The 56,858-nt window shown below is 73.3% G+C and carries 53 protein-coding genes; 33 read left to right on the forward strand and 20 right to left on the reverse strand.

The window, feature by feature from the left end; all coding sequences use genetic code 11:
- Positions 1-7: 7 nt before the first annotated feature.
- A complete protein-coding gene (locus ACH4OA_RS20615; protein WP_397938132.1) occupies positions 8-583 on the reverse strand; it encodes a 2-oxo-4-hydroxy-4-carboxy-5-ureidoimidazoline decarboxylase in 576 nt (191 codons plus the stop codon).
- A 196-nt stretch (positions 584-779) separates the two neighbouring features.
- Here ACH4OA_RS20615 and ACH4OA_RS20620 point away from each other — a divergent pair, with 196 nt between their 5' ends.
- The 7 genes from ACH4OA_RS20620 (at position 780) to ACH4OA_RS20650 (ending at position 7,478) form a co-directional block, all read left to right on the forward strand.
- Positions 780-2,414, forward strand: a complete 1,635-nt coding sequence (locus tag ACH4OA_RS20620) for a glycoside hydrolase family 20 protein (RefSeq protein WP_397946649.1) — start codon at positions 780-782, stop codon at positions 2,412-2,414.
- Between the two features lie 228 nt (positions 2,415-2,642).
- On the forward strand, positions 2,643-3,365 hold the full coding sequence (locus tag ACH4OA_RS20625) for a DUF4328 domain-containing protein (RefSeq protein WP_397938128.1): 723 nt from the start codon (positions 2,643-2,645) through the stop codon (positions 3,363-3,365).
- A 91-nt stretch (positions 3,366-3,456) separates the two neighbouring features.
- Positions 3,457-4,056, forward strand: a complete 600-nt coding sequence (locus ACH4OA_RS20630) for a hypothetical protein (RefSeq protein ID WP_397970079.1) — start codon at positions 3,457-3,459, stop codon at positions 4,054-4,056.
- Between the two features lie 155 nt (positions 4,057-4,211).
- Entirely contained in the window at positions 4,212-4,631 is a 420-nt protein-coding gene (locus ACH4OA_RS20635) for a hypothetical protein (protein WP_397970081.1), read from the forward strand.
- A gap of 149 nt (positions 4,632-4,780) precedes the next feature.
- Positions 4,781-5,383, forward strand: a complete 603-nt coding sequence (locus tag ACH4OA_RS20640) for an RNA polymerase sigma factor (protein ID WP_397946647.1) — start codon at positions 4,781-4,783, stop codon at positions 5,381-5,383.
- 374 nt (positions 5,384-5,757) lie between these two features.
- Entirely contained in the window at positions 5,758-6,420 is a 663-nt protein-coding gene (locus ACH4OA_RS20645; RefSeq protein WP_365879902.1) for an RNA polymerase sigma factor, read from the forward strand.
- Positions 6,420-7,478 (forward strand): hypothetical protein, encoded by a 1,059-nt coding sequence (locus ACH4OA_RS20650; protein WP_397970083.1) that lies wholly within the window; start codon positions 6,420-6,422, stop codon positions 7,476-7,478. Before ACH4OA_RS20645 ends, ACH4OA_RS20650 begins: the two co-directional genes overlap by 1 nt.
- Positions 7,479-7,701: 223 nt before the next feature.
- Here the strand turns inward: ACH4OA_RS20650 and ACH4OA_RS20655 are convergent, their stop codons facing one another.
- On the reverse strand, positions 7,702-8,619 hold the full coding sequence (locus ACH4OA_RS20655; protein ID WP_397946645.1) for a L,D-transpeptidase family protein: 918 nt from the start codon (positions 8,617-8,619) through the stop codon (positions 7,702-7,704).
- Positions 8,620-8,703: 84 nt separating this feature from the next.
- Here ACH4OA_RS20655 and ACH4OA_RS20660 point away from each other — a divergent pair, with 84 nt between their 5' ends.
- From ACH4OA_RS20660 to ACH4OA_RS20675, 4 genes are all read left to right on the forward strand, one after another.
- Positions 8,704-10,305, forward strand: a complete 1,602-nt coding sequence (locus ACH4OA_RS20660) for a methylmalonyl-CoA mutase (RefSeq protein ID WP_397970085.1) — start codon at positions 8,704-8,706, stop codon at positions 10,303-10,305.
- 63 nt (positions 10,306-10,368) lie between these two features.
- Complete coding sequence (gene leuE / locus ACH4OA_RS20665) at positions 10,369-11,019, forward strand: leucine efflux protein LeuE (RefSeq protein ID WP_365878745.1); 651 nt, start codon at positions 10,369-10,371, stop codon at positions 11,017-11,019.
- Between the two features lie 110 nt (positions 11,020-11,129).
- Positions 11,130-12,116, forward strand: a complete 987-nt coding sequence (locus ACH4OA_RS20670) for a glycosyltransferase family 2 protein (protein ID WP_365878743.1) — start codon at positions 11,130-11,132, stop codon at positions 12,114-12,116.
- Complete coding sequence (locus ACH4OA_RS20675; RefSeq protein ID WP_397941533.1) at positions 12,113-13,465, forward strand: polysialyltransferase family glycosyltransferase; 1,353 nt, start codon at positions 12,113-12,115, stop codon at positions 13,463-13,465. The genes ACH4OA_RS20670 and ACH4OA_RS20675 overlap by 4 nt, the downstream gene beginning before the upstream one ends.
- A 303-nt stretch (positions 13,466-13,768) precedes the next feature.
- Here ACH4OA_RS20675 and ACH4OA_RS20680 read toward each other — a convergent pair whose 3' ends face one another.
- Together ACH4OA_RS20680 and ACH4OA_RS20685 are read right to left on the reverse strand one after the other, a co-directional pair.
- A complete protein-coding gene (locus tag ACH4OA_RS20680; protein ID WP_397946642.1) occupies positions 13,769-15,121 on the reverse strand; it encodes a polysialyltransferase family glycosyltransferase in 1,353 nt (450 codons plus the stop codon).
- Positions 15,121-16,101 carry a glycosyltransferase family 2 protein gene (locus ACH4OA_RS20685; protein WP_397941536.1) on the reverse strand — a complete coding sequence of 327 codons (981 nt, stop codon included), beginning with the start codon at positions 16,099-16,101 and terminating at the stop codon, positions 15,121-15,123. Before ACH4OA_RS20685 ends, ACH4OA_RS20680 begins: the two co-directional genes overlap by 1 nt.
- A 198-nt stretch (positions 16,102-16,299) precedes the next feature.
- On the opposite strand from ACH4OA_RS20685, the gene ACH4OA_RS20690 reads away from it, so the two are divergent.
- From ACH4OA_RS20690 to ACH4OA_RS20750, 13 genes are all read left to right on the forward strand, one after another.
- A complete protein-coding gene (locus tag ACH4OA_RS20690; RefSeq protein ID WP_397970087.1) occupies positions 16,300-17,649 on the forward strand; it encodes a DUF6716 putative glycosyltransferase in 1,350 nt (449 codons plus the stop codon).
- A 23-nt stretch (positions 17,650-17,672) separates the two neighbouring features.
- Positions 17,673-18,902, forward strand: a complete 1,230-nt coding sequence (locus ACH4OA_RS20695; RefSeq protein WP_397946641.1) for a cytidylyltransferase domain-containing protein — start codon at positions 17,673-17,675, stop codon at positions 18,900-18,902.
- Positions 18,903-18,914: 12 nt separating this feature from the next.
- Positions 18,915-19,853, forward strand: coding sequence for an N-acetylneuraminate synthase family protein (locus ACH4OA_RS20700; protein ID WP_365883210.1), 939 nt, complete (start codon positions 18,915-18,917; stop codon positions 19,851-19,853).
- 449 nt (positions 19,854-20,302) lie between these two features.
- Positions 20,303-21,364, forward strand: a complete 1,062-nt coding sequence (locus ACH4OA_RS20705; protein ID WP_397941541.1) for a hypothetical protein — start codon at positions 20,303-20,305, stop codon at positions 21,362-21,364.
- A 243-nt stretch (positions 21,365-21,607) separates the two neighbouring features.
- A complete protein-coding gene (locus tag ACH4OA_RS20710; RefSeq protein ID WP_397941702.1) occupies positions 21,608-22,843 on the forward strand; it encodes an amidohydrolase in 1,236 nt (411 codons plus the stop codon).
- Between the two features lie 278 nt (positions 22,844-23,121).
- Positions 23,122-24,180 carry a BMP family ABC transporter substrate-binding protein gene (locus tag ACH4OA_RS20715; RefSeq protein WP_365883657.1) on the forward strand — a complete coding sequence of 353 codons (1,059 nt, stop codon included), beginning with the start codon at positions 23,122-23,124 and terminating at the stop codon, positions 24,178-24,180.
- Positions 24,181-24,345: 165 nt separating this feature from the next.
- The gene (locus ACH4OA_RS20720; protein ID WP_397970116.1) at positions 24,346-25,905 is read left to right on the forward strand and encodes an ABC transporter ATP-binding protein; all 1,560 of its coding nucleotides are present in this window, start codon (positions 24,346-24,348) and stop codon (positions 25,903-25,905) included.
- The gene (locus ACH4OA_RS20725; protein WP_365880224.1) at positions 25,902-27,029 is read left to right on the forward strand and encodes an ABC transporter permease; all 1,128 of its coding nucleotides are present in this window, start codon (positions 25,902-25,904) and stop codon (positions 27,027-27,029) included. The genes ACH4OA_RS20720 and ACH4OA_RS20725 overlap by 4 nt, the downstream gene beginning before the upstream one ends.
- A complete protein-coding gene (locus ACH4OA_RS20730; protein WP_365880226.1) occupies positions 27,029-28,315 on the forward strand; it encodes an ABC transporter permease in 1,287 nt (428 codons plus the stop codon). Before ACH4OA_RS20725 ends, ACH4OA_RS20730 begins: the two co-directional genes overlap by 1 nt.
- On the forward strand, positions 28,312-28,716 hold the full coding sequence (locus tag ACH4OA_RS20735) for a cytidine deaminase (RefSeq protein ID WP_397970088.1): 405 nt from the start codon (positions 28,312-28,314) through the stop codon (positions 28,714-28,716). Before ACH4OA_RS20730 ends, ACH4OA_RS20735 begins: the two co-directional genes overlap by 4 nt.
- A gap of 78 nt (positions 28,717-28,794) precedes the next feature.
- Positions 28,795-30,072: a thymidine phosphorylase gene (locus ACH4OA_RS20740; RefSeq protein WP_397941706.1), complete on the forward strand. Its 1,278-nt coding sequence runs from the start codon at positions 28,795-28,797 to the stop codon at positions 30,070-30,072.
- Between the two features lie 95 nt (positions 30,073-30,167).
- Positions 30,168-30,752 carry a Uma2 family endonuclease gene (locus ACH4OA_RS20745; RefSeq protein ID WP_397941544.1) on the forward strand — a complete coding sequence of 195 codons (585 nt, stop codon included), beginning with the start codon at positions 30,168-30,170 and terminating at the stop codon, positions 30,750-30,752.
- Positions 30,753-30,852: 100 nt separating this feature from the next.
- The gene (locus ACH4OA_RS20750; protein WP_397941546.1) at positions 30,853-31,206 is read left to right on the forward strand and encodes an STAS domain-containing protein; all 354 of its coding nucleotides are present in this window, start codon (positions 30,853-30,855) and stop codon (positions 31,204-31,206) included.
- Here ACH4OA_RS20750 and ACH4OA_RS20755 read toward each other — a convergent pair.
- Both ACH4OA_RS20755 and ACH4OA_RS20760 read right to left on the reverse strand, forming a co-directional pair.
- Positions 31,090-32,103: a sigma-70 family RNA polymerase sigma factor gene (locus ACH4OA_RS20755; RefSeq protein ID WP_397970090.1), complete on the reverse strand. Its 1,014-nt coding sequence runs from the start codon at positions 32,101-32,103 to the stop codon at positions 31,090-31,092. The genes ACH4OA_RS20750 and ACH4OA_RS20755 overlap by 117 nt on opposite strands.
- A gap of 175 nt (positions 32,104-32,278) precedes the next feature.
- Positions 32,279-33,565: an MFS transporter gene (locus ACH4OA_RS20760; protein WP_397946640.1), complete on the reverse strand. Its 1,287-nt coding sequence runs from the start codon at positions 33,563-33,565 to the stop codon at positions 32,279-32,281.
- A gap of 63 nt (positions 33,566-33,628) precedes the next feature.
- On the opposite strand from ACH4OA_RS20760, the gene ACH4OA_RS20765 reads away from it, so the two are divergent.
- Positions 33,629-34,582, forward strand: a complete 954-nt coding sequence (locus ACH4OA_RS20765; protein ID WP_397941549.1) for a LysR family transcriptional regulator — start codon at positions 33,629-33,631, stop codon at positions 34,580-34,582.
- A gap of 457 nt (positions 34,583-35,039) precedes the next feature.
- Here the strand turns inward: ACH4OA_RS20765 and ACH4OA_RS20770 are convergent, their stop codons facing one another.
- Positions 35,040-35,801 (reverse strand): alpha/beta hydrolase, encoded by a 762-nt coding sequence (locus ACH4OA_RS20770; RefSeq protein ID WP_397941551.1) that lies wholly within the window; start codon positions 35,799-35,801, stop codon positions 35,040-35,042.
- Positions 35,802-35,931: 130 nt separating this feature from the next.
- On the opposite strand from ACH4OA_RS20770, the gene ACH4OA_RS20775 reads away from it, so the two are divergent.
- Both ACH4OA_RS20775 and ACH4OA_RS20780 read left to right on the forward strand, forming a co-directional pair.
- Complete coding sequence (locus tag ACH4OA_RS20775; protein WP_397970092.1) at positions 35,932-37,119, forward strand: adenosine deaminase; 1,188 nt, start codon at positions 35,932-35,934, stop codon at positions 37,117-37,119.
- A 151-nt stretch (positions 37,120-37,270) separates the two neighbouring features.
- A complete protein-coding gene (locus tag ACH4OA_RS20780; protein ID WP_397941555.1) occupies positions 37,271-37,654 on the forward strand; it encodes an ATP-binding protein in 384 nt (127 codons plus the stop codon).
- 76 nt (positions 37,655-37,730) lie between these two features.
- On the opposite strand, the gene ACH4OA_RS20785 is transcribed toward ACH4OA_RS20780, so the two are convergent.
- The 5 genes from ACH4OA_RS20785 to afsQ1 form a co-directional block, all read right to left on the reverse strand.
- On the reverse strand, positions 37,731-37,931 hold the full coding sequence (locus ACH4OA_RS20785; RefSeq protein WP_365884114.1) for a PspC domain-containing protein: 201 nt from the start codon (positions 37,929-37,931) through the stop codon (positions 37,731-37,733).
- A 70-nt stretch (positions 37,932-38,001) separates the two neighbouring features.
- Entirely contained in the window at positions 38,002-38,598 is a 597-nt protein-coding gene (locus ACH4OA_RS20790; protein ID WP_397941557.1) for a VanZ family protein, read from the reverse strand.
- 277 nt (positions 38,599-38,875) lie between these two features.
- Complete coding sequence (locus ACH4OA_RS20795) at positions 38,876-39,478, reverse strand: hypothetical protein (RefSeq protein WP_397970094.1); 603 nt, start codon at positions 39,476-39,478, stop codon at positions 38,876-38,878.
- Positions 39,475-41,073 carry an ATP-binding protein gene (locus ACH4OA_RS20800; protein ID WP_397946637.1) on the reverse strand — a complete coding sequence of 533 codons (1,599 nt, stop codon included), beginning with the start codon at positions 41,071-41,073 and terminating at the stop codon, positions 39,475-39,477. Before ACH4OA_RS20800 ends, ACH4OA_RS20795 begins: the two co-directional genes overlap by 4 nt.
- Entirely contained in the window at positions 41,070-41,747 is a 678-nt protein-coding gene (gene afsQ1 / locus ACH4OA_RS20805; protein WP_026248263.1) for a two-component system response regulator AfsQ1, read from the reverse strand. The genes ACH4OA_RS20800 and afsQ1 overlap by 4 nt, the downstream gene beginning before the upstream one ends.
- A 241-nt stretch (positions 41,748-41,988) precedes the next feature.
- Here afsQ1 and ACH4OA_RS20810 point away from each other — a divergent pair, with 241 nt between their 5' ends.
- Positions 41,989-42,729, forward strand: coding sequence for a SigE family RNA polymerase sigma factor (locus ACH4OA_RS20810; RefSeq protein WP_397941563.1), 741 nt, complete (start codon positions 41,989-41,991; stop codon positions 42,727-42,729).
- A gap of 191 nt (positions 42,730-42,920) precedes the next feature.
- On the opposite strand, the gene ACH4OA_RS20815 is transcribed toward ACH4OA_RS20810, so the two are convergent.
- Positions 42,921-43,523, reverse strand: coding sequence for a uridine kinase (locus ACH4OA_RS20815; RefSeq protein WP_397941708.1), 603 nt, complete (start codon positions 43,521-43,523; stop codon positions 42,921-42,923).
- Positions 43,524-43,683: 160 nt separating this feature from the next.
- Between ACH4OA_RS20815 and ACH4OA_RS20820 the strand changes: the two genes are divergently transcribed.
- Positions 43,684-44,088, forward strand: a complete 405-nt coding sequence (locus ACH4OA_RS20820; protein WP_365879174.1) for a hypothetical protein — start codon at positions 43,684-43,686, stop codon at positions 44,086-44,088.
- Positions 44,089-44,205: 117 nt separating this feature from the next.
- Here the strand turns inward: ACH4OA_RS20820 and ACH4OA_RS20825 are convergent, their stop codons facing one another.
- The 3 genes from ACH4OA_RS20825 to deoC are packed head-to-tail and all read right to left on the reverse strand — an operon-like array spanning position 44,206 to position 47,476.
- A complete protein-coding gene (locus tag ACH4OA_RS20825) occupies positions 44,206-45,090 on the reverse strand; it encodes an aldehyde dehydrogenase family protein (protein WP_397970096.1) in 885 nt (294 codons plus the stop codon).
- Positions 45,083-46,513, reverse strand: a complete 1,431-nt coding sequence (locus ACH4OA_RS20830; RefSeq protein WP_365879178.1) for an aldehyde dehydrogenase family protein — start codon at positions 46,511-46,513, stop codon at positions 45,083-45,085. Before ACH4OA_RS20830 ends, ACH4OA_RS20825 begins: the two co-directional genes overlap by 8 nt.
- Positions 46,514-46,516: 3 nt before the next feature.
- Positions 46,517-47,476: a deoxyribose-phosphate aldolase gene (gene deoC / locus ACH4OA_RS20835; RefSeq protein ID WP_397941710.1), complete on the reverse strand. Its 960-nt coding sequence runs from the start codon at positions 47,474-47,476 to the stop codon at positions 46,517-46,519.
- A gap of 225 nt (positions 47,477-47,701) precedes the next feature.
- On the opposite strand from deoC, the gene ACH4OA_RS20840 reads away from it, so the two are divergent.
- Positions 47,702-48,403 (forward strand): PH domain-containing protein, encoded by a 702-nt coding sequence (locus ACH4OA_RS20840; RefSeq protein ID WP_397941566.1) that lies wholly within the window; start codon positions 47,702-47,704, stop codon positions 48,401-48,403.
- 264 nt (positions 48,404-48,667) lie between these two features.
- Here ACH4OA_RS20840 and ACH4OA_RS20845 read toward each other — a convergent pair whose 3' ends face one another.
- The 3 genes from ACH4OA_RS20845 to ACH4OA_RS20855 all read right to left on the reverse strand — a co-directional run bounded on the left by ACH4OA_RS20845 (position 48,668) and on the right by ACH4OA_RS20855 (position 52,050).
- Complete coding sequence (locus tag ACH4OA_RS20845; protein WP_397970098.1) at positions 48,668-50,299, reverse strand: phospho-sugar mutase; 1,632 nt, start codon at positions 50,297-50,299, stop codon at positions 48,668-48,670.
- A gap of 354 nt (positions 50,300-50,653) precedes the next feature.
- Positions 50,654-51,478, reverse strand: a complete 825-nt coding sequence (locus tag ACH4OA_RS20850) for a purine-nucleoside phosphorylase (RefSeq protein ID WP_397970100.1) — start codon at positions 51,476-51,478, stop codon at positions 50,654-50,656.
- A 134-nt stretch (positions 51,479-51,612) separates the two neighbouring features.
- Positions 51,613-52,050 carry a gamma-glutamylcyclotransferase gene (locus ACH4OA_RS20855; protein WP_365879186.1) on the reverse strand — a complete coding sequence of 146 codons (438 nt, stop codon included), beginning with the start codon at positions 52,048-52,050 and terminating at the stop codon, positions 51,613-51,615.
- Between the two features lie 96 nt (positions 52,051-52,146).
- On the opposite strand from ACH4OA_RS20855, the gene ACH4OA_RS20860 reads away from it, so the two are divergent.
- From ACH4OA_RS20860 to ACH4OA_RS20870, 3 genes are all read left to right on the forward strand, one after another.
- Positions 52,147-53,595 carry an NAD(P)H-quinone dehydrogenase gene (locus ACH4OA_RS20860; protein WP_365879188.1) on the forward strand — a complete coding sequence of 483 codons (1,449 nt, stop codon included), beginning with the start codon at positions 52,147-52,149 and terminating at the stop codon, positions 53,593-53,595.
- A gap of 166 nt (positions 53,596-53,761) precedes the next feature.
- Positions 53,762-54,706: a DeoR/GlpR family DNA-binding transcription regulator gene (locus ACH4OA_RS20865; RefSeq protein ID WP_397970102.1), complete on the forward strand. Its 945-nt coding sequence runs from the start codon at positions 53,762-53,764 to the stop codon at positions 54,704-54,706.
- 72 nt (positions 54,707-54,778) lie between these two features.
- The gene (locus tag ACH4OA_RS20870; RefSeq protein ID WP_397970104.1) at positions 54,779-56,017 is read left to right on the forward strand and encodes an HNH endonuclease; all 1,239 of its coding nucleotides are present in this window, start codon (positions 54,779-54,781) and stop codon (positions 56,015-56,017) included.
- Positions 56,018-56,167: 150 nt separating this feature from the next.
- On the opposite strand, the gene ACH4OA_RS20875 is transcribed toward ACH4OA_RS20870, so the two are convergent.
- A partial coding sequence (locus tag ACH4OA_RS20875) for a biotin/lipoyl-containing protein (protein WP_397970106.1) occupies positions 56,168-56,858 on the reverse strand: 691 nt, incomplete at its 5' end.

Here is a 56,858-nt window from a genome sequence, read left to right on the forward strand (position 1 = left end):
CGGGACCTCATGTGCCGGGTACGGGCGTGTTGTGGCTGGTCACGTCGGTATGCCGGGTACCGCACCGGCGGCCCGGCCCCGCGCCGCTCAGCGCCGCCGCGAGCCGCCCGCGCGCCAGGCGCCGCAGCTCCTCGGCCGCCGTCACCCGTTCCTCTTCCGGATCGTTCGCCAATCGTGACCGGATCGCTTCGAGGATGCGGTCGATGATCTCGTCCGGCGCCGCATCACCCAGATAGATGACGAACGCGTGTCCGAATCTGGCCTCGTAGGCCGCGTGGGCCGCGCCCAGGGCCAGGTGGGCCGCCGAGTAGGTGTCCGCGGGCAGCTCGGGCAGCGCCTCACCGGCCAGCGCCTGGGCGAGATCGGCCGGCGCGAGGTCGTACGCCGCCTCGTCCGCCGCGGCCAGCAGGGCGTCCAGGTCCGGATACGGGCGGTGCGCGGTGATCCGGCGCGCCCAGCGCAGGCTGTGCAGACAGCGCAGCAGCAGCGCGCGGGCCTCGGGGGCCGGCGCGGCGTTGAAGGCGTCGAGAGGCCTGGGCAGACAGGGCAGGCGGTGGGCGGGCAGCGTGGGTCCTCGCGTCACAAGAGATGTGGCAGGGGAGGCGGTGAAAGATGTGTCGTCAGGTTATCGAGAGTGGTCATCCGGTGTCCGTGGGATACCGGAAATTCACCCGGACGGGAGAGTTTCGGACCGCCTGGGCGGCAGCCTTCCGGAGGATCGGCCGTACGTTGGCAGGGTGACCCAGCACACGCACAGGCGCCGGGGACCGGCGCGACAGGTGATACGGAAGCGGGCCGTCGTGGCCGCCGCGGTCGTCGGGACGGTCGCGCTCGGCACGAGCGTCGCGGTGTGGGCCGCCACGGACGGCGGCGGCGGGCGGCCCGCGCACGATGCCCGGCAGTCCTCCTCCGGCCGGGTGGCGGGCACCGGCGCCGACCCCGCGGCACCGGCCGCCCCGTCGGCCAGCCCCACCCCCAGTCCCAGCCGGTCCTACCCGCTGTCGCAGGCGCCGCGCACCATACCCGCGGTGCGCTCCCACACCCCGGCGCGCGGACCCGGCTGGCAGCCGCGCCCCGGTGCGCGGGTGGTGGTGGCCGATCCCCGGCTCGCCGACGAGGGACGGCTGATCGCCGGCGAGCTGGGGCTGACGTACGCCGGGCAGCCGGCCGACGCGCGGGCGGGCGACGTACGGCTCGCGCTCGGCGGCAGCGGGAACCAGGAGTCGTACAGCCTGACCGTCCGGGACGGCCGGGTCGACATCAGCGGGCCCGGCGAGGCGGGCGTCTTCTACGGCACCCGCACCCTGAAGCAGGAGGTCCGCGGCGGCGGTGCGGCACCAGAGGGCGTGGTGCGGGACCAGCCGGCCAAACCGGTGCGCGGCTTCATGCTGGACATCGCGCGCAAGCCGTTCTCCGAGACCTGGATCGAGGACCGGATACGGGAGCTGGGCGACCTGAAGTTCAACGAGCTGGGCCTGCACTTCTCCGACGACCAGGCCTTCCGGATCGAGTCCGCCAGCCACCCCGAGATCGTCTCCGCCGACCATCTGACCAAGGCGCAGGTCGGGAAGATCGTGCGGCTGGCCGAGAGCCGGCACATCACCGTCGTACCCGAGATCGACTCCCCGGGACACCTGGGCGCGGTCCTCGCCGCCCACCCGGACCTGCGGCTGCGCAACGCGAGCGGGGCGGTGACCCGGGGCGCGATCGACATCTCCCAGAAGGCGTCCGCGAAGCTGGTGGACGACCTGCTGAACGAGTACGCGGGCCTGTTCACCGGCGACCGGTGGCACCTGGGCGGCGACGAGTACCAGGCGCTGACCGTCCGCGACCCGGCGGCGTCGTACCCGCAACTGGCCGCCGCCGCCCGGCAGCGCTACGGCGCCGGCGGCACGGTCGCCGACCTCACCACGGGCTGGCTCAACGACCGCGCCGCCACGGTCCGCGCGCACGGCAGGACCGTCCGCGCGTGGAACGACGGCTTCTTCCGGGGCACGTCCGTGCGGCCCGACCCGAGCCTGCGGGTCGCCTACTGGACCGGCAAGGAGATCGGCGCGCGGCAGCCCGCCGAGTACCTGGCCGAGGGCCGGCAGGTCCTGAACTACAACGACGAGTTCCTCTACTACGTCCTCGGGCAGCCGCAGACCTTCGTCTACCCGACCGGACAGCGCATCTACGAGCAGTGGACCCCGCGGGTGCTGCGCGGCACGACCGCCGTGCCGGCCCGCTACGACGGGCAGATCCCCGGCGGGTCGTTCGCCGTGTGGTGCGACTTCCCGCACGCGCAGACCGAGGCGCAGGTCGCGGCCGGCATCCGGATGCCGCTGCGGGCCACCGTGCAGAAACTCTGGGACCCGCGCAAACCCACACTGACCTGGACCGCCTTCCGGTCCTTGGCGGACCGGCTGGGCTGAGCGGCCGTCTCCAGCCGGACGGGAGAGCGGCGGATCGGCCGGGCCGAGCCGTCGCGGACCGGCCGGACGGGAAAGCGAGTGGACGGGTGGTGATCTCCGGCCGTATGTTCCGGTGTCCGCGCGTCGCCGGGGCCGCACCCGGGGGACGCGCGGTGGTACGCGCGCGCCGGTCCGGGGGAGGACCGCGCGCCGGCCCGTCTCGTCTTTCGTCCCGGGGGGAACCACGCCATGACCTCGCCCATGCCCGCGCCGCCGTACCCGTACCCGCACCCGGCTCCGCCCGGCGCCTGGCTGCGCCCGCCGGCCGCGCTCGGCCGGGCCACCGCCCTGCTGCTCGGGCTCGTCATCGCCACCGACCTGTTCGCCTGTTACGCGGACCTGCTGACGGTCGACGTCGCCGGCGACCTCGCCGACGGCGCCGCCGGGACCGGGGTGACCGGCCGGGCCGAGCACGCGGACACGCTGTACCACGCCGCCGGGGTCGCACAGGGCGTGGCGCTGGTGGCCACGATGGTCGTCTACCTGTGCTGGCTGTGGCGGGTCCGGGTGAACGCCGAGGTGTTCGACGCCTCCCGGCACCGGATGCGGCGCGGCTGGACGATCGGCGGCTGGTTCTGCCCGGTCGTGAACCTGTGGTTCCCGCGCCGGATCGTCGCCGACACCTGGGACGCCAGCGCCCCCTGGGGCACGCGGTCCGGGCACACACCGGTCAACGCCTGGTGGACGCTGTGGCTCATCGGTCTGGTGGCGGGCCGGTCCGCCGACGGTGCCTCCCGGCGCGCCGAGACGCCGGACGAAGTGCGCGAGGCGGCGCGGGCGATGCTCTTCTCCGACGCGCTCGACATCGCCGCCGCCGTCCTCGCCATCGTGGTGGTCGTCCGGCTGACCCGGATGCAGGACCGCAAGGTCCGCTCGGGCGGGCTGCCGGCTCCGGCACCCGTATTTGGCTGAAAACATCCGCCTGTGACACTCCCGCGCCGTCCCACGCAGTAAGGGGCAGTTAGGGCTCCGTACCGGTCGGTGCCCTGGTGAGGGAGGCTTCATGAGCCTGGTGGAACGGATCGCACAGGCCGACGAACGCGGACTGGCCGCCAGCGCACTGGCTTGTTTGGATCGGTGCCTTCCCCTGCTCGGCGGCGACGAGGAACTGCTGCGCCCGCTGTGGGTGAGCCTCGCCGACGGCTCCGGCTGGGCCGCGGACCTCGCCCGGGCCCGCGACACGCTCGGCGCCGCGCCGTCCGCCGCCGCCGAGGCCGCGCGGCTGGTCCGCGGCATGCTGGACTCCGCCCCGGCCGCGCGCACCGCCGACGCGGTACGGCCCTGGGCCGGCGCCTGCTCGGCCGCCTCGCTGCGGGTGCACCGGCTGCTCGACCCGGCGGCCGGGCGCACGGGGGACGCGGGAGAGACGTGGGATGCGGGGGAGACGTGGGATGCGGAAGCCACGGAGGAGGGTGACGCCGGGGACGCCGTGGGGCTGCCGCCGCTCGTCGCCGCCGAGCTGCGCCGCCAGGCCGCGGTCCTGGACCTCCTCGCGGACCACGGCGCGCAGGGGCTGCGCCGGGCGCGGGAGGTGTCGGCGGAGGGCCGCCGGGTGCTGGGCGCGGTGGTCTCGCGCCGGGCGCGCGGCGCCGCGGAGGTGTGACCGCGGAGCTGTGCCCGTGGTGCGGCGGATGTGCGGCGGTCGTGGGGCGGTCCTGCGACGGTGGGCGGAACGTCCGGAGAAACGTTTCGAATCCGGGTGACGGAACCTCGCCCCGGCTCGCTCTTCCCTATGTGACAGCCGAAGTGACAGCTCAGGTGACAGCCCAGGCGACCGCGCGGCCCGGCACGGCGCGGCAGGAGACCAGGCCGTCCGCCGCGGCCAAGCCCGTGCGGTGGGCGGCGGACGCGGTGGCGACGATGCGCGAGGGCGCGCGGATCCGGCTCGACTACTCGGCGCAGAGCCTGTGGCGGGTGGACCGGATGATCGAGGAGATACGCCGGGAGGGACCGCCGTACGCGGCCGTCGAGAGCGTCCTGCGCGGTTTCGGCGCCTACGCCGGCGAGGTGATCGTCCGCCAGACCGGCGCGGAGTGGTGGGCGACCGGCGGCGAGCACTGGGTGCGCACTCCGGACGGCCGGCTCTGGGACCCCCTCGAAGAGGCCCGCCGCTGTTACGGCGGCCACGGCTCGCTCCGGCTGCTGTGCCGGGACGCGACCGCGGGCATCCGCGGCTGACCTGCCGTCCGGGGCCGCCGGCCGGCTGTGACACTTCCGTCCGGGCCGACGCTGATGATCGTGGAGGGCGACCGACACGGCCGGAGCGTGTCGCACCGTGAGGCAGGCGCCACGCAGTGGCCAGGAACTCGGCACGAACGAGGACGGTCTTGGGCCAGGGAGGGCAGTCCCGCCGCCCGCAGCCGCGGGACGCGGAGCTGGGCGCGGCCGTCGCGCGGGCCCAGGCCGGTGACGAGACCGCGTTCGCGGTGGCCTACCGGATCGTGCAGCCCGGCCTGCTCGGCTATGTGCGCGGCCTGGTCGGCGAGGACGCGGAGGACGTCGCCTCCGAGGCCTGGCTGGAGATCGCCCGGGACCTCGGCCGGTTCCGGGGCGACGGCGCGGGCTTCCGCGGCTGGACCGCGACCATCGCCCGGCACCGGGCGCTGGACCACCTGCGCCGGCAGCGGACCCGGCCCCGGGCCGCGCGGCTGGAGCAGGACGCCCTGGAGCTGCCCGGCCGGCACAGCACCCAGGACCAGGCGCTGGAGTCGCTGTCCACCGAGCACGCCCTGGAACTGGTGCGCGCGCTGCCCCGGGACCAGGCGGAGGCGGTGCTGCTGCGGGTGGTCGTCGGCCTCGACGGCCCGGCCGCCGCCCGCGTCCTCGGCAAACGCCCCGGCGCCGTCCGCACCGCCGCGTACCGGGGCCTGCGCCGCCTGGCCCGCCGCCTCCTCTCCGACGGCTTGCCGGACCCCGACCTCCCAAGCTGAACCCCACCGGCCACGGACCGTCGGGAAACGGAATGCCCGAACGGCACGGCCACGGACTCGGACACCCGCAGCCACCGGGCGCGGCGCACGGCCTGGTACGGCCGAGAAGGACCGCGGGCGAGGGGAATTCCGAAGGCAACGGCCGGGGCCGCCACCCCCCACAGGAGAGGCCCCGGCCGTCGCGCGGACGGGCCGCGGACGGCCCGTACTTCCCTCAGCGCCGGGCGTGCGGTTTGTGTCACACCCCGCCACGGCGCGGTCACATCCGCGCCCGGTCACGAGTCGGTTGCATCTTCCACGAACGTGGACGAGCAGCGGTTTAACGCCGTAACGTGCCTTTCGCGCCGACCGAAGACAGGCGTAAAGGGAGTGCGGTGCTGGGGGACGACGCGGAGCTGACCGCCGCGGTGCGTGCGGCACAGGACGGGGACGAGACCGCGTTCCGCACGGTGTACCGCGCGGTGCATCCCCGACTGCTGGGATACGTCCGCACGCTGGTCGGCGATCCGGACGCCGAGGACGTCGCGTCCGAGGCCTGGCTCCAGATCGCCCGCGACCTGGACAGGTTCAGCGGGGATGCCGACCGGTTCCGCGGCTGGGCCGCCCGGATCGCCCGCAACCGCGCCCTGGACCACATACGCATGCGCGGCCGGCGCCCCGCCATCGGCGGCGACGAGACCGAGCTGACCGGCCGGGCCGCCGAATCCGACACCGCCGGCGAGGCCATCGAGGCCCTGGCCACCGACAGCACCCTCTCGCTGATCGCCCGGCTCCCGCAGGACCAGGCCGAGGCGGTCGTCCTGCGCGTGGTCGTGGGCCTGGACGCCAAGACCGCCGCCGCGACGCTCGGCAAGCGCGCGGGCGCCGTCCGCACCGCCGCGCACCGCGGTCTGAAGCGGCTCGCCGAGCTGATCGGCGCGGATCCGGAATCGGCGGGCGGACTCGACGCCCTCCCGCCACAGCGAGAACCGCGCCACGGCGCGGTGACGTCCGCAACTGTGACGCATACGCGTGCGCGGACGCAGAAGGACATGTGATGGCCGACGAGCAGGACAAGTGGCTGAACCGTGAGACGGCGGAACGCCTGCTGCGCGGTGAGCCGCTGGAAGCCGTCGATGCCCGCGCCCGTGACCAGGCCGAACGGCTCTCCCGGGTGCTCGGCGCGCTGTCCGCGCAGACCGCCGGGGCCGACACCGAACTCCCCGGCGAGCAGGCCGCCCTGGCCGCGTTCCGCAAGGCCCGTGAGGCCGCCGGGGCGGAGCGGGCCGGCACCGTCCACGCCCCCGCCGCAAGCCGTCCCGCCGCACCCGGCGCCGACGCCGGTCTGGTCCGCATCGGTGCGCCGACGCGTACCGGAATCCCGGTCCGGCGCCCCCGCCGGGGCCGCCCGGTACGCCTGGCGCTCGCCGCCGCGGTGACCGTGAGCACGCTCGGCGGGGTCGCCGTGGCCGCGGGGAGCGGGGTGCTGCCCACGCCGTTCGGTGACGAGCCCGCCCGCCCGGGCGCCTCCGCCTCCGCCGGTACGGCCACCGGCCGGCCGCACCTCACCTCGCCGCCGTCGGCCACGCCGGGCGCGGGCACGGACACCGGCACGGACGCGCTGGAGGGCCGGACGGAAGGCGACCGCGGCACCGGCCCCGGCGAGGCCGCGGGCCCCGGCGACCGCACCGCCGGTCCCGGCGCGCCCTCCACGGCCCCCGGTACCTCGAACGCCGGCCTGAGCGGGAGCACCGGAAACGGCCGGGGCAAGAGCACCGGCAAGAACAGCCAGGGCAAGAACACCGGCAAGAGCACCGGTAAGAACACCGGCAAGAACGGCCAGGGCAAGGGCGACTCGGGCAAGAACGGCAAGGACAAGAACGGCAAGGGCAAAGACGGTAAGGACGGCAAGGACAAGGGCGGCAAGGACGGAAAAGACAAGGGCGGCAAGGGCCAGGGCAAGGGGGACGACGACGGCCCGGCCCGGCCCGGCCAGGGCAAGGGGCGCCGGCACCGCGGTGCCGCGCCCGCTCCCTCCGCCTTCGCCCCGCACCCCGGCGGCCCCGGCCACGGACAGTCGGCCGCCACGCCCGGCCCGACGTACTCCGCGCTCTGACGCACCCGCCCCCGCTCGCCCGACACCCGCTCTGACCTGCGGTGTTCGCACGGCCGAAATTTTTTCGACGCGAGGTGTGACGTTTCTGGAGCCCGTGACGCAGTACTGAGTGAGCCGACTGGTCATCGGCCGTCGCACGGAGCCGGGGTTCCCCCCGTACCCACGGCTCGTGCACCCGGCGCGGGCGGGACACGTTCCCCCGGTCCCGCCCGCGCCCCGCATCTCACCAGGAGACGACGACCTTGTCGCCGACCCTCACCTGGGCGAACATCCGCGCGATCGCCGTCCGGTCCCGCACGTTGACGCAGCCGTGCGAACCGCCCGCGTAACCGCGTGCCGCGAAGTCGGCGGAGTAGTGCACGGCCTGGCCGCCGCTGAAGAACATCGCGTACGGCATCGGCGAGTGGTAGAGCGTCGACACATGGTGCCGTGACTTCCAGTAGACGTGGAACACACCTTCGCGGGTCGGTGTGTACTGCGTGCCGAACCGGACGGACACCGTCTGGAGCGTGCGCCCGTCGATCATCCAGCGCAGGGTCCGGCTGGTCTTGTCGATGCAGAGCACCCGGCCGGTCAGACAGCGCGCGTCGGGCGCGGCGGCCGGCCGGACGGCCGGGCGGTACAGCTCCCAGCGGGCCGGCCGGTGTGTCATGGCCAGCAGCCGCTGCCAGGTGACGGTGTCCAGCGTCCCGGTCGGCGGCAGCCCCCGCTTGCGCTGGAAGCCCCGCACGGCCCGCTCGGTCGGCTGGTCGTAGGCCCCCGTCGGCCAGGTGGACAGCCAGGCCACCTGGCGCAGCCGCGCCTGGAGCTCCCGGACGCCCGGCCCGCTGTCCCCGCGCGCCCACACGACCCGGGGCGGGGGCGCGGCGGGCACGGTGGGCGTGGCCCGGACGGGGGGCGGGGCGGGTGCGGACGGCGAGGCGGGCACGGACGGGGTGGCGGCCGCGGGAGTGGACGCCGGGGCGGAGGCGGCCGTACGGGCCGGGGCGGGAGCGTGGCGGGCGGGCGGACGGACGTGGACCGGCAGGCCGTGTTTGGCGTCGGGGTCCGGTGGCTGCGCGGTGCAGCCGCAGAGCGCGGCGAGCGTGGTGAGCGCGGCGGCCGACGCGAGCAGGGCGGCGGGTCTCCCCGGGATCCTCATGCCGGGGATGTTCCCCGGCGTGACCGCCGCCGAACTACGGGGCATGGTGGGGAGGGGGTACGGGCCGGACCGCGGAGGCACCCCATGGCGCGTGAGTCGGAGTCGGGACTGCCGATCGAGCCGGTCTACGGGCCGGCCGACCTGACCGGCTGGGACCCGGAGCGGAAGCTGGGCGCTCCGGGCGCGTACCCGTTCACCCGGGGGGTCCACCCGACGATGTACACGGGCCGGCCGTGGACCATGCGCCAGTACGCCGGGTTCGGTACGGCGGCCGAGTCCAACGCCCGCTACCGGCAGCTCATCGCCCACGGCACGACCGGCCTGTCGGTCGCGTTCGACCTGCCCACGCAGATGGGCCACGACTCCGACGCGCCGATCGCCCACGGCGAGGTCGGCAAGGTGGGCGTGGCGGTCGACTCGGCCGAGGACATGCGGACGCTCTTCGACGGCATCCCGCTGGACGGGGTGTCCACGTCGATGACGATCAACGCGCCGGCCGCGCCGCTGCTCCTGCTGTACCAGCTCGTGGCGGAGGAACAGGGCGTCCCCGCGGACCGCCTGACCGGCACGGTGCAGAACGACGTGCTGAAGGAGTACATCGCGCGGGGCACGTACATCTTCCCGCCCGGGCCCTCGCTGCGGCTGACCGCGGACATCTTCCGGTACTGCAAGACCGAGATCCCGAGATGGAACACGATTTCGATCTCGGGCTACCACATGGCCGAGGCGGGCGCGTCACCCGTACAGGAGATCGCCTTCACCCTCACGGACGGTATGGAGTACGTCCGTACGGCGGTGGCGGCCGGCATGGACGTGGACGACTTCGCGCCCCGGCTGTCGTTCTTCTTCGTGGCCCGTACGACGCTGCTGGAGGAGGTCGCCAAGTTCCGGGCGGCGCGCAGGATCTGGGCGCGGGTGATGCGGGAGCAGTTCGGCGCGCGGAACCCGAGGTCGCTGATGCTGCGCTTCCACACGCAGACGGCCGGGGTGCAGCTGACGGCCCAGCAGCCGGAGGTGAACCTGGCCCGGGTCTGCGTGCAGGCCCTGGCGGCCGTGCTCGGCGGCACCCAGTCGCTGCACACCAACTCCTTCGACGAGGCGATGGCGCTGCCGACGGAGAAGAGCGCGCGGCTGGCCCTGCGGACGCAGCAGGTGCTGGCGCACGAGACGGACGTGGCGGCCATGGTGGACCCCTTCGCGGGGTCGTACGCCGTGGAGCGGATGACGGACGACGTGGAGGCGGCGGCGCTGGAGCTGATGCGGAAGGTCGAGGAGCTGGGCGGGGCGGCCGCGGCGATCGGACGGGGCTTCCAGAAGTCCGCGATCGAGCGGAACGCCTACCGCATCGCGCGGGAGACCGACTCCGGCGAGCGGGTCGTCGTCGGCGTGAACCGCTTCCGGCTGGACGAGGAGGAGCCGTACGCGCCGCTGCGGGTGGACCCGGCGATCGAGTCCCGGCAGGCCGAACGCCTCGCGCGACTGCGGGCCGGCCGCGACCGGCGGGCGGTGGCCGGGGCGCTGGACGCCCTGCGCAGGAGCGCGGAGGGCGACGGGGGCGGCGGGGACGGCGCGGACAACGTGCTGTACCCCATGAAGGAGGCGCTGCGGGCGCGGGCGACGGTGGGGGAGGTGTGCGGGGCGCTGCGGGAGGTCTGGGGCAGCCACGTGCCGTCGGACACGTTCTGACCCGCGCGCCGCGTTCCGCCCCGCCCGTACCCGGGTGTCGTACCCGCGTGCGACACTCCACCCATGTTCGGCGTCATCGACCTCCCCACCTATCTCGCGGGCCAGATCCTGATCGTCCTGCTGCCCGGCCCCAACTCCCTGTACGTCCTGTCCGTGGCCGCCCGCCGCGGCGTCCGGGCGGGGTACACGGCGGCGGCCGGCGTGTGGTGCGGCGACACCGTGCTGATGACCCTGTCCGCCGCCGGGGTGGCCTCCCTGCTCCAGGCCAACGCCCTGCTGTTCGACGTCGTGAAGTACGCCGGTGCCGGCTATCTGACCTGGCTGGCGATCGGGATGCTGCGGGCCGCGTGGCAGCTGTGGCGGACCCGGCGGGAGCAGACCGCCGAGGCCGCGGCACCCGCGCGGACCGCCGACGAACGGCCCTTCCGCCGCGCCTTCGTCGTCAGCCTCGTCAACCCCAAGGCGATCCTCTTCTTCGTCGCCTTCTTCGTGCAGTTCGTGGACCCCGACTACGCCTACCCGGCCCTGTCGTTCACGGTCCTCGGCACCATCGCGCAGACGGCCAGCGTCCTCTACCTCAGCGCCCTGATATTCGGCGGCACCCGGCTCGCCGCCGCCTTCCGCCGCCGCAAGCGCCTCGCGGCCACGGCCACCTCCGCGGCGGGCGCCCTGTTCCTCGGCTTCGCGGTGAAGCTGTCCCTGGCAGCCGCTTAGACCATCTCGTCACCCCGAGTTCACCTGTCGGCCAGACCTGCGTTGGGATGCGGCGTCGAGATTTTCTTACCGTCACAGGAATCTGTCCCGGAGAAAGTCCAGGTGTACGCGTGCCCAGCCTCCCACCGAAACTGTCAGTGATCGTCCCCTGCTACAACATCGAGGGGTACGTCCCCGACACCGTGACCAGCCTGGTGAACAACGCGCGGGACGACTTCGAGTTCCTGTTCGTCGAGGACCAGTCCACCAAGGACCGGACCTACGAGGCGCTGCTGCGGCTGACGAAAGGGCTGAAGAACAGCAGGGTGATACGGCACGAGCAGAACGGCGGACTGGCCACCGCCCGGAACACGGGCATCGACGCGGCCGAGGGCCGGTACCTCACCTTCCTCGACGGCGACGACTGGCTGGCCCCGGGCTACCTGACCCGGCTGGTGGACACCATCGAACGCCTCGACGTCGACTTCGTGCGCACCGACCACGTCCAGGTCACCGGCATCCAGCGCGCCGTCCACCGGGCACCGGAAGGCCGCCGCCACGTCCCGCTCGACCCGCGCACCTCGATCCTGCCGGTCGACGTCACGACGATGGTCGACTACCCCTACGCCTGGGCCGGCATCTACCACCGGCGCCTCCTCGACCGCGGCCTGCTGCGCTTCCACGACGGGCTCCGCACCGCCGAGGACCGGCCCTGGATCTGGGACCTGCACCGCAGGGCCGACTCCTACGCCGTCGCCAGCCTGCGCGGCGTCTTCTACCGCAGGGGCGTGGCGAGTTCCCTGACGCAGATCGGCGACGTCCGCCAGCTCGACTTCTTCCGCTCCTTCGACCTCGTCCTCGGCGAACTCGCCGACGACCCCGAGGCCGGCCGGCTGCGCAAGAAGGCGCTGCGCAACTACTGCGTCGTCATCGCCCACCAGCTCCTGCAGCGCGACCGGTTCGAGCGCAGCGTCGCCGCCCAGCTCCGGCAGCTGGCCGCCGAGGCGCTGGGCCGGATGACGGAGCCGGAACTGACCGAGGCCCTCGTCGGCATGGGTGAACAACGCGTGGACGTCCTGCGGCGCATCCGCGGCGGCATGAAGGGAGTCGCGGCATGAGCGGCACCACCCAGATCTTCTTCTCGGCCACCCAGTACGCGGCCGCCACCGTCACCGCCGCCCTGCGCGCCGGACTCTTCGGCCCCCGCGCCGAGCACCGCCGCATCCTCGTCGTCAGCAACACCGCCGCCGTGCCCGAGGTCGGCACACCGCTGGACCGGATGGCCGGGTTCGAGCGGCTGCGCCCCGAGTTCGACGAGGTCCGCTCCTGGAACGACTTCATCTCCCCGCACCACCCGGCCGGCTGGTCGCCGCGCGGCCAGGACCTGGTGCTGTGGGAGAAGGCCGTACGCCGTGCCTGGGACCTGGACGACGACGAACCGGTCGAGATCGCCTGCGAGTCCATCCAGGCCAACCCCTCCCGCGCGGTCGCCGACATCTTCGCCGACAGCCCGATCCACGTGTACGCGGACGGCCTGATGAGCTACGGCCCCACCCGCAACCGCATCCCGCACGGCATGAGCAGCCGCATCGCGCGCGTGCTCCACCTCGACCTGATACCCGGGCTGCGTCCGCTGCTCCTGTCCGAGTACGGCGTCCGTGCCGAGGCCGTGCCGGACAAGGCCATGGTCGACGTCCTCGCCCAGCTCGGCGAGGAGGGCGCCGGAATCCTCGCCGACCGCGTCCCCGCCGGGCACCGCCCCACCGCCGTACTGCTCGGCCAGTACCTCTCGGCCATCAACCTGATCACCCAGGACGAGGAGGAGGAACTCCACGTCCGCATGGTGCGCGCCGCCGCCCGCGCCGGCCACCGCGACGTGCTCTTCAAGCCCCACCCGAGCGCGCCGTCCGCCTACAACACGTCCCTGGAGGCGACGGCACAGGAGCTGGGGCTGCGGCTGACCGTCCTGAGCGAACCCGTGCTCGCCGAGACCGTCTTCGCCCGGCTGAAGCCGGAACTGGTCATCGGCTGCTTCTCCACCGCCCTGATGACGGCCGCCGCCTTCTACGGCATCCCGGTCGCCCGGGTCGGCACGGACCTGCTCCTGGAGCGCATCACACCGTACGAGAACAGCAACCGGGTCCCGCTCACCCTCATCGACGCGGCCCTGCCCGACGCCGAACGCGACGTGACCGGCACCCCGCTCCCGCTGGACACGCTCGGCGGGCGCCTGGGCCCGCTGGTCCGCACCGTGGGCTACTGCATGCAGTCCCGCAAGCACCCGGAGCTGCGCGAGGAGGCGGCCGCCTGGCTCACCGTCCATCTCGCCGAGTACCCGCAGTACTTCAAGAAGCGGCGCCTGACCAGTCTGCGCCTGCCCGGCGCCGCCCCCGTACGCGCCGAGGCCCTGCGCCGCCATCCCGTCGTGCGCAAGGCCGTCAAGCAGATCCGCGCCCGCCGGCGGTAGACCCCGCCCGGCGCCAGTAGACCCCACCCGCCGGCGGCAGGCTCCCCTGCCGGCGGCAGGCCCCCTGCCGGCGGCAGAGGCCCCCCGCCGGCGGTAGGCCTCGCCCGGCAAACCCCCGGTGGCCCGCCGGGCGAGCCGCCCGGGCTCGCCCGAGCGGCCTGCCTGAGCCCCGGGCGGCCTGCCCGAGCCCCGGCCGGTCCCTGCCCAGGCCGGTCCCTGCCCAGGCCGGTCCCTGCCCAGGCCGGTCCCTGCCCAGGCCGGGCCTGCCCAGGCCGGGCGGCGCCGCTCAGGGTCTGGCGCGTCTCAGCGTCTGGCGCGTGGCGCGAGCGCCCGGGCCCGGCGGGCGAGCCGGCGCACGGTCGGGCTGCGCGGGATGAACGACAACTGCGCGGGCACCGCGCCCGGCAGGGCCAGCGCGGTCAGCCGGCGGCGCTTGAAGTACCGCCAGGTGCGGGCGTCGAGATGCCGGGACAGATAGCTCTCGGCGTCCGCCCGCAGCTCCGGATAGATCTTCGGCTGCATGGCGAAGCCCACCGCCCGCAGCAGCGCGGCCAGTTCCGCCACGCGCTCCGGTCCGGGCGGCGACCAGCCGGACACGCCCGCGGCGTCACCGAGGTCGGGCAGCAGCGCGTCGGCGATGGTGACCGGCACCCGGTTGCTGTTCTGGTACGGCGCGAGCCGGGCCAGCACGGTGTCGGTGCCGGTCCGGGCGACCGGCAGGCCGTACAGCGTGGCCGCCGTGAACAGCGCGGTGGAGAAGCAGCCGACGACCAGCGCGGGCCGCAGCCGCCGGAAGGCCACCTCCGCGAGCACGGGCACGTCCAGCACGACGAGTTCGGCGCCGAGCCGGTCCGCCTCCTCCCGCAGCAGCCGCGACCAGTGGGCGGGCGCCACCGGGTGCGGCTTGAAGACCACCCGGCGGTGGCCGAGCGCCACCGCGCCGCGCACCATCCGCAGGTGCAGCTCCTCCTCCTCGGCGGCGCTGAGGATGTCCAGCGCGGAGAGGTACTGGCCGAGGAGCAGGGCGGGCCGCGGCTCACCGGTGCCGGGCAGCTCCGTCCCGTCCGCCGCGAGTTCCTCCAGCACCTTCGTGAACGCCCCGGTGGGCACCAGCTCCGGGCGCACGCCGAACTCGGTGAGCAGCAGCGGGGTCAGCCCGGGGACCAGATCCAGATGGAGCAGGCGCTCGACGCGCGTGCCGACCAGCGGATCGATCTTGTCCCGGGTGGGGCCATAGCTTATGAGGCCGTCCGCGTAGACGTCGACGGGAGCGCCGGTGAACAACTGGCACAGCGCGAGCGCCGGGTTGACCTGCACGGACTCCACGGTGAGCCGGACCCGGTCGTCACCGAGCCCCCAGAGCAGCCGCACGTACCGCTCCCACATGGGGATGTCGTTGGCGCGCGGGCCCCAGCCGCTGGGGTGCAGGGGAGCGATGGTCTCGTTCCAGGACAGCACCCCGTCGAAGCGGTCCCCGATGGTCCCGAAGCCCGGCATCCGGTCGACGGACGGGGTGGTCTCGGGATTGGCCGCGTTGTTGGTGACGAGGAGCAGCCGGCGGTCGGCCGGACCGAACAGCCCCGCGTCGAGGGCGGCGGCCAGCGTGGCGGCCCCGTACAGCGTCGACACGCAGAAGATGTGGGTGGTGCCGGGCATCAGACGGCCGCCGTCCGGTGGGCCGTCGGGCGGCGCCTGAGCCGCCGCAGCCGGCTCGCGCGCTGGGCGTCCATCGAGTCCATGACCTGCGCCAGCACGTCCTGCGGAAGTCTTTTCAGCGCGGCTGCGCTCAGGGAACGCAATTGTCGGGCCACGGCGGGTTCGAACCTCTCGATCGTTCCGAGGTGATGAGCCATGATGGCGCAATAGGTGCGCACGGCTTTCGGCAGCAGCTTATCGGCCTCGGGATCCCGGGCCGTTTCCTCGATCACCTGGTCGAATGCGCGCAGGAAATCCAATTGCCGCACGTCACCGATCTGGGTGAGCGAGGAGGCCACACCGCGCCGGTAGTACACACCGAGCAGACCGACCGCGGCGAAGGAATCGGCCTCGCGGTGCAGTTTCCAGATCCACGGCCGGTCCTCGGCCGTGCGCAGCCCGTGGGTGAAGTGCAGCAGGCCCCGGTCGACGAGCCGGCGGTGGTAGATGCCCGCCCACGCGTAGGCGTAGTCCACGGAGGTGGACCGGTCGGCCGGCAGGATCGCCGCCCGCGGGTTCAGCACGACATCGCGGCGGCCCTGCGGGACGCGGTGGACGGCGCGGGCCCGGCCGGTGCACTGCACATGGTCGGTGCGGACGAAGTCGCAGCCCAGCTCGTCCATGGCCGACACGAGCCGCGGGTAGTAGCCGGGCGCGAGCCAGTCGTCGCCGTCCAGGAACGTCAGGTACTCGCCGCGCGCCCGGTCGATGCCGGTGTTGCGCGCGGTGGCCAGCCCTCCGTTCCGCTCGTGTCTGACCAGCACCGCGCCGGGAAGCTCGCGTTCCGCGTGCGCGAGGATTTCCGGCGTCTCGTCGCTCGAACAGTCGTCGACGAGAATGAATTCGAAGTCCTCACGCGTGTTCGCACGCAGGCTCTTCAGCGTGTCTGGCGCGTATTGCTGGACGTTGTAGAACGGCACGATCACCGAGAGCTTCACCACCCGGACGACGGTAGAGGGCGGCCCGGCCCGCACCCTGACCGGCTGCTTGATTCCAGATGAACTGCACGTGGCAAAGCTGTGAACCGGGCTGTTTTTCGCGCCGTTCCGGGGCTGATTCTCCTGACGGAGATGTGCTGTTAACCATTTGTTGCATTCAGGTTGGGCGGGACCTTTCCCTCGCTTCCTAGCGTCTTCGGTGTGCCAGTAAGTGCTACGAAGTCTCTGCGGGTCGCCGTCCTGGCGGACTCCGACACCCGGTGGAAGTGGGGCGCGCTCACCGCGCGGCGGCTCACTCCGGCGGCTGCCGGCGTCCGGCTCGACGGCTACCTCCTGCGGGGACGCGCCACCCCGACCCCCCGTCAGCTCGGCGAGGTCGGCGTCGAGGCCGACTCCCTGCGCGAGGTCACCGGAGTCGAGTTCCTGCGCGCCATGACCGCGGGCCCCGGCCCGGAACCGGCGGGGGAGGCGGGCGGAGCGCCGTACGACGTCCTCGTGCTCGCCCTGGTCGGCGGCGGGGTGCAGGCCATGCTGCACGGGCTGCGCGCCGCCTGGGGCACCGGGCCGCGCCCCGTGGTCGTCACCGGCTATGTCGGGGTCGTCTACGAGAAGCTCACCGACGGACTGCTGCTGCGGCACGGCGCCGACCTGGTCCTCGCCAACTCCCGCCACGACGCGGACCGGTTCCGGGCCGTGTTCGAGGGCGTGGGCGCGGACGCCTCCGCGGTCACCGAGGTCGCCCTGCCCTTCCTCGGCGGCGCGCCCTACGCCGGCCCGCACGAGCCGTACACCGTGGTCTTCGCGGCCCAGCCGTCCGTGCCGGACAACCGCCGGGACCGCACCTACCTGCTGGACCGCCTCATAGCGCACGCCCGCCGGCACCCCGAGCGCGAGGTGCTGCTCAAGCTGCGCTCCAAGCCCGGCGAACACACCACCCACATCGAGGAACTGCCGTACCAGAAGCTGGTCCAGGGCAAGGACCTCCCGGCCAACCTCCGGCTGGTGTACGGGCACATGGGCGAGGTGCTCGACCGCACCGACCTGCTGGTCACGGTCAGCTCCACCGCCGCCCTGGAGGCCCTGCACCGCCGTATCCCCACGGCCGTGCTCACCGACCTCGGGGTGCGCGAGGGGCTCGGCAACCACCACTTCACCGGCTCCGGCTGCCTCGCCTCCTGGGACCGGCTGGACGCCGGGCACCGGCCGGAGCCGGACGAGGAGTGGGTGGCCCGGCAGGGCGTCGCCGCCGGGGAGGAGTCCTACGCCACCGCGTTCGACGCCGCCCGCGAACGGATCGCCGGGCTGCTGGACCGCTCCGGCGGCCTGCCGCCGCTGAACCCCTACTACACCCCCGAGACCGCGCCCGGCTACCTGCCCGGCATCCTCGCCCGCCACCACCTCGGCCCCGACGGCGTACCGCTGCCCGGCGCGCCCGCCGCGGACAAGGCGCCCGGCCCCGTCCGGCAGATCGTGCGCCGGGCCGCGCGCGGCGCCTACCGGCACGGCGTCCAGCGGGTCGCCCCCGTGATCCGGCGGATGGGCGAGCTGTGACCTCACTGCAAGGAGTACACCCCATGTCCCACTCGGAAGCGGACCCGGGCGCCACGCTCCGCCGGGTGCTCGCCGTGATCCCGGCGCGCGGCGGCTCCAAGGGCGTACCCGCGAAGAACCTCGCGCCGGTGGGCGGTGTCCCGCTGGTGGTCCGCGCGGTGCGCGAGTGCCGGGCGACCCGGCTGGTGACCGACGTCGTCGTCTCCACCGACGACCAGGCCATCGCCGCCGCCGCCCGCGAGGCCGGCGCCGAGGTCGTGCTGCGGCCCGCCGCGATCGCCGGGGACACCGCCACCTCGGAGGCCGCGGTCCTGCACGCCATGGACGCCCACGAGGCGCTGCACGGCGCCCCGGTCGACGTGGTCCTGCTCGTGCAGTGCACCAGCCCCTTCCTGGTCCGGGAGGACATCGACGGGGTGGCCGCCGCGGTCGCCGAGAACGGCGCCGACACCGCCGTGACCGTCGCCCCCTTCCACGGCTTCGTGTGGCGCGAGCCGGACACCGGGGACGGGGGCGGGGCGGGCGTCAACCACGACAAGTCCTACCGCCCGCGCCGCCAGGACCGCCCCCAGGACTTCCTGGAGACCGGCGCCGCCTACGCGATGGACGCGGCCGGCTTCCGGGAGCACCGCCACCGCTTCTTCGGCCACACCGAGCTGGTCCGCACCGACCCGGCCCGGGTGCTGGAGATCGACGACCCGCACGACCTGGCCCGCGCCCGCGCCCTCGCGCCCCTCTTCGACGCGGACCGCCCCGGCGCGCTGCCGGCCGCGGACGACGTGGACGCGGTCGTACTCGACTTCGACGGCACCCAGACCGACGACCGGGTGCTGATCGACTCCGACGGACGGGAGTTCGTCGCCGTGCACCGCGGCGACGGACTCGGCATCGCCGCCCTGCGCAGGAGCGGTCTGAAGCTGCTGATCCTGTCCACGGAACAGAACCCGGTCGTCGCCGCCCGCGCACGGAAGCTGCGGATCCCCGTGCTGCACGGCATCGACCGGAAAGACCTCGCGCTGAAGCAGTGGTGCGAGGAGCAGGGCATCGCGCCGGAGCGCGTGCTCTACGTCGGCAACGACGTCAACGACCTCCCGTGCTTCGCCCTCGTCGGCTGGCCCGTGGCGGTCGCGAACGCCCACGACGTCGTACGCGGCGCCGCACGCGCGGTCACCACCGTCCCCGGCGGCGACGGCGCGATCCGGGAGATCGCCAGCTGGATCCTCGGCCCCTCTCTCGATTCCCTCCCCAAGTAAGGACACCCCCTGATGAGCACCCACTCCCGTCTGCGCGCCTTCGGTGAGCGCGAGGTCGGCCCCGGCCGCCCCGTCTACATCTGCGGCGAGATCGGCATCAACCACAACGGTGAGCTGGAGAACGCCTTCAAGCTGATCGACGTGGCCGCCGAGGCCGGCTGCGACGCCGTGAAGTTCCAGAAGCGCACGCCCGAGATCTGCACCCCCCGCGACCAGTGGGACATCGAGCGCGACACCCCCTGGGGCCGGATGACCTACATCGACTACCGCCACCGGGTGGAGTTCGGCGAGGACGAGTACCGCCGGATCGACGCCTACTGCAAGGAGAAGGGGATCGACTGGTTCGCCTCCCCGTGGGACACCGAGGCCGTCGCCTTCCTGGAGAAGTTCGACCTGCCGGCCCACAAGGTCGCGTCCGCGTCCCTGACCGACGACGAGCTGCTGCGGGCCCTGCGCTCCACCGGCCGCACGGTCATCCTCTCCACCGGCATGTCCACCCCGAAGCAGATCCGCCACGCGGTGGAGGTCCTGGGCAGCGACAACATCCTGCTCTGCCACGCCACCTCCACCTACCCGGCCAAGGCGGAGGAGCTGAACCTCCGCGTGATCAACACGCTGGAGAAGGAGTACCCGAACGTCCCGATCGGCTACTCCGGCCACGAGACCGGCCTGCAGACCACCCTCGCCGCGGTCGCGCTCGGGGCGACCTTCGTCGAGCGCCACATCACCCTGGACCGCGCCATGTGGGGCTCCGACCAGGCCGCCTCCGTGGAGCCGCAGGGCCTCACCCGCCTGGTCCGCGACATCCGCACCATCGAGGCCTCCCTCGGCGACGGCGTCAAGAAGGTCTACGACTCCGAGCTGGGCCCGATGAAGAAGCTGCGCCGGGTCGCCGGCGCCGTCGCCGAGGCGGAGATCGCCGCGGCGGCCGGCGAGCCGGTCTCGGTGTGAATCCGGTTCACTGACGACGGGACGGTCGTACGCCGATGAGCCCCCGCGCCGGTCAGGCCGGCCACCCTGCCCCCACGCTCGCCTTCGTGGAGAGCCCGGTACAGCTGCTGAACGTACTGGAGTGGGCGCACCAGCACGGCCGACGCGCGCCCGCGGAGCCGGCCGGCCCGCCGGGCGGGGGCGGCGCGGCCGGTGCGGGCGGCGCGGCCGGCGCGGACACGGCCACGGCGTTCGTACCGGCCCCGGCCGGGCCCGCGCCGGCCGGCCCCGCGCCGGGTGCGCCCGCGTCGGCCGGGCCCGGATCGGGTACGCCCGCGTCGGCCGGGCCCGGATCGGCCGGGCCCGCATCGGGTACGTCCGCGCCGGGGGTGCCCGCGTCCGGTACGCCTCTGCCGGGGATCCCGGCGCCGAGTACGCCCGTGGCGGGTACCTCCGCACTGGGGGTGCCCGTGCCGGGTACATCCGCACCGGAGGTGCCCGTGCCGGGCGTGCCCGCGCAGGCCCGGCGGGCGGCGACCGAATCGGCGGCGGCCGGATCGGCGGGCGCCGCCCTCGACCTCACCGTGGTCGTCCTGTCCCCGACCGACCCCATGACCCGCGGCCAGTTGCGCCGTATGGCCGATCTGGCCCGGGACGAGGGGTACCGGGTGCGCTGGGAGGAGGCCCGAGGCGGTACGGCCGCGCCCTTCCAGACCATCGGCGGCCTCGCCGGCCCCCTGCGCCGGGCCGGCCGTATCGTGATGGGCGACCCGTTCTCCCGCTATGTGCAGCTGCTGCTGACCATCACCCGGGCCCGTGACCTGGTCGTGGTCGACGACGGCACCGCGACGATGGAGTTCGTGGCCCAGCTCGCCCGCGGCGAACGCCTGGTCCGCTGGCACCGCAAGGGCGGCCGGCCCGGCGCACGGGACCTGCTCTTCGCCCCGGTCTCCTCCTCCGCCCGGCGCCGCCTCACCCCGAGCCGCCGCCGGCGCGTCGAGGTGTTCTCCTCCATGCCGGTGACCGAGATCCCGGACGGCGTCACGGTCACCGCCAACGACTTCGCCTGGACCCGCGCCCGCTTCGGCCCGCCGCGCGTCACCGAGGGCGCGGACCTGGTCGGCACCTCGCTGGTGGAGACCGGGGTGGTGGACGCCGACCACTATGTGGAGGCCGTCCGCGTCCTCGCCAGGGCCCACGGCGCGACCCGTTACTTCGCCCACCGCCGGGAGAGCACGGAGAAACTGCACCGGCTGGCCGTCGAGACGGGCCTGGAGATAGTCCGCCCGGACCTCCCGCTGGAGCTGATCGCCCGGCGCGGGCCCGTGGGCCGCACGATCCTCAGCTTCCCCTCCACCGTCGTGCACACCCTCCCGCTGGCCCTGGCCGGTACGGGGGTGCGCGTGGCGGTCTGCGACATCGACCCGGCCTGGCTCACGGACACCGCCTCCCCGCGCGCCCAGGGCTTCCTGTCCGGCGTGACCGGAACGGCCCGCGACGTCCACCGCCTGGCGGCGGTGGGCCTGGCCTAGGGGCTCGCCGGGAGGGGCGGACGCGCCCCGGGTGACGCGTGGCGGGTCCGGTTACCGGACTTCCCGCGCGTGACTGGTGCGAAGCGTGGTATCCGTGGAAGGAGAAAAACAAGGGTTTTACCCACCACAGTCCGCAGCCATGCGTCCACCGGTCGGATTTTCGTCCCCTAACGGGCTGAACTTTTGCTGATCGAGGGGTAGTTGACCCGTGGGCGTCCTACCCTTCAGAGGGTGAAGCAATTGATGTCCCTAGAGTCCGAGGCCGGCCTCCCGGATGATGTCCTCCCCGGTGCGCTGAGCGAGTCCCTGCAGGCCGAACTCGTGGCCTTCCGCCGCGACTTGCACATGCACCCCGAGCTGGGCAACCAGGAGTTCCGTACCACCGCCGCGATCAAGGAGCGGCTGGAGCGGGCCGGGCTCAGGCCCCGCGTCCTGCGCACCGGGACCGGACTCGTCTGTGACATCGGGCTCGCGGAGGGTGAGCGTCCGGACGTGCCGCTGCTCGCGCTGCGCGCCGACATCGACGCCCTGCCCATCCCCGACGCCAAGACCGGGTGCCCGTACCGCTCGACCGTCCCGGACCGCGCCCACGCCTGCGGGCACGACGTGCACACCACCGTCGTCCTCGGCGCCGGACTGGTCCTCGCCGACCTGCACGCCAAGGGCCTGCTGACCCGGCCGGTGCGGCTGATCTTCCAGCCCGCCGAGGAGGTGCTGCCCGGCGGCGCCCTGGACGCCATCGAGGACGGCGCGCTGACCGGTGTGGGCCGGATCCTCGCCGTGCACTGCGACCCCCGGGTGGAGGCCGGGCGGGTCGGCCTGCGGGCCGGGCCGATCACCAGCGCCTGCGACCGCCTGGAGATCGCGCTCGACGGCCCCGGCGGCCACACCGCCCGCCCGCACCTGACCACCGACCTGGTCACCGCCGCCGCCCGGGTCGCCGTCGACGTGCCCGCGGTGATCGCCCGCCGGGTCGACACCCGCGCCGGGCTCGCCCTCACCTGGGGCCGGATCGAGTCGGGCCACGCCCCGAACGTCGTACCGCAGCACGCTGAGCTGTCCGGGACCGTGCGCTGCCTGGACCTGGACGCCTGGCGGCAGGCCCCCGACATCGTGCACGCGGCCGTCGACGAGGTCGCCGCCCTGCACCGCGCCAAGTCCGAGATCACCTACCAGCGCGGGGTGCCGCCCGTCGTCAACGACCGGGAGTGCACCGACCTGCTCCGCCGGGCCATGATCGCCCGGCGCGGCATGGAGTCCGTCGACAGCACCGAGCAGAGCCTCGGCGGCGAGGACTTCTCCTGGTACCTGGAGCACGTGCCGGGCGCGCTGGCCCGGCTCGGCGTGCGCCGGCCCGGCGAGCACACGGTGCGCGATCTGCACCAGGGCGACTTCGACGCCGACGAGTACGCGATCACGGTGGGTGTCGAGCTGTTCACGGCCGCCGCCTTCCTGGACCCGACGGGCGCGCGGGACTGACCGGACGGCCCCGCCGGGGGCCGTTCCCTCCGCGGGCGCAACACGGAAGCAAGCCAATCGCACACGGTCCGCAACACGGCCGGTATATGCCCCGGAGTCCGAGTTCAGACAGTGTTTGCCTCGAATCGATAACGGCTTCCCGAGAGGGTTTTTTGCGACATCTACGCGCGTTACGATGCCGCGAAGCCGACGCCGACGGGGCGTCTCGGCCGGAGCACCGCGAAGGTGCTCACATCAAGCGCCGACATGGCGCTCAGGTCAGGTGAAGGAGCCTTCCCGTGCGCCGGGTAGCCAAGATCTCCGCTGCGTGTCTCGCGTCCGCAGCTCTCGCCGTGACTGCCACCGCCTGTGGCAGCACCTCCTCCGACAACAACGACGCCGGCTCGCCCTCCGCCGGCGGCGGCAAGGGTGTCAAGGTCGGTCTCGCCTTCGACGTCGGCGGCCGCGGCGACCGCTCCTTCAACGACTCCGCCGCGCGCGGTGCCGACAAGGCGAAGCAGGAGTTCGGCGGTGACATCAAGGAGCTGACCGCCAAGACCTCCGACACCGAGGCCGACCGCGAGCAGCGCCTGTCCGACCTGGCCGAGGCGGGCTACAACCCGGTCGTCGGCGTCGGCTACGCCTACGCGGCCTCCATGACGAAGGTCGCCGCGAAGTACCCGAAGACCAGCTTCGGCATCGTCGACTCGGTCGTCACCGGCACGAACGTCGACAGCATCACCTTCACCGAGGAGCAGGGCTCCTACCTGGCCGGTGTCGCCGCCGCGCTGAAGACCAAGGCGAAGCACGTCGGCTTCATCGGCGGTGTCGACGTCCCGCTGATCAAGAAGTTCGAGGCGGGCTACGTCCAGGGCGTCAAGGACACCGACCCGAAGATCAAGGTCGACACGCAGTATCTCTCCCACGGCTCGGACACCTCCGGCTTCGCCAGCCCCGACAAGGGCAAGGAGGCCGCGCAGGGCATGCTCGACAACGGCGCCGACGTCGTCTACACGGCGGCCGGCTCCTCCGGCAACGGCGCGATCGAGGCCGTCGCGGGCAAGAAGGGCGCCTGGGCCATCGGCGTGGACTCCGACCAGTACAACGTCCCGGGCCTGGCCAAGTACAAGAAGTCGATCCTGACCTCGATGGTCAAGAACGTCGACCTCGGTGTGTACGACTTCGTGAAGTCGGTCCGCGACGGCAAGCCGCTGTCCGGCACCAACACCTACTCGCTGGCGAAGGACGGCGTGAAGCTGTCCCCGAGCGGCGGCTTCATCGACGGCATCCAGGCCAAGCTGGACGCGGCGAAGAAGAAGATCGTCGACGGCTCCATCAAGGTCAAGACCACCCCGTGACCTGACGGGTCCCTCCGGACCCGGGCCCGGCGGAGGCCTCTCCCCAGCCTTCCGCCGGGCCATAACGATGTGTCAACTCTACGCGTGTAGCGCAGAGTTGCCGCGCTAGCGTCGCCGACGCCCAGCCCCCTCCCCGTCGCCCCTTTTCCCCGAGGAGAGTGCGCCATCAACGCGTCCAGCCCTCCCGCTGCCGTCGAACTGCGCGGCATCACCAAGCGTTTCCCCGGCGTCGTCGCCAACCGCGACATCGACATCACGGTCCGCACGGGCACCGTCCACGCCCTGTGCGGCGAGAACGGCGCCGGCAAGTCCACCCTGATGAAGATCCTCTACGGCATGCAGCAGCCGGACGAGGGCACCATCACGGTGGCCGGCGAGCAGGTCGTCCTGAACAACCCCGGCGACGCCATCGCCCGCGGCATCGGCATGGTGCACCAGCACTTCATGCTCGCCGACAACCTCACCGTGCTGGAGAACGTCGTCCTCGGCGCGGAGAAGCTGCACGGCATCGGGGGCAGGGCCCGCGCCCGGATCAAGGAGATCTCGGACGCCTACAGCCTGAACGTCCGGCCCGACGTCCTCGTGGAGGAACTGGGCGTCGCCGACCGCCAGCGCGTGGAGATCCTCAAGGTCCTCTACCGCGGCGCCAGGACCCTCATCCTCGACGAGCCGACCGCGGTGCTCGTGCCGCAGGAGGTCGACGCGCTCTTCGACAACCTGCGCGAGCTGAAGGCCGAGGGCCTGACCGTCATCTTCATCTCGCACAAGCTGGGCGAGGTGCTGTCGGTCGCCGACGAGATCACCGTCATCCGGCGCGGCACCACCGTCGGCACGGTCGAGCCGCGGGGCACCACGCCCCGGCAGCTCGCCGAGCTGATGGTCGGCAGCGAGCTGCCCACCCCGGAGACCGAGGAGTCCACCGTCACGGACGTCCCGATGCTGGAGCTGGCCGGACTGCACCTGACGCAGACCGGCCTCGACGGCGTCGAGCGGATCATCCTGGACGAGATCTCCTTCACCATCCACCAGGGCGAGGTCCTCGGCATCGCCGGCGTGGAGGGCAACGGCCAGTCCGAGCTGGTCGAGGCGATCATGGGCATGCGGCAGCCCGACGCCGGCGTCATCACGCTCGACGGCACCGACATCTCCCACGCCGCCACCCGCGACCGCCGCGAGTCCGGCATCGGCTACATCCCCGAGGACCGCCACCGCCACGGCCTGCTCCTGGAAGCACCGCTGTGGGAGAACCGCATCCTCGGCCACGTCACCGAGAAGCCCAACTCGCGCGGCGGACTCCTCGACATCAAGGCGGCCCGCGCCGACACCGAGCGGATCGTCCGGGCGTACGACGTGCGCACACCCGGCATCGACGTGACCGCGGCCTCGCTGTCCGGCGGCAACCAGCAGAAGCTGATCGTCGGCCGCGAGATGAGCCACCGCCCCAAGCTGCTCATCGCCGCCCACCCCACCCGCGGCGTGGACGTCGGCGCCCAGGCGGCCATCTGGGACCACATCCGCGAGGCCCGCCGCGAGGGACTGGCCGTACTGCTGATCTCCGCCGACCTGGACGAGCTGATCGGCCTCTCCGACACCCTGCGGGTGATGTACCGGGGCCGTCTGGTCGCCGACGCCGACCCCGCCACCATCACCCCCGAAGAGCTGGGCTCCGCCATGACCGGTGCGGCCACCGGCCACCTGGAGCACACAGAGGACGACGCGCGATGAACAAGCTGACCTCACGGATCGACAAGGAGCGGCTGCTCCTCGGCATCGCCGCGCCACTGCTGGCCGTCGTCGCCGCGCTCGTCGTCACCGCCCTGGTGATCGCCGCGACCGGCAAGAACCCCGGCTCCGCGTTCAGCGACATGATGACCTACGGCTTCGCCAGCGACAGCCAGGTCTACATCCTGAACAAGGCGACCACGTACTACCTCGCGGGTGTCGCGGTGGCCGTCGGCTTCCGCATGAACCTGTTCAACATCGGTGTCGACGGCCAGTACCGGCTCGCCGCGTTCATCGCCGCCGTCCTCGGCGGCGCGCTGACCGTGCCCGGCTGGATCGCCATACCCCTGATCATGATCTGCGCCATGGCGACCGGCGCCCTGTGGGCGGCCATCGCCGGCGTCCTGAAGGTGACCCGCGGGGTCAGCGAGGTCATCGCGACCATCATGCTGAACTCCATCGCCACCGCGATCATCGGCTATCTGCTCCAGCCGGAGCGCCTCGGCGAACTCCAGCAGGGCGGCACCCTCGTCTCCACCAAGCCGCTGCCGGCGTCCTCGTTCTTCTTCAGCATCGACACCGGCCCGGCCGGTGTGCTCGACGGCTTCATCGTCGTCGCCGTGATCGTCGGCCTCGCCTACTGGTTCGTCCTCGGCCGCACCCGGTTCGGCTTCAACCTGCGCACCGTCGGCCAGTCCGAGAGCGCCGCCGCCGCGAGCGGTGTGTCGGTGAAGAAGATGGTCGCCACCAGCATGATCATCTCGGGTGCGGTGGCCGGTCTGATCGGCATGCCCACGCTGCTGAACGAGAGCCACCAGTACGACAACAGCTTCCCCACCGGCATCGGCTTCACCGGCATCGCCATCGCGCTGCTCGGCCGCAACAACCCGGTCGGCATCGCGCTCGGCGCCCTGCTCTGGGGCTTCCTGGAGCGCACCACCAACCACCTGGAGTTCCAGGGCTACGACAAGGAGATCCTCGGCGTGATCCAGGGCGTCATCGTCCTGTGCGTCGTGATCGCCTACGAGGTCGTCCGACGCTACGGCCTCAAGCGCCAGCAGCAGCGGGTCGGCGCGGAACTCGCCGCCCAGGCCGCCGCCCCGACGAAGAAGCAGGAGGTGGCGTGATGACTGCCACGATGACCGAAGCGCCGCCGCCCGCGGCGCCCAAGGCGCCGGACGCGTCCCGGCGCACGGGCCGCTCGCCCGGCCTGATCCTGATGATCGTCGCCGGTGCCCTGCTGCTCGTCGCGGCCGTCCGCATGATCACCGGCGCCGAGCAGCTCGACTCGGCCGGACAGGTCGCCGCCGCGCTCGGCCTCGCCGTGCCGATCGGCCTCGCCGGACTCGCGGGCCTGTGGTCCGAGCGGGCCGGCGTGGTCAACATCGGCCTCGAAGGCATGATGATCCTCGGCACCTTCGGCGCCGGCTGGGTCGGCTGGCAGTCCAGCCCCTGGCTCGGCCTGCTGTGCGGCATCGGCTTCGGCGTCCTCGGCGGCCTGGTGCACGCCGTCGCCACCGTCACCTTCGGCGTCGACCACATCGTCTCCGGTGTCGCCGTCAACCTGCTCGCGCTCGGCGCCACCCAGTACCTCGCCAAGCTGTTCTTCGCCGACGGCAAGGCCGCGGAGGCGGGCGGCAACCCCAAGCAGTCGCCGCCCGCGGACACGCTGCCCGACATCACCGTCCCCGGCCTGTCCGACGGCCTCGCCTCGATCGAGAAGCACCACTGGTTCCTGGTCTCCGACCTGGCCGGCATCATCGGCGGCCTGGTCACCCACCTGTCCGTGATCACGGTCCTGGCCGTGCTGCTGTTCGCCGGCAGCTGGTGGCTGCTGTGGCGCACCCCGTTCGGGCTGCGGCTGCGCTCCTGTGGTGAGAACCCGGTCGCCGCGGAGTCCCTCGGTGTCAACGTCTACCGGTACAAGTACGCGGCCGTGGCCGTCTCCGGCGGTCTCGCCGGCCTCGGCGGCGCGTTCCTCGCCCTGGTCACCTCGCACACCTACCTGGAGAACCAGACCGGAGGCCGCGGCTACATCGGTCTCGCCGCCATGATCTTCGGCAACTGGCGGCCCGGCGGGCTGGCCATGGGCGCGGGCCTCTTCGGCTACTCCGACGCCCTCCAGCTCCGCAACGGCGGCGTCACCGTGCACGCCCTGCTGCTCCTGCTGGTCGTCCTGCTCGCGCTGCTGGCCGGCTGGAAGCTGTACAAGAAGGCCGTCGTGCAGGGCGTGGTCAGCGCCGTCATGGCCGCGCTGGTCCTGGTCTGGTACCTGGTCACCGACGAGGTCCCGAGCGACTTCGTGGGCGCCACGCCGTACGTCGTCACCCTGCTCGTGCTGTCGCTGTCCGCGCAGCGCCTGCGGATGCCGAAAGCGGACGGCATGCGCTACCGGAAGGGCCAGGGCAAGTGACCGGGGAAGGCGACGCGTTCGACTGGGAGGCGCTGCGCGCCGAGGCCCGCGAGGCCATGGCCCACGCCTACGCCCCCTACTCGGGGTACCCGGTCGGCGTGGCCGCCCTGGTCGACGACGGCCGCACGGTCACCGGCTGCAACGTCGAGAACGCCTCCTACGGCATCGGCCTGTGCGCCGAGTGCGGCCTGGTCTCCCAGCTCCAGCGCACGGGCGGCGGCCGGCTGACGCACTTCACCTGCGTCGACGGCACCGGCGCCCTGCTCGTCCCGTGCGGCCGCTGCCGCCAGCTCCTCTACGAGTTCGGCGGCCCCGGTCTGCTCCTGGACACCCCCGCGGGCGTCCTGACGCTCGCCGAGATGCTGCCCCAGGCCTTCGGCCCGGACCATCTCACCCGTTAAGGCCGTACGGCCCCCCTGCCCCGCCGGCAGGGGGGCCGCGCACTTCGCACCTCCCGGAAGGAAGCCCCAGCCATGGCCATGGACGCCATCTCCGTCATCCGCACCAAGCGGGACCGCGGCGAGCTGACCGACGAGCAGATCGACTGGGTCATCGACGCGTACACCCGCGGCGAGGTCGCCGACGAGCAGATGTCCGCGCTCGCCATGGCGATCCTGCTCAACGGCATGAACCGCCGCGAGATCGCCCGCTGGACCGCGGCCATGATCGCCTCCGGCGAGCGCATGGACTTCTCCTCGCTGTCCCGCCCGACCGCCGACAAGCACTCCACCGGCGGCGTCGGCGACAAGATCACCCTGCCGCTCGCGCCCCTCGTGGCCGCGTGCGGCGCCGCCGTGCCGCAGCTCTCCGGCCGCGGCCTCGGCCACACCGGCGGCACCCTGGACAAGCTGGAGTCGATCCCCGGCTGGCGTGCCCTGCTCTCCAACGAGGAGATGCTGCACGTCCTCGACACCACCGGCGCGGTGATCTGCGCGGCGGGCGACGGCCTGGCCCCCGCCGACAAGAAGCTGTACGCGCTGCGGGACGTCACCGGCACGGTCGAGGCCATCCCGCTGATCGCCTCCTCGATCATGTCCAAGAAGATCGCCGAGGGCACCGGCTCCCTGGTCCTGGACGTGAAGGTGGGCACCGGCGCCTTCATGAAGACGATCGAGGACGCCCGCGAGCTGGCGTCCACCATGGTCGGCCTCGGCACCGACCACGGCGTGCGGACGGTCGCGCTGCTCACCGACATGGCGACCCCGCTCGGCCGCACGGCGGGCAACGCGCTGGAGGTCCGCGAGTCGGTGGAGGTCCTGGCGGGCGGCGGCCCGGCGGACGTGGTGGAGCTGACGATCGCCCTGGCCCGGGAGATGCTGGAGGCCGCCGGGATCAAGGACGCCGACCCGGCGAAGGCGCTGGCCGACGGCTCGGCGATGGACGTCTGGCGCCGCATGATCGCGGCCCAGGGCGGCGACCCGGACGCCGCGCTGCCCACGTCGAAGGAGCAGCACGTCGTCAAGGCCCCGGCCACCGGTGTCCTCACCCGCCTCGACGCCTACGACATCGGCATCGCCGCCTGGCGGCTGGGCGCCGGCCGCGCCCGCAAGGAGGACCCGGTGCAGGCGGCGGCGGGCGTCGAACTGCACGCCAAGCCGGGCGAGACGGTGACCGAGGGCCAGCCCCTGCTGACCCTGCACACCGACACCCCCGAGCGCTTCGCCTACGCCCTGGAAGCGGTGACGGGCTCCTACGACATCGCATCCCCGGGAACCCCGTTCACGCCCACCCCCGTAGTCCTGGAGCGCATCGCCTGACCAGCGAACTCCCCGTTCGGGTGAAGGGGAGCGGTGGACCCCCGCCGCTCCCCTTCGGCATGCTGGTATCGGTGACGCACCGATAGGAGACCGCCATGAGCGCACTCACCGTCAGCCACGACCCCGAGCAGAGCTGGGACGACCTCGTCCGGTTCTGGGAGGAGATGGAATGGCCTGAGGGCAGCAAGGTGGAGATCATCGAGGGGATCGTCACCGTGTCACCTGCTCCCGCGTCCCGTCACAACGTGATCGCGGAACGCATTCAGCGTCGCCTCTACTCAGTCGTCCCCGAGGACTGGGGGATCTTCCAGACCCAGGCCATCGCCGTGCCGTCGCGGATGGGCATGCTCATCCCGGACCTGCTGGTGGCTCCGGTGCGGGAATGCGCTGAGACGGACTCCCACCTGCCCGCCGCCCTGGCCGAACTCGTCGTCGAGGTGACCTCCAAGTCCAACGCCCGCCATGACCGCGTCGCCAAGCCGGCCGCCTACGCCACCGCCGGTATCCCGCTCTACCTCCTGGTCGACCGCTGGGCCCCCGGAGGCCCCACCGCGACGCTGTACGGCGAGCCGAAGGGCGACGTGTACCGGGTGCTGAGCGCGGTGAAGTCCGGCGACCCGATCAAGCTGCCGGACCCGTTCGGTATCACCATCGACACTGGGGAGTTCCCCGTCGACTGAGCCGGTACAACCGGGCGCGTCCCGGCGGAAGTGTCGCCTGGGTGCCCGGGGCGGCGGGGTGGGGCGATGAGTTCCGGGGGCGTCGGCGGTCTACCCGCGTGTGGATGCCAAGACGCCCGCCGTGCTCGTCGTGCCCGGGACCGTCCGCCGGGAGGAGGTGCCGGCGCTGTGTGCCGCCGTGCGGACACTGCTGCGGGACAGCGGGGCCGGGGTGGTCGTGTGCGACGTGGGCGGGATGGGACCGCCGGACCTCGCGGCCGTCGACCTGCTCGCCCGGCTGGAGCTGGCCGCCCGCCGGGCCGGCGGGCGGATACGGCTGCGCGGCGCCGGCCCCGCGCTAGGCGCCCTGCTCGGCCTCGTCGGCCTCCGCTTCGAGACGGAGGGGCAGGTCGAAGAGCGGGAACCAGCGCGGGGTGTCGAGGAAGAAGTGGAAACCGGTGATCCGGCCGGCTGAGATCTCCAGCACCTGCACCGCCCACGGCGTGAACCCGCCGTTGTCCGGGTCCGGCTTGTAGTGCGCGAACCCCGGCAGCCCGTTGGCCCGCACCGGCAGCAGCCGGGACCCGGCGCACGAGGCGCCGAAGGTGGTCATGAAGCCGGTGATGTCGGCGGTGCCGCGCAGCCACAGGTCGAACGGCGGCATCGTCATGATGGCGTCCTCGTGCAGCAGCGCCGTCAGCGCCGTCATGTCATAGCCCTCGAACGCCTTGACGTACCGCTCCAGCAGCTCGCGCTGCTCCTCGTCCAGCGGATCGGACACCGCCCCCTCCGCGCCCGCGTCCGCCCGCTCCGCGAGCGTCGCCCGGGCCCGCTGCAGCGCGCTGTTCACCGAGGCCACCGAGGTGCCCAGCAGCTCGGCCACCTCGCTCGCCTTCCAGGCCAGCACCTCCCGCAGGATCAGCACCGCCCGCTGCTTGGGCGGCAGTTGCTGGAGGGCCGCCATGAAGGCGAGCCGCACCGACTCCTTGGCGACCGCCGCCTCCGCCGGGTCCGCCACGGCCGGCAGCACCCGCGCGTCCGGCATCGGCTCCAGCCAGGTGTGGTCCGGACGCGGGGACAGCGCCGCCCGGGCGAGCGGGGTCGACTCCGTCAGATCCATCGGCCGCGCCCGCTTGCTGCCCGCCGACAGCATGTCCAGGCACACGTTCGTCGCGATCCGGTACAGCCACGACCGGAGCGAGGAGCGGCCCTCGAACTTGTCGTAGCTCCGCCAGGCCCGCACCAGGGTGTCCTGCACCGCGTCCTCGGCCTCGAAGGAGGAACCGAGCATCCGGTAGCAGTACCCGGTCAGCTCGGTCCGGTGCTTCTCCAGTACGACGTCCAGGTCCGCCGTCGCCGTTCCGTTCCCCATCGTCCACCCACCCCTGCGGCCGTTCCCGGCGCACCGTCGCGCCCCAGCACCTTGGAAGCTACCGCAGGCCACTGACAAGAGCGCCCGAAGTTGCCGAACGCGCAGGTGGGAGCGGGTGCGAGGAGCCGGTCGGGACGACGCCCCGGTCGCCGAGGGCCGGGCGCGGCGGGCGCGGTCACCGCGCCTCGGCCGCCTGCGGCCCGCGGGCCGCCGCCCGGGCCGCCCGGGAACCGAGCACCGTGATGGCGACGACGCCGAGGACCGCCAGCAGTCCGACGCCGACCGTGCCCGCCCAGCCGCCGGCGTGGAAGGCCAGCGCGCCCACCGTGCTGCCGGCGCTGGAGCCGATGTAGTACGCGGACTGGTACAGCGCCGACGCCTGGGCCCGGCCGTGCGCGGCCGTCTTGCCGACCGCCGAGGAGGCGACCGCGTGCCCGGCGAAGAAACCCGCCGTGATCAGCACCAGGCCCAGCAGGACCAGCGGCAGCGTGGCGGCCAGGGACAGCACCAGGCCCGCCGCCGTCGTACCGCCCGCCAGGTACAGCGCGCCCCGGCGGCCGAACCGGCCCACCAGCCGGCCCGCGGTGGAGGCGGAGACCGTGCCCACCAGATAGACCAGGAAGATGGAGCCCACGATGCCCTGCGGCAGCCCGAACGGCGCCGCCGTCAGCCGGTAGCCGATCACCGTGTAGACACCGCCGAACACGGTCATGAACAGCGCGCCGATCGCGTACAGGCGGCGCAGCAGCGGGTCGGAGAGGTGCCCGCGGACCGTGCCGAGCAGCACGCGGGGCCGCAGCGAGCCCGGCGCGAAGTGCCGCGGCGCGGGCAGCAGCAGCCGGAACGCCACCGCGCACACCACCGCGAGCGCCCCGATGACGCCCACCGAGACCCGCCAGCCCCACTCCTGCGCGACCCAGCCGGTGATCACCCGGCCGCTCATCCCGCCGACGCTGTTGCCCGCCACGAACAGTCCGATGGCCGTGACCAGCGCCTTCGGCCGTACCTCCTCCGCCAGGTACGCCGTCGCCGAGGCCGGCAGACCGGCCAGCGCCGCGCCCTGCACACCGCGCAGCACCACCAGCGCGCCGATCGACGGGGCGAACGGCACCAGCATGCCGACCGTGACGGCGACGGCCAGCGAGGCGGTCATCACCGTACGGCGGCCGAAGCGCTCCGACAGCGCGCTCATCGGCAGCACGAACAGGGCCAGCCCGCCGGTCGCGGCCGCCACGGTCCAGCTCGCCCGGCCCGCCGCGACCCCGAACTCGCCGGAGATCAGCGGCAGCAGGGCCTGGGTGGAGTACAGCAGGGCGAAGGTCGCGACCCCGGCGAGGAAGAGGGCGAAGCTCATCCGGCGGTAGCCGGGGCCGCCCGGGGTCATCCGGGAGTCGGAGTCGGAGGCAGGGACGGAGGAGACGGCGCCCACGCTGATGGACGCCCCGGTACTGGCGGGAGACATGCCTCGACCGTAGAGACGGCCCCGTTCATCCGTCCAATGCACACCATCGCCATAATCGTTCCCATGGTGCATCAGCAGAGGTCAGGCGCGCGGCTGTCACCGTCCGGTGACACAGAAGACATGACGCTGTCGCTGGCGCCGCGTCTGGCCTACTTCGCCGGGGTGGCCCGCACGGAGCACGTCACCCGGGCCGCGCGGGAGATGAACGTCCCGCAGTCCACCCTGTCCCGCGCGATGGCCCGCCTGGAGCAGGACCTGGGTGTCGACCTGTTCGCCCGGCACGGCCGCACGGTGTCCCTGACCACCGCGGGCCGCACCTTCCTCGCCTCCGTCGAGCGGGCCCTCGCCGAGGTCGGGCGGGCCGCCGAGGAGGTCCGCGCGGACGCCGACCCGGCCACCGGCAAGGTCGCCTTCGGCTTCCTGCACACCATGGGCGCCGAGACCGTGCCCGGGCTGCTGCACGCCTTCCGCGCCGATCACCCGCGGGTCCGCTTCAGCCTGGTGCAGAACCACGGCGAGGCCATGCTGGAGGGCCTGCGCGCCGGCGAACTGGACCTCTGCCTCACCTCGCCCGTGCCCGACGCGCCCGACCTGGTCGCGCGCCGGCTGGACGAGCAGAAGCTGCGCCTGGTCGTTCCCGCCGACCACCGGCTGGCGGCCCGCCGCCGGATCCGGCTCGCCGAGGCGGCCGAGGAGACCTTCGTGACGCTGGAACCCGGCTACGGTCTGCGCCGGATCACGGACGACCTGTGCCGTCAGGCCGGCTTCAAGCCCCGGGTGGCCTTCGAGGGCGAGGAGGCCGAGACCCTGCGCGGTCTGGTGGCGGCGGGCCTGGGTGTGGCCCTCCTGCCCCCGCCGACGGTCCCGCGGCCGGGCGTGGTGGAACTGACGGTCACGGCCCCGAGGGCGGCCCGGGAGATCGGCGTCGCCTGGCCGGCCGGCCGCCCGGACACCCCACCGGTGGCCGCGTTCAAGAAGTTCCTGCTCTCCAGAAGAGGCAACCTGCTGCCGGCCTGACGGCAACCTGCCGGCGGCCTGCAGGCAGGCTGGGCGGGGGTGCGGGCGAGCAGGCGGCAGGCCCGCGTCCGGCCGTGGCGTGCCCGTGCCGTGCCGGGCCGGGCCCCGAAAGCCACCGCACATGACCGGTGAGCGCACGGAAACGGCGACCGCACGCACCCGATGACGCGCACACGACCCCATGTGAGGCGCACGCCCCGCGCGCTCGACGACCGCACGGAACCACGGCCGCACGCCCACGCGGCCGCGTCCGGCACGTGACCCGTCCGCGGGGCCGCGCGTCCCGCACGCGATCCGCTCACGGGGCGACGCGCCCCGCACGTGACCCGCCCACGGGGCCCCGCGTCCCGCACGGGGCCCGTCCACGCGGCTGCACCCGCACGTGACCCGCCCACGGGGCCCGTCCACGCGGCCGCACCCGCGCGCGACCCGCCCACGGGGCCGCGCGTCCCGCGCGCTACCGCCGCAGCGACCGTCCGAACCCCGCGGCCAGCGGCATGCGCAGGCCGATCGGGGGCGGTGCGGCGAGGGCGTCCTCCACGGGGCGGGAGACGGCGTGGCCGAACAGCGCGCCCATCGCGAAGTCGATCGCGAGGGACAGCACTTCGCTGCGGTGGCCGTGCAAGCCGTGGCCGTCGGAGTGCACTTCGAACCGGCACACCTCCCGGTTGGCCTTCTTCGCCCGCGCCGCGAAGCGGAACGACAGTTCGGGGTCGGTCCGTTCGTCGTTCGTGCCGTGCGCGATCAGCACCCGGCGCCCGGCCAGGTGCCGTACCGGCTCGGCGGGCGCGGCCATGTCCTCCTCCGGCAGCCAGGGAGCCAGCGCGACCACGGAGTTGACCGCCTCGTGGCCGCCCGCCCGCAACGCCGCCCTGCCGCCCATGTCCACGCCGGCCAGGCACACCGGCACGTCCCCGTACCGGCGGACGACCTCGTCGGCGGCCCACTCGGCGTCCGCCGCCAGATGCGCCTCGCCGCCGTTCCAGCCGCGGTAGCGGTAGTGCACGGGGTGCACGGCCAGTCCCTCGGCGTGGCCCGCGCGGGCGAGGCGGCGGCCCAGGGCGCGGACGAGGGTCATCGGGCGGACGGGGGACGGCCGGCGGACCGAGACCTCCTCGCCCCCGGGGAGCAGCAGCACCGCTCCGCACACCGCTGCCGGCCGCGGGCCGACTGCCTTTCCCAGCCTGGCCGTTCGCGGCGGTGTCGCTTGCTGTCCCATGACAGAACAGTGTCAGAAGGCGCGGTGTACGAAACCCGTACGTCGGGTCACCGTTGCGTATCGACGGAAAAGCACCGGAAACCGCTGCCGGATCCGGGTGTTCTACGCGCGTAGGAGTTAGAGTGCCGAAATGACGAGCCAGACTGCACCGACGGGGGCCGTCCCGGCGACCGCTCCGGCCCACGTTCCCACGCCGGACCAGATCCGCCGGGCGCCCAAGGTACTGCTGCACGATCATCTCGACGGCGGACTCCGCCCGGAAACCGTCGTCGACCTCGCCCGGGAGAGCGGTTACGCCGGGCTGCCCGAGACCGACCCGGAGAAACTGGGCCTCTGGTTCCGGGAGGCCGCCGACTCCGGCTCCCTGGAACGCTATCTGGAGACCTTCCGGCACACGGTCGGCGTGATGCAGACCCGGCAGGCCCTGGTCCGGGTCGCCCGGGAGTGCGCCGAGGACCTCGCGGAGGACGGCGTCGTCTACGCCGAGGTCCGGTACGCGCCCGAGCAGCACCTCGGCGCGGGGCTGACCCTGGAGGAGGTGGTGGAGGCCGTCAACGAGGGCTTCCGGCAGGGCGAGCGGCTGGCCCGGGAGAACGGCCGGCGCATCCGGGTCGGCGTCCTGCTCACCGCCATGCGGCACGCGGCCCGCTCCCTGGAGATCGCCGAACTGGCCAACCGCCACCGGGACTCGGGCGTGGTCGGCTTCGACATCGCCGGTGCCGAGGCCGGCTACCCGCCCACCCGGCACCTCGACGCCTTCGAGTACCTGAAGCGGGAAAACAATCATTTCACCATCCACGCCGGCGAGGCGTTCGGGCTGCCCTCCATCTGGCAGGCGCTCCAGTGGTGCGGTGCCGACCGGCTCGGGCACGGTGTGCGGATCATCGACGACATCGAGGTCCACGAGGACGGCTCCGTCACCCTCGGCCGGCTCGCCTCCTATGTGCGGGACAAGCGCATCCCGCTGGAACTGTGCCCCAGCTCCAACCTCCAGACCGGAGCCGCGACCTCCTACGCCGAGCACCCGATCGGGCTGCTGCGCCGGCTGCACTTCCGGGCCACCGTGAACACCGACAACCGGCTGATGTCGCACACCAGTATGAGCCGGGAATTCGAGCATCTCGTGTCCGCTTTCGATTACACGCTGGACGACGTCCAGTGGTTCTCCGTCAATGCGATGAAATCAGCGTTCATTCCTTTCGATGAAAGACTCGCGATGATCAATGACGTCATCAAGCCCGGATTCGCCGAGCTGAAATCCGAATGGCTGTTCCGGCAGACCGCCTCTACCAGCGGTTCCGGCAGTCCGGAGGCATAGTCGCCGCATCCTGTGCGGCACGGAATGCGGGCGCTCCCTCACCCGGCGCCCGCATTTTGGTATTTGCGGTGGGCGGTGTGGGGTGTTTACGGTCGTGGACCGCTCGGATCGTTTGTGATCTCGTTTCTCCGCACGCAAGGACGCAATCACCATGAAGCAGTCTGCTGCCAGGACCCTCGGTGTCGCCGCCCTCGGTGCCGCCATCGCCGCCGTCGGCGCGGGCGCGGCCCACGCGGCCCCGGCCGCCCGGGACGCCGGCCACACGCTGGACACCGTCACGAAGACGCTGCCGCCCGAGCAGCTCATCGACGCGCTGCCCGAGAGCGGAGCGGTGAAGACGCTCAAGCCCGTGGCCAAGCGCGGTGCCGCCGCCGCGCTCCCGGCCCTGAAGAAGGGAGCGGCCGCCGCGCAGCCCGTCGCCGAGAGCGTCGTCGCCGAGGGACCGACCAAGCCGGTCGCCGGTCTGCTCGGCGGACTGCCGCTGAAGGGGCTGCCCACGCACGGTGTGCCGGTCAACGGGCTCCCGCTCGGCTGAGCCCGCCCTCCGCACGACACGCGGGGCGCTCCGGTGCGGGTACGTCCGGACGCGCCCCCGGGGCGCGTCCCCGCGCTCACCAGGCCGTACGCACCTTGTCCTCGGACGGCAGCAGCAGCCACAGCGCTATGTACAGCAGGAACTGCGGGCCCGGCAGCAGACAGGACACCAGGAAGATCACCCGCATCGTCGTGGCCGAGGTGCCGAACCGGCGGGCCAGTCCGGCGCAGACTCCGCCGATCACGCGGCCGTGGGTGGGGCGGGAAAGGGCGGTCATGTCGGCTCCTCCGTGGTCGTCGGCTCGCTGACGAGCCGCTGGCGGGTCCCGGCGGGACCCTCAACTGCCCTCAACGATAGGCAGACGAAGGGGACGAAGCATCACTCCAAGGGGCGATACCGACCCTGGAAATCGTCGGGGTACGGCCCTGAGGCGGCTCCTCCGGGACGGTGAAGGGCGGCCCGGTCTCGCCGGATTCCCTCGCCGCCCGCCGCAGCAGGGCGCGGCCCGCCGGGACGACGGCCAGGTGGGCGAGGACGACACCCGCCGTGTTCAGCAGGAGGGAGTCGACGTCCACGACCCGGCCCGGCACACCGGTCTGCAACAGAGCGATGCCGAGGGAGATCAGCGCGCCGGCGGCGGCCGTCCGCAGCAGTGAGACGAGCGGGGAGACGGTGAGCCTCCCGTGCGCCGCCGGCAGCAGCACGCCCAGCGGCGCGAGCAGCGCGAGCCCCTCGCCGAGCGGTCTGGCGGCGCCCGGCCAGCCCAGCGCCAGATCGGCCCGGACACCGGCCAGCGGGCGCAGGTTCGGGGGCATCACCCAGGGGACGTCCAGGGGACGCAGCATCAGCCAGGCGACGAGGGCGAGGTGCGCGACGAGGAGGACACCCCCTGTCACACGGACGCGGATCACGGCGCTGCCGCCGATGGAGCCTTGACGCTGCACTCCCCCCTAGACGCCGGGGCGAAGCCGATTGGTTCCGGGTGGAAACGATTCGGCTGGACATGGCGGGGGCGCACGCAAGAGCGCGCGGCCCGCCGCACACCCCCGGCCCACCCGGACCACCGGCCTCCGCAGGCTCCGGACCTCCCCGCCCGCGCCGGGCCACGGCCCGCTCCAGCCCCCACCGCCCGCGCCGGTCCGCCCCGCACACACCCGCATCCCGCCCCCCGAACCCGGACAGCCGGCCCCCCGACCCGGGGCAGCCGGCGGCCCGGAGTCGCTACGAGTCGGTCACCTCGCCCGACGGCGACCGGGTGCCGCCCGGGCGTTCGCGGACCCGGTCCGTGCACTCGTAGCGGCGCAGCGGGCTGCCGTCCGGGCCGCCCAGGATGACCGAGCCGTCGCCCTCCGTGGCCGCCGAGTCGGACAGGGTGCACACGAGCTGGGCCAAGGCGTAGGAGGTGAGCCGCGACGGGGCCGTGGTCAGCCGGAGCGTGTCCTCGGGGTCCTTCGGGCCGGGCCCGCGCACACCGAGACCGCCCGGCACGTACGTCGTATAGCCCGCGGAGCGCTCCGCGGCCGACGGGGACGCGGCGAGCTGGTCCAGCAGCCCCTGCGCCACGATCACCCGGCGCCGGGCGTCCGGCGTGCCCTCAGGGACCGGCACGGTGCGGTCCACGGCCACCAGGGACGCCCCGCACAGCAGGAAGACCTGCGCCGGCACCCCGCGCGAGGACTGCGTGGACAGGTCCGGCCCGGTCAGCGTGCACGGCACCCGGGACGGCGCCGCCCCGAAGTCGGTCGGCACCTCCGTGGCCCGGATGCCGCAGCCGGTGAGCAGCGCGCCGAGCAGGGGCAGCGCCACCAGGCGTCGTACGGTCATGACCCCGCCTTCCCCGGCGTGCCGGTGTCCGGTCCGCCGGTGCCGTCCCCGCCGTCCCCGTCGCCGTCCCGCTCGGTCAGCGGCGAGGAGTCCCGGGGCAGGCGGAGCGTGAAGACCGCGCCGCCCTCCTCGGAGTTGGCCGCGCTGATGTCGCCGCCGTGGATGTGGGCGTTCTCCAGGGCGATGGAGAGGCCGAGCCCGCTGCCCTCGGAGCGGGGCCGGGACGCGCTCGCCTTGTAGAAGCGGTCGAAGACGTGTGGCAGGACGTCCTCGGGGATGCCGGGCCCGTGGTCGCGGACCCGGATCTCGACCGAGTCGTCCGTCTCGCGCACCGACACCCGCACCGGCGACCCGCCGTGCTTGAGCGCGTTGCCGACCAGATTGGCGAGTATGACGTCCAGGCGGCGCGGGTCCAGCCGGGCGTGGATGCCGCGCTCGGCGTCCAGCTCCACCGCGTCCAGCCAGGCCCGGGCGTCGATGCAGGCGGTGATCTGGTCGGCCACGTCGACGTCGTCCAGCACCAACCGGGCGGTGCCCGCGTCGAAGCGGGTGACCTCCATCAGGTTCTCGACCAGGTCGTTCAGCCGCCGCGTCTCGCTGACCACCAGCCGGACCGCGGGCTCGACCATCGGGTCGATGCCGCCGGCCTCCGACTCCAGCTCCTCCTCCAGCACCTCCGTGACGGCGGTGATGGCGGTGAGCGGCGTCCGCAGCTCGTGCGACATGTCGGCGACGAACCGGCGGGACGCCTCGTCCCGGGCGGCCATGTCCGCGACCCGCTTCTCCAGCGCCTCGGCGGCGTTGTTGAACGTCCGGGACAGATCGGCGAGTTCATCGGTGCCGGAGACCCGCAGCCGGGTGTCCAGCCTGCCCTCGCCGAGCCGCCGCGCGGCCACTCCGAGCCGGTGCACCGGCTTCAGCACGGTCGTGGCGGCGGCCTGCGCGAGCAGCGCGGCGCCGATCAGCGCGAGCCCGGTGGCGATGCCCAGCGACCAGGCCAGCGAGTTGAGGTCCTTCGCCTCCGGTTCCAGGGACTTCGCCATGTAACCGGTCGGGCCGCCGCCGATGACGCGGGTGCCGGCCACCAGATACGGCGTGCCGTGGTCCGTGACCCGCTGCCAATACAGGTGGTACGGCTCCTCGTCGGCGCCGGTCGCCCGCTGCCGCTTGGCCACGGCCGTGCGCAGCGAGCCGGGCACGTCCTCCAGCGCGAAGCCGTTGATGCCGCCCGAGGTGCCGTACACCGTCTTGCCCCCGGCGTCCTCGGCGACCAGCAGCACGCTGAAGCGCTGGCTGCTGGCGGCCATCTGGCCCGCCGCGCGCTGGAGCTGGTCCTGGGTCGGGCGCTCGGGCAGCGCGCCGGCGCGGTTCTGCATCTCCTGCCGGAAGTCGCGCAGCACCGCGTCCTGGGCGCGGGTGAGCACCGCCTCCCGGTTGAGCCAGTAGGCGATGCCGGACGCGGACACGGCGGCGGTGAGCGCCACCAGCCCGAAGACGACGACCAGCCGCAGCCTGAGGCTCGTGAACCTGAGCCGCGACAGGCTTCCCCCGCGCCCCGCGGCCCAGCCGCGCAGCCCTCCTCGCGTCTCGGTCACTGAGGAGCGTCCAGGCGGTAGCCGACACCACGGACGGTACGGATCAGCGTCGGGGAGGACGGCACGTCCTCGACCTTGGCGCGCAGCCGCTGCACACACGCGTCGACCAGGCGCGAGTCGCCCAGGTAGTCGTGCTCCCACACCAGCCGCAGCAACTGCTGCCGGGACAGCGCCTGACCGGGCCGCCGGCTCAGCTCCAGCAGCAGCCGCAGTTCGGTCGGGGTCAGCTGGAGGTCCTCGCCGTTCTTCGTGACGGTCATCGCGGAGCGGTCGATGACGACGTTGCCGAAGGTCGCCGAGTCGCTGGACTCGCGCTCGCCGCGGCGCAGCACGGCCCGGATCCGGGCGTCCAGCACCCGTCCCTGCACCGGCTTGACGACATAGTCGTCGGCCCCCGACTCCAGCCCGACCACCACGTCGATGTCGTCACTGCGCGCGGTCAGCAGGATGATAGGCAACTGGTCGGTGCGCCGGATGCGCCGGCAGACCTCGAACCCGTCGATGCCGGGCAGCATCACGTCCAGCACGATCAGGTCCGGCCGCTGTTCGCGCAGCAGCTTCAGACCGTCCTCGCCGCTGGCAGCGGTGGCCACCCGGTGACCCTGGCGCGTCAGGGACAGCTCCAGGGCCGTGCGGATGGCGTCGTCGTCCTCGATCAGCAACAGGGAAGGCACGCGCTCATTCTGGCCCATGGAGCGGGTGTCGTACGACCCGCCGGCGCCCTGCCTTCCCCACCGCCACCGGCCGTGCGCGGCGGGTGACGGCCGGGGGCGGGACCCCTGTGACAGGTCTGTGACAGTCGGCGGACACGGCGATGAAGTGCCCCCGGCAGGCTTTTGGTCACAGGGCGGGGGGATGATCCACAACCGGCCCGGCACCACCGAATCACCGGAAGTCCACGACGGGGAGCGCGAGATGAAAACGCTGCACGGCATCAGCACCAGCGCAGTGATCACGCGTCTGCACGACGTGCACCGGGGGTCCGAGAAGTCCGGTGGCGCGAGCGGATGGGGGTGCGCTCGCGGCACCGGGCGTCAGCACCCGGCGTACATGTCGGTGGTTGACGCGCACACGGGGGAGACGCACGGGGGAACCGCGTACAGGGAGGACTCGGGGGAGCGGCGCCGTTCGCTGACGGAGGCGGAGTTCACCGCCTACGTCCAGGAACGCCGCGCCTCCCTGTACGCCACCGCCTACCACCTGACCGGCGACCGCTTCGAGGCCGAGGACCTGCTGCAGAGCGCGCTGTTCTCGACGTACCGGGCCTGGGACCGGATCAGCGACAAGGCCGCGGTCGGCGGATACCTGCGCCGCACCATGACGAACCTGCACATCAGCGCCTGGCGGCGGCGCAAGCTCAACGAGTACCCGACCGAGGAACTGCCCGAGACGCCCGGCGAGACGGACGCGATGCGCGGCACCGAGCTGCGCGCGGTCCTGTGGCAGGCGCTGGCCCGGCTGCCCGAACTCCAGCGCACCATGCTGGTCCTGCGCTACTACGAGGGCCGCACGGACCCGGAGATCGCCGACATCCTCGGCATCAGCGTCGGCACGGTGAAGTCCAGCATCTGGCGCTCGCTGCGCCGGCTGCGCGAGGACGAGGTCCTCAGCTTCGGCCGTGACGAGGAGAGCGCCTTCGGCGAACTGGTCGCCTGAGGCAGGGGGCCATCGGGGGATGGCCCGAGGGGGGACACGGGGGAACAACGGGGGAGCACAGAGGAACGGGATCGGCGGGCCGGGGGGCCGGCCGGTCCCGTTCCGCTTTCCGCGCTCCGGTACGGCGATCACGCCGCCGTGCCGGTAGCGGTACGCCGGTCAGGCCGGCGTAACCGGTAGCCGTACGGCGGTCAGGCCGCCGTCTCCTGCCGGGCCCGCCGGTCGGCCGCCGCGGTCGCCAGCCGGCCCAGGGCCTCGTCCCGGCCGCACGCACGCGCGCCCAGGGACACCTGGTGGGCGACGATCGACCGTTCCGCGCGCATCAGCCGCCAGCCGCGCCGCAGCAGGAACGGCACCGACTTGCGGCCCTCCTTCAGGTCCCGCAGGAAGCGCCGCCGGAAGGTGGTGACCGGGCCGCGGGTCAGGCACAGCGCGTCCGCCAGCACGCCCAGCTCCCGGCAGCGCCCGACGATCTCCGCGGCGAAGATGCCCTCGGCGATGAACACCGGGGTACGGCCGATGCGCAGCGTCCGCTCGCCGGTACGGGCGCTGCGCGCGAGGTCGTACACCGGCACCGGCGTCGAACCCGTGGCGCACAGCCGGGCGATGGCCTCGACCGCGACGTCCGCGTCCCAGGACCGCGGGTGGTCCCAGTCGATGTCCGCGCTCCCCTCCACCAGCGGCAGAGTCGGGTCGTCGCCCTCCTTGTAGAAGTCGTCCAGGCGCAGCACGGGAAGCCCGGAGCGGGCGGCGACGAGGGACTTGCCCGAGCCCGAGGGGCCGCACAGCAGCACGACACGGGCGGGAGACGGAGGATGAATGCTCACGGAACACCAGTTTGACGCATGGCGGGCGCCCTGCCGACCCCGCGGGTCCGCTTTTGAGCGCGCGTCCCGCCTCAACTACCCTTCGTGTCGACAGCATCACCCTGCGCACCAGAAGGTGGCATCAGCGATGGCCCGACACACTTCTCCGCACCGCCCCGCCGCACGGCGCGCCCTGCTCGTCCTCGCCGCCGCGGGAGCGGCCCTGGGCGCGGGCGCGGCCACGGCGTCCGCCGACTCGGTTCCCGGCCTGGGCGTCAACTACCGGCCCCTCGACTTCGGCACCATCGACCCCCAGGCCGGCCTGCGCGCCACGACGGGCATCGTCGGCTATGTCACCGGCCCGGTCGCCGGGCTCAAGCCCAACCCGCTGGCGGGCACCGGCGTCGACCCGCTGGACAACGGGGTGGGCACCCAGCTCGCCGACTTCAAGCCGGTCGGCTCCCGGATGCTGACGGCCCCGCTGGCCCAGGCCCCGTCGCTGGGCAGCGTGCCGGGGGTGGGCCCGCTGCTGGGGGCACTGGGCCGTCAGTAGTCCCGAACCGGCTCAGCAGTCCGGGCCGACCCGCTGGTCCCGGGCCGGCCCGCCAGTCACAGACCGACTCGGTAGTCCCCGTCCCGGGCCGACGGAGGCGCCGGGCCGGTGGCGGCGTCAGTAGGAGGAGCCGGAGGCGCCCAGCGACCCGGTCGGGTGCCAGACCGTCTTCGTCTCCAGGAACGCCGTCATCCGCTCGATGCCCGGCGTCTCGGCGTAATCCACAGGCTGGGGACGGAGCACCCGCTTGAGATTGTCGGCCGCCGCGATCTCCAGCTCCTTCGCCAGCTCCTCGTCCGCGCCCGCGAGGTCGATGGCGTTGACGTCCTGGTGCGCGGCGAGCGGCGCCGCGATCTCCGCCGTACGGCCGGACAGCACGTTGACCACGCCGCCCGGCACGTCGGAGGTGGCCAGCACCTCGGCCAGGGACAGCGCGGGCAGCGGAGCCTTCTCCGAGGCGATCACGACCGCCGTGTTGCCGGTGGCGATCACCGGGGCCAGGACCGAGACCAGACCGAGGAAGGACGAGTCCTGCGGGGCCAGCACGGCGACCACGCCGGTCGGCTCCGGGGAGGAGAGGTTGAAGTACGGGCCCGCGACCGGGTTGGCGCCGCCCAGCACCTGGGCGATCTTGTCGGTCCAGCCCGCGTACCAGACCCAGCGGTCGATCGTGGCGTCCACGACGGCCGCCGCCTTCGACTTCGACAGGCCCTCCGCGTCCGCGACCTCCCGGACGAACTGCTCCTTGCGGCCCTCCAGCATCTCCGCGACGCGGTAGAGGACCTGGCCGCGGTTGTACGCGGTCGCGCCGGACCAGCCGCCGAACGCCTTGCGCGCGGCCACGACCGCGTCACGGGCGTCCTTGCGGGAGGAGAGCGGCGCGTTCGCCAGCCACTTGCCCTTCGAGTCGGTCACCTCGTACACCCGGCCGCTCTCGGAACGCGGGAACTTCCCGCCGACGTACAGCTTGTAGGTCTTGAAGACACTGAGCCGATCAGACATCGAGGTACGCCTCCAGGCCGTGGCGGCCGCCCTCGCGGCCGAAGCCCGACTCCTTGTAACCGCCGAACGGCGAGGTCGGGTCGAACTTGTTGAACGTGTTGGACCAGACGACACCGGCCCGCAGCTTGCCGGCGACCGCCAGGATGCGCGAGCCCTTCTCGGTCCAGATGCCCGCCGACAGGCCGTACGGGGTGTTGTTCGCCTTGGCGACCGCCTCGTCCGGCGTGCGGAAGGTGAGCACCGACAGCACCGGGCCGAAGATCTCCTCGCGGGCGACCGTGTGCGCCTGGGTGACGTTCGTGAACAGCGTCGGGGCGAACCAGTAGCCGGCCGAGGGCAGTGCGCAGGACGGGGACCAGCGCTCGGCGCCCTCCGCCTCGCCCCGCTCGGCCAGCGCGGTGATCCGGGCCAGCTGCTCGGCGGAGTTGATCGCGCCGATGTCGGTGTTCTTGTCCAGCGGGTCGCCGAGGCGCAGCGTGGACAGGCGGCGCTTGAGGGCGTCCAGCACCTCGTCCTGGACCGACTCCTGCACCAGCAGCCGCGAGCCCGCGCAGCAGACCTGGCCCTGGTTGAAGAAGATGCCGTTCACGATGCCCTCGACGGCCTGGTCGACCGGCGCGTCGTCGAAGACGATGTTGGCGCCCTTGCCGCCCAGTTCCAGCGTGAGCTTCTTGCGGGTGCCGGCGACCGTCCGGGCGATCTGCTTGCCCACCGCCGTGGAGCCGGTGAAGGCCACCTTGTCCACGTCCGGGTGCGCGACCAGCGCGGCGCCGGTGCGGCCGTCGCCGGTGACGATGTTGACGACGCCCCGGGGCAGGCCCGCCTGACGGCAGATGTCCGCGAAGAACAGGGCGGACAGCGGGGTCGTCTCGGCCGGCTTCAGCACGACCGTGTTGCCGGTCGCCAGCGCCGGGGCGATCTTCCACGCCAGCATCAGCAGCGGGAAGTTCCAGGGGATCACCTGGCCGGCGACGCCCAGCGGACGCGGGTTCGCGCCGAAACCGGCGTGGTCCAGCTTGTCGGCCCAGCCCGCGTAGTAGAAGAAGTGCGCGGCGACCAGCGGGAGGTCCGCGTCGCGGGTCTCCTTGATCGGCTTGCCGTTGTCCAGCGTCTCCAGGACCGCCAGCTCGCGGCTGCGCTCCTGGATGATCCGGGCGATGCGGAACAGGTACTTGGCGCGCTCGGCGCCGGGCAGCGCCGACCACTTCTCGAACGCCTTGCGGGCCGCCCTGACCGCCCGGTCGACGTCCTCCGCGGTGGCCTGGGTGTACTCGGAGAGCACTTCCTCGGTGGACGGCGAGACCGTCTTGACGAGATCCCCGCCCGCGCTGTCGACGAACTCGCCGTCGATGAAGAGGCCGTAGGACGGAGCGATGTCGACGACCGCGCGCGACTCGGGCGCGGGAGCGTACTCGAATGCCATGTGTCAGTCCACCGTTACGTAGTCGGGCCCGGAGTAGCGGCCCGTGGCCAGCTTCTGACGCTGCATCAGCAGGTCGTTGAGGAGCGAGGAGGCGCCGAAGCGGAACCAGTGGTTGTCCAGCCAGTCCTCGCCGGCCGTCTCGTTGACGAGCACCAGGAACTTGACGGCGTCCTTGGAGGTGCGGATGCCGCCGGCCGGCTTCACGCCGATCTGCACGCCGGTCTGCGCGCGGAAGTCCCGGACGGCCTCCAGCATCAGCAGCGTGTTCGCGGGGGTCGCGTTCACGGCGACCTTGCCGGTGGAGGTCTTGATGAAGTCGGCGCCGGCCAGCATGCCGAGCCAGGAGGCGCGGCGGATGTTGTCGTACGTCGACAGCTCGCCGGTCTCGAAGATGACCTTCAGCCGGGCGCTCGTCCCGCAGGCCTCCCGCACGGCCACGATCTCGTCGTACACCTTCAGGTACTTGCCGGCGAGGAACGCGCCCCGGTCGATGACCATGTCGATCTCGTCGGCACCGGCGGCGACGGCGTCGCGGACGTCGGCCAGCTTCACGCCGAGCGCGGCCCGGCCGGCCGGGAACGCGGTGGCCACCGAGGCGACCTTCACGCCGGAGCCGGCGACGGCCTCCTTGGCGGCGGTCACCATGTCGGGGTAGACGCAGACCGCGGCCGTCGTCGGCGCCGTGCGGTCCGTGGGGTCGGGATGGACTGCCTTGGCGCCGAGCGCCCGGACCTTGCCCGGGGTGTCCGCGCCTTCCAGCGTCGTCAGGTCGACCATCGAGATGGCGAGGTCGATGGCGTACGCCTTCGCGGTGGTCTTGATGGAACGGGTGCCGAGAGACGCGGCCCGCGCCTCCAGGCCGACCGCGTCGACGCCGGGCAGCCCGTGCAGGAAGCGGCGCAGCGTGCTGTCGGACGCGGCGACGTCCGAGAGAGCGTGAGCTGTGGGTGCGGTAGTGGGCATGGTCACCAGACGAGCATATCTACGCGCGTAGCGGATGTATAGCCCGAGGGCGGATCGTGGCGGGGCGCGGGCGGCGCGGGGCGTACGGCGGGAGGGGCGCGCGCGGCCCGGCGCGTACGACGGCGGGCGTCAGCGGCCCGCGCGCGGGGAGGCCGCGGGGAGGTGTGACGGGTCCGTCTCCGGCCGGGCCGGACGGGTGACGCGGGCGTGGGGCAGAATCGGCCCATGACCACCCCGGACCACCCGTCACCCGTGTCACAGCCCCCGGTGCCCGCCCCCAAGGACCGGATCTACCGCTCGCCCCTGGGGCTGGCGGGCGGCGTGCTGCTGCTCCTGGTCGTCCTCTGGCTGGGCTTCGACGCGCTGTTCAAGGGCCACGGCCGCACCCCGTGGCTGGCGCTGGCCGGCCTGATCCTGATCGTGCCGCTGGTCGTCGCGTTCACCCTGCGCCCGGCGGTCTTCGCCAACGAGGAGCGGCTGCGCGTCCGCAACCCGTTCCGGGTGATCACCGTGCCCTGGGGCGAGATCGCCGGCCTGCGCTCCGGCTACACCAACGAGGTCCTCACGAAGTCCGGCGGCAAATACCAGCTCTGGGCCGTACCCGTCTCGCTGCGCGCCCGCAAGAAGGCGGCCCGCCGGCAGCAGCGGGCGGCGGCGGACGCGGCCCGGGGCGGGACGCCGGGCGGCGGGGGCGGCGGGCTCGGGCCGGGCGGCTTCGGCCTCGGCGGGTTCAGCCTGCGCGGTCCGGACACCGGGCCGGCCCGCGCCGAGACCGACAAGGTCATGGACGACCTGCGCGAACTCCTCGAACACCACGAAGCGGCCGAGCAGGCGCAGGGCGAGGTCACCGTGCGCTGGGCCTACGAGGTGGCCGCACCGGCGGTCGCCGGCGCGGTCCTGCTGGCGATCCTGCTCGCCACGGGGTGAGAGCGGGCGGGGGCGTGTCTTCGCCGGACGGCCCCCCGCCCCTGCGGACGACGCCGGGCTCCCGTGAGGGTGCCCGGCGTCGCTCGTATGCGGGTCGCTCGTATGCGGACGGACCGGCGTGCGCGCCCCGGCGTCGCTCGTATCCAGCAGGACCGGCGTGCGCGCCCCGGTGTTCCGGTGCCCGGGAGGGCCGGCGTGCGCCCCCGGTGCCGATGTCCGGTGCCCGGCGGGCGGGCGTGCGCGCCGGGTGTCCGGTGGGCGGGCTCAGATGCCCGCGGCCGCCGACAGGTCCCGCTTGACGGCCGTCAGCAGCTCGGTCGCGCGGGTGCGCGCGGCCGGCAGGCCGGCGGGCCCGGAGACCGGTACGACGACCTCCAGATAGCACTTCAGCTTCGGCTCGGTGCCGCTCGGGCGGACGACGACCCGGGCGCCGTCCAGGGTGTAGCGCAGGCCGTCCGTGGGCGGCAGCGCGTCCGTGCCCCGGGACAGGTCCTCGGCCCGGACGACGGGCAGACCGGCCAGCTCCGCCGGCGGCTGCTCGCGCAGCCGGCGCATCGCGTCCGCGATCAGCGACAGGTCCTCGACCCGGACGGAGAGCTGGTCGGTGGCGTGCAGGCCGTGCTCCACGGCGAGGTCGTCGAGCAGGTCGAGGAGCGTACGGCCCTCCTCCTTCAGCACCGACGCCAGCTCGGTGATCAGCAGCGCCGCGGTGATGCCGTCCTTGTCGCGCACGCCCTCGGGGTCCACGCAGTAGCCGAGGGCCTCCTCGTAGCCGTAGCGCAGGCCGTCGACGCGGGCGATCCACTTGAAGCCGGTCAGGGTCTCCTCGTACGGCAGCCCCGCCTTCCGCGCGATCCGGCCGAGCAGCGAGGAGGAGACGATCGACTCCGCGAAGGTGCCCCGGGCGCCGCTCCGGACCAGATGGGCGGCGAGCAGGGCGCCGACCTCGTCGCCGCGCAGCATCCGCCAGTCGCCGCCGTCCCGGACGGCCACGGCGCAGCGGTCGGCGTCCGGGTCGTTGGCGATGACCAGGTCCGGGTCCGTGGCGCGGGCCCGCGCGAACGCCAGGTCCACCGCGCCCGGCTCCTCCGGGTTCGGGAAGGCGACCGTCGGGAAGTCCGGGTCCGGCTCGGCCTGCTCGGCGACCAGCACCGGCTCCGGGAAGCCGGCCCGGGCGAAGGCGGCCAGCAGCACGTCCTTGCCGACGCCGTGCATGGCCGTGTAGACCGTGCGGGCGGTGCGCGGGGAACCGGCGGCCAGGACGGCGTCCGTACGGGCCAGATAGGCGTCCAGGACCTTGTCGTCCAGGATCTCCCAGCCGGCGTCCGGACGGGGGACGTCGTGCAGGGAGGCGATGGCGGCGATCTCGGCGGCGATCTCCGCGTCGGCGGGCGGGACGATCTGCGAGCCGTCGCCGAGGTAGACCTTGTAGCCGTTGTCGCGGGGCGGGTTGTGGCTGGCGGTGACCTCCACGCCGGCGACCGCGCCCAGGTGCCGGATCGCGAAGGCGAGCACGGGCGTGGGCAGCGGGCGGGGGAGTACGGCGGCACGCAGACCGGCGCCGGTCATCACGGCGGCGGTGTCCCGGGCGAAGTCGGCGGACTTGTGGCGGGCGTCGTAGCCGATGACGACCAGGCCGTCGCCCCGGCCCTGCTTCCTCAGGTACGCGGCGAGGCCCGCGGCGGCACGGATGACGACGCCGCGGTTCATGCGCATCGGGCCGGCGCCGAGTTCGCCGCGCAGGCCGGCGGTGCCGAACTGGAGGGTGCCGGCGAAGCGGGCCGCCAGCTCCTCGACGGCACCGGCGTCGATCAGCCCGGCGAGTTCGTCGCGGGTCTCCTGGTCCGGGTCCTCGGCGAGCCAGGCCTTGGCCCGGGCGATCAGATCGTCGTGCACCTTGGGATCAACCTCTCCTGTGTCTACCTGGTCCGGTGGGGGACTGTGCCCCCGGACCCCGTCCTGCGCGGCCGGCCGGCCGGAACGCGGAATGCCGTAAGCGGAGGGCCGGGCGGACGAGTGAGCGGGCGGGCCCGCAGGCGCGTCCAGAAGGGGCCGTGCCACCATGACCGGCCGTCGTGCCGCCGGCCGTACGCCGGTCTCCGTCACCGGTCGCCGTACCGGCTGCCGTACGCCGGCCTCGCCGCCGTACCGCCCTGCCCAGCCCCCGTGCCGCCGTCACCGGCCGCCGCGTCCCGCCCGGCCCGTGCCCGCCCTGCTCGCGCCCGTCCGTCCGCTCGTCCGTCCGGCGGGTCAGATGCGGCTCAGCACCCGGGTCAGCAGCTGGCCCATGCGCGCCGCCGAGTCGCGGCCCGCCTGGAGGACCTCCTCGTGGTTGAGGGGCTCGCCGGTCATGCCCGCGGCCAGGTTGGTGACCAGGGAGATGCCCAGCACCTCGGCGCCCGCCTCGCGGGCGGCGATCGCCTCCAGGACGGTGGACATGCCGACCAGGTCCGCGCCGATGACCCGGGCCATGCGGATCTCGGCCGGGGTCTCGTAGTGCGGGCCGGGGAACTGGGCGTAGACGCCCTCCTCCAGCGAGGGGTCGATCTCCTTGCACAGGGCGCGCAGGCGCGGCGAGTACAGGTCCGTCAGGTCGACGAAGTTGGCGCCGACGATCGGGGAGGTCGCCGTGAGGTTGATGTGGTCGCTGATGAGCACCGGCTGGCCGGGGCGCATGCCCTCGCGCAGGCCGCCGCAGCCGTTGGTGAGCACGACCGTCTTGCAGCCGGCGGCGACGGCGGTGCGCACGCCGTGGGCGACGGCGGCGACGCCACGGCCCTCGTAGTAGTGGGTGCGGCCCAGGAAGACCAGGGCGCGCTTGTCACCGAAGGAGTACGAGCGGACCTTGCCGCCGTGCCCCTCGACGGCCGGCGGCGGGAAGCCGGGCAGCTCGGTGACCTGGAACTCGGCGTCGGGAGCGCCCAGGGCGTCGATGGCCGGAGCCCAGCCGGAGCCCATCACGAGGGCGACGTCGTGGGTCTCGGCGCCGGTGAGCGCGCGCAGGCGCGTGGCGGCGGCGTCGGCGGCGGCGTACGGGTCGCCCTGGATGTCGTCCGGAAGAAGAGATGCGTTCACGCCGACGAGGGTAACCGCTCTTCGCCTACGCGCGTAGATGACAGAGCCCACGGGATTGGTTTCGTTGCCTTGTCGTTTTCCACAAACGGTGGACGGAAGGGGAGGAGGTGCGCGAACGGGGCGGTGGCGGCGCCTCAGCAGGGGCGCTTGCGCAGCTCCATCACATAGTCGTGCGGGGCGCCCGCCGACTCCGCCGCGTCGGCGATCTCGCCCAGATAGCGTGCCGACGGCAGCCCGCCCTCGTAGCCGTTGAGGACGTAGGCCCAGGCCGGTTCCTCGCCGTCCAGGGTGTGCGCGCGCACGCGTACCCGCCGGTAGAGGTCGAGCGCCCCGCCCTCCCAGCGGTCGAGCGAGTCCTCGTCCATCGGGGCGATCTCGTACAGGCCCACGAAGACCTGGGCCAGCGGGTCCTCGACGATCGTCGCCAGCGCGCCGTCCCAGCCGAGCTGCTCGCCCCCGAAGGTCAGCCGCCAGCCGTTCAGCCAGCCGGTGGCGCGCAGCGGAGAGTGCGGGGCGCGGCGGGACATCAGACGCGCGTCGAGGTTGCCGGCGTACGCGGCATAGAGCGACATGGTCAGAGGGTACGGCAGCCGTCCCGCGGGCCCCGGGCGTCACGGGAGTGTCCCGGCGGCGCCCCCGGGCAGTGGCACGTTGAAGCGTGCGGGACAATGGAGTACGTGACTCGGATCGTGATCATCGGTGGCGGACCCGGCGGATATGAAGCGGCCCTCGTGGCCGCTCAGCTCGGCGCGGAGGTGACCGTCGTCGACTGCGACGGTCTGGGCGGAGCGTCGGTGCTGACCGACTGCGTGCCGTCGAAGACCCTTATCGCTACGGCCGAGGTGATGACCACCTTCGACTCCTCGTACGAGGAGCTGGGGATCATCGTCGCCGACGACACCCCGCCGCTGGAGCGGTCGGCCCGGGTGGTGGGCGTGGACCTGGGCAAGGTCAACCGCCGGGTGAAGCGCCTCGCGCTCGCCCAGTCCCACGACATCACCGCGTCCGTGACGCGGGCCGGCGCCCGGGTCATGCGCGGCCGCGGCCGGCTGGACGGCATGCAGTCCCTGGACGGGTCCCGCAAGGTCGTCGTCACCGCCGCCGACGGCTCCGAGGAGACCCTGACGGCCGACGCCGTCCTCATCGCCACCGGCGGGCATCCGCGGGAGCTGCCCGACGCCCGGCCCGACGGCGAGCGCATCCTGAACTGGACCCAGGTCTACGACCTCACCGAGCTGCCGGAGGAGCTGATCGTGGTCGGCTCCGGCGTCACCGGTGCCGAGTTCGCCGGCGCCTACCAGGCGCTGGGCTCCAAGGTCACCCTGGTCTCCTCCCGCGACCGGGTGCTGCCCGGCGAGGACCCGGACGCCGCCGCCGTCCTGGAGGACGTGTTCCGGCGCCGCGGAATGAACGTGATGGCCCGCTCCCGCGCGCAGTCCGCCAAGCGCGTCGGCGACCGGGTCGAGGTGACGCTGGCCGACGGCCGGGTCATCACCGGCACCCACTGCCTGATGGCCGTCGGCGCCATCCCGAACAGCGCGGGTCTCGGCCTGGAGGAGGCCGGCGTCAAGCTGCGCGAGTCGGGCCACATCTGGGCCGACAAGGTGTCCCGCACCACCGCGCCCGGCGTCTACGCGGCCGGCGACGTGACCGGCGTCTTCGCGCTCGCGTCCGTCGCCGCCATGCAGGGACGTATCGCCATGTACCACTTCCTGGGCGACGCGGTGGCCCCGCTGAACCTGAAGGCCGTCTCCTCGAACGTCTTCACGGACCCCGAGATCGCGACGGTCGGCTACACGCAGGCGGACGTGGAGGCGGGCAAGATCGACGCCCGGGTCGTCAAGCTGCCGCTGCTGCGCAACCCGCGCGCGAAGATGCAGGGCATCCGGGACGGCTTCGTGAAGATCTTCTCCCGGCCGGGCACGGGCATCATCGTCGGCGGTGTCGTGGTGGCGCCGCGCGCCTCGGAACTGATCCACCCCATCTCGATCGCCGTCGACAACAATCTGACGGTCGAACAGATCGCGAACGCCTTCACCGTGTACCCCTCCCTTTCGGGGTCGATCGCGGAGGTCGCCCGGCAGCTGCACACGCGCAAGGCGAGCGCGGAGGCCTGACGGCCCCGGCCGGCTTCCCGCTGGTCACGGCGGATCGTGGCGTATGCGGCCGGCATGGGCGGGGCGGACGGGTCCTATATCACCTCCCGCCCCGCCGTGCGAACAACTTCTGCTATTCGCCGCAAACCGCTGAAAGCAGACGGTCGCTGGGGTTACTGTCTGTTTCGTGTTCGCTGCTGAACGTCGCCAATTGATCCTCGAAATGGTGCGAGCGAACGGTGCCGTGTCGCTCCGTGAACTCGCCCGCGTCGTCCAGACCTCCGAAGTGACCGTACGGCGGGACGTGCGGGCGCTGGAGGCAGAAGGACTCCTCGACCGCCGGCACGGCGGTGCGGTGCTGCCGGGCGGGTTCACGCGGGAATCCGGCTTCCCGCAGAAGTCGCACCTCGCGACCGCCGAGAAGACGGCCATCGCCGACCTCGCCGCGGGCCTCGTCGACGAGGGCGAGGCCATCGTGGTCGGAGCGGGTACGACCACGCAGGAGCTGGCCCGCCGCCTCGCGCGCGTGCCGGGCCTGACGGTCGTCACCAACTCCCTGCTGGTGGCCCAGGCACTGGCCCACGCCAACCGGGTGGAGGTCGTGATGACCGGAGGCACCCTGCGCGGCTCCAACTACGCCCTCGTCGGCTCCGGGGCCGAACAGTCCCTCCAGGGGCTGCGGGTGTCCAGGGCCTTCCTCTCCGGAAGCGGTCTGACCGCCGAACGCGGCCTGTCCACCTCCAACATGCTCTCGGCATCCGTCGACCGGGCCCTGGTCCAGGCCGCCGCGGAGGTCGTGGTCCTCGCCGACCACACCAAGCTGGGCACGGACACGATGTTCCAGACCGTGCCGACGGACCTGATCACCCGGCTGGTCACCGACGAGCCCCCGGCCCACGACGACCGCGCCGCCACGGAGCTGCAGGCGCTCGCCGACCAGGGCGTGCAGATCGCCGTGGCGGGAGGGAGCGGGAACCAGGGGGGTGACCAGGTCCCGGCGGGCCGCCGCACCCCCCTGCCGGGACCACGCAGAAGCCACGCACCGGGCCCCTCCCCGCTCCGCTCCACCACCCCCCTCCCCGAACCGGCAAACCCGGACCGCGCCCGCGTCGCGGACCTGCGGCGGCGGTAGCGCCCGCCGCCCGCGGGGCAGCCACCGTCCGCGGGACCCCGCGCTGTCGGTGGCCCCGCCTACAGTGCGGGCATGGCGCTGACGGACATCACCCGGGTCGAGATAGAACAGGCGATGGAGGAGTACGACCGCCTCGGCCGAGCGGCCTTCCTCGCCCGCTACGGCTTCCGGCCGGCCCGCCGGTACCTGCTGGCGCACCACGGCAGGTGCTACGACTCGAAGGCGATCGTCGGGGCCGCGCACGGGTACCTGCCCGGCCGGCGGCCCCTGGCCGCGGCGGAGTTCTCCGGTGGCGCGCAGCACGCCGTGGCCCTCCTGGAGACGCTCGGCTTCTCGATGGCGCAGGACCCGCCGCCGGACGGGACCCTCACCCACGGCGGGCTGCTCCGGCGCGTCACCGCGATGCGGGCGCACCGCGTCGCCGGCCGGCCCGCCCTGTACAAGCCCGTCACGCTGCTGTGGGCGATGGGGCGCGCCCTGCGCGGTGAACCGCGGCTGCTGGCCTGGACGGAGACGGAGCAGGCGCTCGCGGCGCTGCTCGCGCGGCACGGAGCCCGTGGGGAACGGCCGCGCCCGGACTACCCCGTGGCGTCCCTGTGCCGCGACGGGCTGTGGACGCTGCCCGACCACCCGGGCGAGGTGCCCACGGCCCACGGGGACGCGCGGCTGAAGCGCTGGTTCGCCGAGCACCGGCCGCGCGGTGGTCCGACCGAGGCGGTCTACGACCTGCTCCGGCACTCGCCCGTCACCCGGCTCGCGGTACTGGACGAACTGCTCGGCACGTTCTTCGACGGTCTCGACCCGGCCCCGCTCCTCGCGGACGTGGGCCTGGAGGAGACCGGCACGGAGCCGGAGCAGCCCGGGCGGGCGGCCGGGGAGGCGGCGGACCGGCCCGAGCCCTGGCTCGTCACGGCGGCCGAGTACGAGCGGGGCTGCCGGCTCATCGAACAGCGGGAGGCCGCGAACGGCGCAGGCGGGCGCGACACACGGACCACACACCGGCCGAAGCGCTCCCGGGCCGCCCGCTATCTGGTGCTCAAGCGCAGCCAGGGGCGGTGCGAGAACCCGGGCTGCACGGGCCAGCCCGCGGATGTGACGGACCGGCACCAGCCGATACTGGAGATCGACCATGTGCGTGACCTCGCCCTCGGTGGGCGTGACCACCCCGGTCAGATGGTGGCCCTGTGCCCGAACTGCCACGCCGTGAAGACCCGGGGCAGCACGCGCGAGGAACTGCGCGAGATCCTGCTGCGGGTGGCGGAGGAACGTCACCGGAGCATGCGCATCGAGGCCCGCCCGCCGCTTTCCTGAGCCGTCTGCCGCCCGCAGGGGAAGGGCGACGGGTGCCGCGGACCGGCGCCGGTCCGGGAGAACGCCACGCCCGGCGGTCCGGGAAACGCCACGCCCGGCGGACCGGGACAGCCGGTCCGCCGGGCGTGGCGCAGGTGCTCGCCGCTCGGCTCAGTCCTTGATCTCGCAGATGGCCGCGCCGGAGGTGACGGATGCGCCCACCGTCGCCGCCAGGCCCTTGATGGTGCCGGTTTTGTGGGCGTTGAGGGGTTGTTCCATCTTCATGGCTTCGAGGACGACGACGAGGTCGCCTTCCTCGACTTCCTGGCCTTCCTCGACGGCGATCTTGACGATGGTGCCCTGCATCGGGGAGGCGAGGGTGTCGCCGGAGGCGGCGGGGCCGGACTTCTTGGCCGCGCGGCGTTTGGGCTTGGCGCCGGCCGCGAGGCCGGTCCGGGCCAGGCTCATGCCCAGGGAGGCGGGCAGGGAGACTTCCAGGCGCTTGCCGCCGACCTCGACCACGACCGTCTCGCGGCCGCCGGCCTCGTCCTCCGCGCCGGCCTCGGCCGGCGCGGTGAAGGGCTTGATCTCGTTGACGAACTCGGTCTCGATCCAGCGGGTGTGGACCGTGAACGGGTCGCTGGAGCCGGTCAGCTCCGGGGCGAACGCGGGGTCGGTGACGACGGCGCGGTGGAAGGGGATCGCGGTGGCCATGCCCTCGACCTGGAACTCGTTCAGGGCGCGGGCGGCGCGCTGGAGGGCTTCCTTGCGGGTGCGGCCGGTGACGATGAGTTTGGCGAGGAGGGAGTCCCAGGCGGGGCCGATCACGCTGCCGGCTTCCACGCCGGCGTCGAGGCGGACG

It is taken from the genome of Streptomyces sp. NPDC017095 (genome assembly GCF_044332325.1).
In the GTDB taxonomy this organism is placed as follows: Bacteria; Actinomycetota; Actinomycetes; order Streptomycetales; family Streptomycetaceae; genus Streptomyces.

Excerpts from the sequence above, each read along its gene's own strand:
- ACH4OA_RS20710 (WP_397941702.1), top strand. The coding sequence starts at position 21,608 with ATGTCCCTAGAGTCCGAGGCCGGCCTCCCGGATGATGTCCTCCCCGGT.
- ACH4OA_RS20860 (WP_365879188.1), top strand. The coding sequence starts at position 52,147 with ATGGAGTACGTGACTCGGATCGTGATCATCGGTGGCGGACCCGGCGGA.
- ACH4OA_RS20700 (WP_365883210.1), top strand. The coding sequence starts at position 18,915 with ATGAGCACCCACTCCCGTCTGCGCGCCTTCGGTGAGCGCGAGGTCGGC.
- ACH4OA_RS20775 (WP_397970092.1), top strand. The coding sequence starts at position 35,932 with ATGACGAGCCAGACTGCACCGACGGGGGCCGTCCCGGCGACCGCTCCG.
- ACH4OA_RS20625 (WP_397938128.1), top strand. The coding sequence starts at position 2,643 with ATGACCTCGCCCATGCCCGCGCCGCCGTACCCGTACCCGCACCCGGCT.
- ACH4OA_RS20765 (WP_397941549.1), top strand. The coding sequence starts at position 33,629 with ATGGTGCATCAGCAGAGGTCAGGCGCGCGGCTGTCACCGTCCGGTGAC.
- ACH4OA_RS20755 (WP_397970090.1), bottom strand. The coding sequence starts at position 32,103 with ATGGGGAACGGAACGGCGACGGCGGACCTGGACGTCGTACTGGAGAAG.
- ACH4OA_RS20675 (WP_397941533.1), top strand. The coding sequence starts at position 12,113 with ATGAGCGGCACCACCCAGATCTTCTTCTCGGCCACCCAGTACGCGGCC.
- ACH4OA_RS20680 (WP_397946642.1), bottom strand. The coding sequence starts at position 15,121 with ATGCCCGGCACCACCCACATCTTCTGCGTGTCGACGCTGTACGGGGCC.
- ACH4OA_RS20780 (WP_397941555.1), top strand. The coding sequence starts at position 37,271 with ATGAAGCAGTCTGCTGCCAGGACCCTCGGTGTCGCCGCCCTCGGTGCC.
- ACH4OA_RS20760 (WP_397946640.1), bottom strand. The coding sequence starts at position 33,565 with ATGTCTCCCGCCAGTACCGGGGCGTCCATCAGCGTGGGCGCCGTCTCC.
- ACH4OA_RS20730 (WP_365880226.1), top strand. The coding sequence starts at position 27,029 with ATGACTGCCACGATGACCGAAGCGCCGCCGCCCGCGGCGCCCAAGGCG.
- ACH4OA_RS20695 (WP_397946641.1), top strand. The coding sequence starts at position 17,673 with ATGTCCCACTCGGAAGCGGACCCGGGCGCCACGCTCCGCCGGGTGCTC.
- deoC (WP_397941710.1), bottom strand. The coding sequence starts at position 47,476 with ATGCCCACTACCGCACCCACAGCTCACGCTCTCTCGGACGTCGCCGCG.
- ACH4OA_RS20820 (WP_365879174.1), top strand. The coding sequence starts at position 43,684 with ATGGCCCGACACACTTCTCCGCACCGCCCCGCCGCACGGCGCGCCCTG.
- ACH4OA_RS20795 (WP_397970094.1), bottom strand. The coding sequence starts at position 39,478 with ATGACCGTACGACGCCTGGTGGCGCTGCCCCTGCTCGGCGCGCTGCTC.
- ACH4OA_RS20785 (WP_365884114.1), bottom strand. The coding sequence starts at position 37,931 with ATGACCGCCCTTTCCCGCCCCACCCACGGCCGCGTGATCGGCGGAGTC.
- ACH4OA_RS20840 (WP_397941566.1), top strand. The coding sequence starts at position 47,702 with ATGACCACCCCGGACCACCCGTCACCCGTGTCACAGCCCCCGGTGCCC.
- ACH4OA_RS20660 (WP_397970085.1), top strand. The coding sequence starts at position 8,704 with ATGGCGCGTGAGTCGGAGTCGGGACTGCCGATCGAGCCGGTCTACGGG.
- ACH4OA_RS20870 (WP_397970104.1), top strand. The coding sequence starts at position 54,779 with ATGGCGCTGACGGACATCACCCGGGTCGAGATAGAACAGGCGATGGAG.
- ACH4OA_RS20655 (WP_397946645.1), bottom strand. The coding sequence starts at position 8,619 with ATGAGGATCCCGGGGAGACCCGCCGCCCTGCTCGCGTCGGCCGCCGCG.
- ACH4OA_RS20830 (WP_365879178.1), bottom strand. The coding sequence starts at position 46,513 with ATGGCATTCGAGTACGCTCCCGCGCCCGAGTCGCGCGCGGTCGTCGAC.
- ACH4OA_RS20630 (WP_397970079.1), top strand. The coding sequence starts at position 3,457 with ATGAGCCTGGTGGAACGGATCGCACAGGCCGACGAACGCGGACTGGCC.
- ACH4OA_RS20650 (WP_397970083.1), top strand. The coding sequence starts at position 6,420 with ATGGCCGACGAGCAGGACAAGTGGCTGAACCGTGAGACGGCGGAACGC.
- ACH4OA_RS20810 (WP_397941563.1), top strand. The coding sequence starts at position 41,989 with ATGAAAACGCTGCACGGCATCAGCACCAGCGCAGTGATCACGCGTCTG.
- ACH4OA_RS20740 (WP_397941706.1), top strand. The coding sequence starts at position 28,795 with ATGGACGCCATCTCCGTCATCCGCACCAAGCGGGACCGCGGCGAGCTG.
- ACH4OA_RS20725 (WP_365880224.1), top strand. The coding sequence starts at position 25,902 with ATGAACAAGCTGACCTCACGGATCGACAAGGAGCGGCTGCTCCTCGGC.
- ACH4OA_RS20855 (WP_365879186.1), bottom strand. The coding sequence starts at position 52,050 with ATGTCGCTCTATGCCGCGTACGCCGGCAACCTCGACGCGCGTCTGATG.
- leuE (WP_365878745.1), top strand. The coding sequence starts at position 10,369 with ATGTTCGGCGTCATCGACCTCCCCACCTATCTCGCGGGCCAGATCCTG.
- ACH4OA_RS20770 (WP_397941551.1), bottom strand. The coding sequence starts at position 35,801 with ATGGGACAGCAAGCGACACCGCCGCGAACGGCCAGGCTGGGAAAGGCA.
- ACH4OA_RS20745 (WP_397941544.1), top strand. The coding sequence starts at position 30,168 with ATGAGCGCACTCACCGTCAGCCACGACCCCGAGCAGAGCTGGGACGAC.
- ACH4OA_RS20825 (WP_397970096.1), bottom strand. The coding sequence starts at position 45,090 with ATGTCTGATCGGCTCAGTGTCTTCAAGACCTACAAGCTGTACGTCGGC.